This is a genomic window from Carnobacterium sp. FSL E2-0243 (assembly GCF_038003605.1).
GTDB lineage: Bacteria > Bacillota > Bacilli > Lactobacillales > Carnobacteriaceae > Carnobacterium > Carnobacterium maltaromaticum.
Genome location: NZ_JBBOPM010000001.1, coordinates 865,072 through 922,742, shown reverse-complemented (window position 1 = coordinate 922,742; position 57,671 = coordinate 865,072). Strand labels below are relative to the sequence as shown.

The window sequence follows — 57,671 nt, the reverse complement described above, 5'->3', positions numbered from 1 at the left end:
GTCTAGCATGATACACCCATTGATTGACGACCCGTAAATTCGCAACATCACCTAAATGAGAAATACTATCTTCTGTCAAAATATGAAATCCTTCTTGAGTAATAACATCTGCAACACCATGATTAATTTCAGGATCTATTTGATAGGGACGCCCTGCTAAAACAATCCCTTTTTCATTTTTTAGATTCAACATCAAAAGTGTTTCTTCGCCTTTATTACGGATATCTAATTTGAATTTTTCTAATTCTTGATAACCTAATTCAAGAGCTTCTGTCACTTCAGCTAGTGTTATGTCAGTTGATTCAAATGTTTTAAATAATACTTTTATCATTGATTCTTTATTAGCCAAGTTTAAATAAGGGTTATAATAATTTACTTTTCCTTCTCTAATTTCATCAACATTATTGCGGATTACATCTGGATAAGACTGTACAATGGGACAATTAAAATTATTTTCCGCTTGACTAAATTCCTTTTGTTCAAAAACAACTGCTGGATAAAAAATAGCTAATATATTTTTTTTAATTAAAGCCTCAATATGTCCGTGAGCCAATTTAGCTGGATAGCAAACGGTATCACTAGGAATAGTTTCCATTCCCTGCTCATACAATTTTTTATTTGAGCGTGGCGACAACTCCACACGAAAGCCTAGTTTAGTAAAAAAAGTATGCCATAAAGGATAGTTTTCATACATATTTAAAACACGAGGAATGCCTATCACACCACGCGTTGCTTCTTTTTTCCGCAATGATTTATAGCTAAATAAGCGTTTGTATTTATAATCAATTAAATTCACTTTCTTATCAGATTTATTCAGCTTAACTCTAGCCCCACGCTCACAGCGATTCCCTGTTGTAAATTGACGACCATCAGAAAAAAAAGTCACCGTCATCAAACAATTATTTTCGCATAATCCACAATGAGTAAATTCTTTTTTAGAATTAAATAGGTCTAATTCTTTCACGCCTAAAATTGTCGAGTTATTTCCTTCCTCATATGCTTCTAAGGCTAAAATAGCACAACCATAGGCTCCCATTAAACCAGCTATATTCGGACGAATAACTTCGCAACCACTGATAAGTTCAAACGAACGTAATACAGCTTCATTATAGAAAGTCCCACCTTGACAAACAATTCGTTTGCCTAAGTCTTCTGGACGCTTGATTTTAATTACTTTATATAAAGCATTTTTAATGACCGAATAGGATAATCCAGCTGAAATATCCCCCACAGTTGCCCCTTCTTTTTGAACTTGCTTAACTTTAGAATTCATAAAAACCGTACAGCGAGAACCTAAATCTACTGGTTGCTTAGCATGAACGGCTGCTTCAGCAAACTCAGCAACTGGAACATTTAATGATTTAGCAAAAGTCTCAATAAAAGAACCACATCCAGATGAACAAGCTTCATTTAGTTGAATTGAAGAAAGAACACCTTGCTTAATTGTCATAGCTTTCATATCTTGTCCACCAATATCTAAAATAAAGTCAACATCTGATTGAAAACGATTGGCAGCTTTGTAGTGAGCAACTGTCTCTACTTCACCAATATCTATTTTCAACGCATGTTTAATTAGATGCTCACCATATCCGGTAATTGCTGTTTTACCAATAAAAACATCATCCGGCATTTGTTTATAGAGTGTTTTTAATATCTCTATTGTTTTTTCTAAAGGCTGTCCTTCATTATTACCATAAAATTTAAATAAAAGGTCCCCAGCTAAATTTATTAAAGTAATTTTAGTTGTAGTGGAACCTGCATCAATACCTAAAAAAGCTACTCCCTTATGATCTGATAATTTTTTCTCATTAATATTAGCTTGTCTATGACGTGTTCTAAATTGCTCCAATTCAGCTTCATTTTTAAATAATGGAGGTAGGCTATCTGTTGGTTGTAAATTTTCAGGTTTAGCTGATTCAATTTTTTCAATTAGACAATTAAATGTAGTTAATTTCTTATCTTCCGAAAAATATGCAGCACCTCTGGCTACAAATAACTGTGGATCATCAGGAAAGATAACATCTTCTTCTTTTAACTTTAAAGTTTCTATAAATCGATTTCTTAATTCGCTCATAAAAAATAATGGACCACCTAAAAAAGCCACTTTTCCACGGATTTTACGTCCAGAAGCTAGCCCAGCAATCGTTTGATTGACAACTGCTTGAAAAATACTCGCTGAAATATCTTCTACTCTAGCTCCTTCATTAATTAACGGCTGAATATCTGTCTTAGCAAAAACACCACAGCGAGACGCAATTGGGTATATTGTTTGATAATTTTTAGCTAGTTCATTTACTCCTGCTGCATCAGTTTTTAGTAGGCTTGCCATTTGGTCAATAAAAGCACCTGTTCCACCAGCGCAACTTCCATTCATCCGTTGTTCCAAAGCACCATCAAAAAAAGTGATTTTTGCATCTTCTCCACCTAATTCAATGACGACATCTGTTTCTGGAATCAACTCTTCAACAGTTCTAGTGCAAGCAATTACTTCTTGAACAAATTCAATTTCAAGTAATTCGGCCAGTCCCATTCCACCTGAACCAGTAATCATTAGTCTTAATTGGCAATCCCCTAAGACTTGATAAGCATCTTTTAAAATACGGCAACTTGCTTCTTTAATCGCCGAGTAATGTCGCTCATATTTGGAAAATAAAACAGTATTTAGTTCATCGATAATTACCAATTTCACTGTAGTTGAACCAACATCAATTCCTCCACGAATTTCTTTTTTCATTATTTTCCCCTCCAAAATTTCTTAGTTATTCTCAATTGATTCTCAACGTTCATACTTTGTTCAAAAATTCACTATTATATTTTTACTAATCCATCAGATTGTTGAATAACCAACAACTTGTCTGATATCCTATATAATGTAGATAATATAAGTTTAATGGAAACAAGGTAATAAAATCAATCAGCAATTATAAACATTATGTGTGATAAACAACACAATCATTTATTTGTTGCTTATTTTCTAAAATTTTTAGAAAGAAGGAAAAAATATGCACTATTCAGCTAAAAAAACAGATTTACGCATCTTACGTAGCAAAAAAATGATTTTCGAGGCTTTTGTTAAATTGGTTAAATTAAAAGGTTATGAAGCCGTTACAATTCAAGACATTGCTACAGAAGCCATGATTAATCGAGCAACTTTTTATGCTCATTTTAAAGACAAAAATGATTTGTATGATGAAGTTTTTTCCTATGCTTTAGATACCTTTACTAAAATATTAGATTCTGAACTTTTAGAAAATGGCAACCAAATTCAAATAAATAAATTAGAACATATGATTACTGAAATTTTTTATGTAATTAGAGAAAATCGAACTTTTTATCTTATTTTAACTGAAGGTAATTCGGCTAACTCATTAAAAAAGAAAGTCCATACTCTGATAGAACAGCGTTATGCTGAAATTTTTAATCAATTAAAAATTACTGAAAATGATGTCGAAGTTCCAATTGATTTTATCATTGACTATATGAGTTCTATTTTTATTAGCATGGTTCACTGGTGGCTAACTAGCGAAAGTGATTTTCCACCAGAACAAATGGCACATCTCTTAATAAAATTAGTTGGGAATGGACATTTGACAGTTCTTGGGATTGAAGTTATAAAATGAATAAAAAAACTAGAAATAGAAACAACTTTTTGTTGCTCTATCTCTAGTCTTTTTTATTTACTTGTTATGTGCAAACAAATTCGTTTGCAGGCTATATTTTTTTCCTGTCGTAATATCATATTGAATCATGTAATAATCAGCTAAAAGGGCTTGCGTTTCTTGACTTAATTCATTAACTGATTTTTTCATTTTTTCAGCATTTTTTTCAAGATACATTTCTTTTTCAAATGCAGGCAAGTTGCTTTTAAGTTGATTTAATAAAGCATAAAATCCAGTTATATCTGCGTTTGCTACTTCTAATAACTCAGGCGCAAAATAAATAGGACTAATCATTCCTAGCTCTTTATCCTTTTTATTTACATTTGAATAAATGAGCAATGGTGTTTCATGCATTTTATCCAACGAATTTTGATTGAAGATTACATCACCATAAACACTTGGCAAATGATCTCCCCAAAAAACGACAATAGTCGGTTCAGCTAACTGATCAATTTGCTTAATAAAATTATCCAACGCTTGATCACTATAAGATAAATCTTTCAAATAATTACTTGTTATTTGATCATTTTCTGTTCCACTTACCTCATATTCGGAACTTACATATTTTGATCCATAAGGCATATGATTTTGCATGGTCACTAAGTGAATAAAATTAGAATCTTTACTGGCTTCCAATGTATCCAAAACCTCTTGATAAGCTGCTTTGTCACTAATATAAGGATTGCTTTCCATTTTCTCTGTATTCTTCATGGTATCTTCATTTATAAAATTTTGAAAACCTAAACTCTGATACACATTTTGACGTTTATACATACTCGTGTTATAAGGATGAATTGCCGTTGTTTGGTAATTTTGTTCATTTAAATAACTAACAATAGAAGGAAAATTTGGAACTTTAGCTAACAACTGAGTATAAGGAGTTGTTAATTGAGGATTCATCGGTTCCATGGAAAAACCTGTTAAAGCCTCAAATTCAATATTTGCAGTCCCACCTCCATAGCCTTGCGATAAAATACTACCACTACGATTATTCTCCATCAAATGGCGTGTTAACGGAATTGGATCTTTTGCTATTTCCATTCCATTAAGCGCTAAGGGATCAGAAAAACTTTCATTCATAATATAAATAATATTCGTGTTTTTTATTGGTCCACTACGATTTTGATTTATTTCTTCAGCAATTTCTTGATATTTCTGAGTTAATTCTGCAATTTTTTCTTTTGAATATCCTTTTGGTTCTGCCATTGCTTCCACTTTTAGGTTAAACAAAAAACCACCTATAAAGCCATTATTATAATAATTCATTTGTTGGCTATAAGGAATCCAATAAGCATTTGGGTCATATGCTTTTTTCAAAAGATTCCCTGGCTGATTAAAATTAGCAATATAAACAAGTAAAAAACTTGTAGTGATAAATAAAATAAATCGAATCAAATAGCTTTTGTGACGATTATATTTAATTATGAATCTAGTTTGTAGGCAAGTAAAAACGTAAGCCAAAGCCATGACAACTAAGACAATTAATTGGAAGCCTAGCACCACTTTGCTCTCAATCATACTCACCATAAAACTTAGTTCTTTAATCATACTCAATTCTGATGGGTACAAAGGTTCGCTTCGATTAATCATTTTTTGCCACGTGGCGACACCTAGTCCTAAACTAATTAAAAACGTTAACCCTACCGTTAAATAACGATTACCTAAAATAGCATATAACCATAAAGTGAAAATGAAAATAACACTACTTCCCAATAGAAATAAGATTGTGTGCCATTCGAAGATAAATTTATTAACTAAGTCCCAATCTAGGTTATTTTGAAAAAGCTGTAAAATAGCATTATTTATTAAAGCCGAACCGAGGAATAATAAAATCAGAATTGTCGCATCTACTTTGCTGGATAATAATTTCTTCTCTTTTTTTAATTCATGTACTTTAATTTTTTTAAAATAGATTTTTTTTGGTTTCATAAACACTCCTCTAACAATATCTAAGATAATTAAAAGAAAACACTAAAGTTTCTTATCTTATTCATTATACAGACTCGTATTTTGAATTGATAGATTTCTTTAGTGTTTTTAATTATTTTTTATCTTTTTCAGTTTCTTTGACAATGTAAATTGGTCTTTTTTTTGTTTCTAAATATGTTTTTCCTAAATATTTCCCTAAAATTCCTAAACAAAATAATTGCAATCCTCCAATGGCCAAAATAAAACAAACTAAAGAAGGCCAACCTGATGTGGGATCATTTAAAAGTAATGTTCGAATAACAATGACAACCATTGCAATCATCGCTGCCAGAAAAGAAAAGAAGCCAACAAATGAAGCGAAAGCAAGTGGTAATTCAGAAAAAGCCACGATGCCATCTAAAGAATATTTAAATAAACTCCAAAAAGACCATGAAGTTTCACCTGCAACTCGCTCTTGATTTTTATATTCTAAATACTTAGTATCAAATCCTACCCAACTAAATATCCCCTTAGAAAAACGATTATATTCTTCCATAGATAAAATAGCATTGACCATCTGTCTTGTCATTAAACGATAATCTCGCGCTCCATCGACAATTTCTGTTTCAGAAATATTGTTAATAATACGATAAAATTGACGTGCAAAGAAAGAACGAATTGGAGGCTCACCGTCACGACTAACTCTTCTCGTACCAACGCAATCGTATTCTTCTTCACGAATAATTTGTAGCATTTCCGGCAACATTTCTGGTGGATCTTGCAAATCAACATCCATTACTGCGACATAATCCCCAGTGGCTTGTTGTAAACCTGCATACAATCCGGCTTCTTTACCAAAGTTGCGTGAAAATGAGATGAATTTAACGCGCTCTCTATCCTCTTTGGCTAAACTTCTTAAGACATTTAACGTATTATCATTGGACCCATCATTTACAAATATATATTCAATATCTGCATTTACTAAAAATTCACGTTCTTTTTCTAATGCTGCATAAAACAACGGTATCGATTCTTCTTCATTGAAACAAGGAACAACAATCGAAATTAATTCAGTTTTCATAGTTTCTTAAAACCTTCTTTCATATAGAGAGCTTTTCATGCCTGTTTATCATTAAAAATTAACAACTTGCTAAATACATAATTTATAACCACGATAACTACTTGTGTGATTAATTTAGCTATTAGTGCATCTATTCCTAACCCTGAAACCATAACGATCATCATAATCATATCAATAACTAATGACAACAACCTATACCAAAAAAACAATCCCATTTCTTTAAAAAAAGCTTGTTTATTTTTACCACTTGAAGCAAAAACAAAATATTTATTCGTCAGAAAAGCGAATAAAACAGAAAGAAACCAAGCAATTACATTACTCGTTCGATAATCTATTGTTAAGGTATCTTTAAAGATATAAAACACAAAAATATTAATTATAGTTGTTAATACACCAAAAATTAAATACATTAATACTTCACGATATTTAGTCGCTAACTCAATTATTTTTTTCATAAAACTCCTTCACCTGAAAAATTTAACATTATTTCCAAAAATCATCAAAAATAGTAATTGGTAAATGACGTTTATGCTGCGTTTTTAGGTACCATCCTTCAATCTTATCAGCTACTTCTGTTGGTACATCTTTTCCTTCTAGATAGTCATCTAAATCATCATACGTTACGCCTAAGGCCACTTCATCTGCCAAACCAGGTTTATTATCTTCTAGATCTGCAGTTGGTGTTTTTTCATATAAATGTGTAGGAGCTTGTAGAGCTTTCAAGAGAGCTCTACCTTGACGTTTGTTTAATCTAAAGATAGGATTAATATCTGTTCCGCCATCTCCGTATTTTGTATAAAATCCAGTAACGGACTCTGCAGAATGATCCGTTCCTAGAACAGTTCCCTGATATGCTCCTGCAATAGCATATTGAGCAATCATTCTTTCACGAGCTTTAATATTGCCTTTATCAAAATCACTAATCGGTACACCAATTTCTTCCAACGTCTGGCTATTTGCATCTGTTGCAGGTTTAATATTTACTCTTAGGACCTTATCTGCACCTATAAAGTTTATAGCATCCATCGCATCTTCTTCGTCAGCCTGTTCGCCATAAGGTAAACGTACAGCAATAAATTGATAGTCTGAATTGCTAGTTTCATTTCTTAGTTCGGTGATCGCTAATTGGGCTAATTTACCAGTTAAAGTTGAATCTTGTCCTCCACTAACGCCTAATACAACAGACTTTAAGAACGGATGCTTCAACATATAATTTTTTATAAAATCGATACTTTTTCTAATTTCATTATCCACATCAATTTCAGGTTGTACGTGCATTTCTGAAATGATTTTTTTTTGTAAACTTGACATGGGCTTCGCTCCTTTTTTATCATTGTAGTCAATTATAACATAGAAATTTAATTGTGCTTACTCTTAAATAATTGAAAAGAGAAACAAATAAAATTTGCTTCCCCCCTCATCTTACTTATTAAAATATGCTTCTTGTTCTTTTACTTGTTTCCTAGCCAATTCAATATTGGCCATTTTATGATCGTAACAAATTTTGGATAAATCAACTGGGTAAGGTTCTGGATTTAAATTACGCTTATACTCATCCCAAAGAGACTCTAAATTAGTCGTCGCATATTTCTTTACCTCAGCTAAATTTGGTAAGGCATAAACTAATTTCCCATTAATAAAAATATCTTTTAATAAAGGACGAGCATTGAAGTTAGTAACAGTTTTATTAATATACGTATGGACAGGATGGAACATATAAAGTTCTTCAGCCTTATCTGGTTCTTCATCCCATAAGGTAATATAATCGCCTTCTGACTTCCCATCCTCATTTGCCGTAATACGCCAAACTTGTTTTTTACCTGGTGTTGAAACTTTTTCAGCATTACCAGATAATTTGATTGTATCAACCATTTTTCCATTCTCATCTTCAATTGAAACTAATTTATAAACGGCTCCCAATGCTGGTTGATCATAAGCAGTAATTAGTTTAGTTCCTACACCCCAAACATCAATTTTAGCACCTTGCATTTTTAAATTTAAAATTGTTTTTTCATCTAAATCATTTGATGCATATATTTTAACATCTTCATAACCCGCATCATCTAACTGCTGACGAACTCTTTTCGAAATATAAGCCATATCCCCACTATCTAAACGAACGCCTAAAAAATTAATTTTATTACTAAATTCTTTGGCAACTCGAATAGCATTTGGAACACCTGATTTTAATGTATCGTACGTATCCACTAAAAACACACAATCTTTATGGGTTGTTGCATAAGCTTTAAAAGCATCATAATCATTGCGATAAGTTTGAACTAAAGAATGTGCATGCGTTCCGCTTGCTGGAATACCAAAAATCTTCCCCGCTCGCACATTACTAGTTGCATCACATCCACCAATATAAGCTGCTCGTGTTCCCCATATCGCTGCATCCATTTCTTGAGCTCTTCTTGTGCCGAATTCCAACAATGGATCTGTTCCAACAACTGATTTAATTCGAGCAGCTTTCGTCGCTATTAAAGTTTGATAATTAACAATATTTAATAAAGCCGTTTCAATTAATTGACAGTCTGCTAAAGGTCCCTCAACTTGGACTAATGGTTCATTACTAAATACGAGTTCGCCTTCTTCAACTGAACGAATAGTTGCTTTAAATTTAAAATTTGCTAAATAAGTCAAAAATGCTTCTGGGTATTCTTCTGCTTCTCTTAAGTAATCAATGTCAGATTCACTAAAAGTTAAGCGTTCTAAGTAACCCACAATCCGTTCTAAACCAGCAAATATAGCATAGCCATTCTCAAATGGATTCACTCTAAAATAACATTCAAAAACTGCATGTTTATCAGCTTTTCCTAATTCCCAATAAGTTTTCATCATATTTATTTGATATAAGTCTGTGTGTAAAGACCAACTATCATCCGGATATATTTTGTTCATTCCCTTAGTTCTCCTAACTTGTAACTACATTTAATACTATCATACCTTAAAATCACTTTAAACACTAGAAAAAATAAAGTCTTAACTTTACTCCTTTATTATGTACTGCTTACTTATAAAAATAATTAACTTTTAAAAAAACAATCTGAGCAAATTATAATTTACTCAAATTGTTTTTTCCTAAGCTATTCTAATTAAACAAAATAGAACTTAATCTTAAAAATTAAACATCCCATTTCATGATCGTTTTTCCCCAACTCTTAGTCAATTCAGTTTCAAATGAAGAAACAATGTCCTCAATATTTTTCACTGAATGGATAGAACCAACTAATTTTTCAAAATAGCTTGTTAACTCCGGATTTTGTTGAATCATTTGAATAACTAATTCAAAATCAATTCTATCACTTCGACTTGAACCAAAAAAAGTTAGCCCTTTTTCTAAAATCATTCTAGTATTCATTTCAATAGGATATTCAGAAACTCCCATTAAAGCTACAGCACCTTCTGGATTTATATGCTCAATGATTTGGTCAATTGCATACTTACTCCCTTGACCACCAGTAACTTCAAAACAATGATCTAGTTTCAAACTTTCAGGAATCTCATCTATTAAAAAAGTTTCTTTTACAAAAGAAAAATAGTCAAGTTTTGGATTATGTTTCCCAAAAACATAAATCTCACTTTGAGGAAATTTATATTTAAGCAATAATGCTGTTATATAGCCTAAATTGCCATCGCCCCATACACCAAGTCTAGCTCTTATACTATGAGCTTTTTTATCAAAACGGCTAATAGTGTGCATTGCTACACTAATAAGTTCTATAAAAGAGGCCACTTCTAAGGAAAAACCTTTTGGTAATTTAATTAAACGATTTGGAATCATTGCCACATAATCTTGCATAAAACCATCATATCCGCTGGACATAAACCCACCTTGTGGGTCATAGTTTGGTGAAATTATTTCATTTTTAGTAGGTCCAAGCATATTAGGAATCATAGATACTAAATCTCCAGATTTAAATTGATTCGTTGCATCAAAAACGACTTCTCCAACAGCTTCATGAATTAAAGCCATTGGCAATTTTTTCTTTAATGCTTCCTTAGTCCTATTTCCAGTATAGTAGCGAATATCGGCATTACATAAAGAGAGGAATAAAGGGCGAACAATTACTTTTTCAGAAGTAATCCCAGTATCCAAATAAGTTATTTCAAATCTTCTTGGTTCAGTTAATCTGTATGCTTGATTGATCATATTTTTTCTTCTCCAAGCATATTTTCAGCCACTTTCAAATCATATTGAGTTGTAATTTTTGAATTAAAAACCTCACCATCAACCAATTTTACTTTGACACCTGCTAATACTAATATCTTACATGCATCTGATAAAATTATTCGCTCATCTTCTGATAATTTTTCATAACAATTAATCAAAGTTTTACAGTTAAAACTTTGAGGTGTTTGGCCTTGATACATAAAATCTCTAATTGGAATTTCTGAAATTGTTTCCCCATCTTCACTTTTTACGATAGTATCAAAAGCTGGAACAACAGTATCAACGCCTGAAAATTTCAAAACGGCATTAATATTATCTTCAATTATTCGATGCGAAATGAATGGGCGAACAGCATCATGAGTAATAATTACATCATCATCATTCAATCCGTAGTTTGCTTCTATAAATCTAGGACCAGCCAACAAAGTTTCATTTCTATCTTTTCCACCTTCTAGCACGATAACGCGTTTATTCTCACCTATATATTTTTTTATTATATCCGTTGTATAATTTATCCAATCATTTGGAACATTAACAAATATTTTTTCAAAACGACTATTCAAAATAAATTTTTCCAGAGTATGAATAATAATTGGACGACTACCTAGCATTAAAAATTGTTTTGGCATCGGGGTATTTCCCATTCTTCGTCCTACTCCACCAGCTAAAATCTCAGCATAGATCATTTTTTAATTCCTCTCCTTTATATTTATTTTAAAATTTCATCAATTAAATTCCAAATTCTTTGGCTACTTTGACCATCTAGGTACTCATAAAATAATTGTTGAGCTTCTTCACGTCTTGACTGATAATCGTCTTTTTCTTTTAATTCTTCTAAATACTTTTGAGTTTCTTCAAATGTTGAAACTTTGATTCCTGGAGTCTCAATATAATTTGCATAGTCAATTTCAAGACCACGATTTTCTGCATAGTAACTATAATCGAAACCAAGAAATATGATGGGTCGATTTAGAACTAAGAAGTCTAGATATATTGAACTATAATCTGTCATTAAGACATCTGAAGCCATTAAGAAAGGTTGAACATCTGGCTCCGTTTCGGAAGTAATGACTAAAATATTATCATACTCTTTTAGTTTTTGCTCTTCAAAGATACCCGATATATAGTGTGGTCGATAAATCATTATCCAATCAGTTTCTTTTAGGTACTCATTAAGAGCCCCCAATTCCTGATATAAATTAGATGTATACTCTTTTATATCATAATTTCTCCATGTTGGAGAATAAAGCAAAATCTTTTTTCCTTCAATTTTATATTTCGCTTTTATTTTTGTAGTTTGTTTTTCGACTTCTTTTGAGTCAAATAAACAATCTATTCTTGGTAATCCTAAAGGTACATACTCAGGGTATCGCTTGGTATAATTGCTATCATACTTAAGATAGTAATTTTCATCACGTTTACCCATTGTTACAATGTAATCTAAATTTTCTCTCATTGAATCATAAACACTCATCACTTTGGGATTATTGAATTCTTCTTTACCCGGTGTTGCCTTTGTTCCATAACCATGATTAACAAAAATCCCTTTTTTTGCTCTACTGTATAATTTTGTAGGGTAATCAGAAAGAACTAAATCATAACGCCCCGTGTAGTCTAGTAATCTATTGTAAATATGCTTAAAGCCATACTTTTTATACTTAGCATATTCTTTATAGATTACTTTGTATGAAGTATTTGGATTCTTTTTATAAAACTCCACTAAAGTAGTCATATTTCCTTTTCCAAGTGTATTTACTAAAATTTTTTTTTTATTTCTCATTTTTTAGTACCTCTTTATACAGTCGAATATATTCATTAAACGCTTTGTTCTTATCAAATTTTTGTGCTTGAATCACACAATTATTTGTCATTTCTGATTTATTAATCTGATACACAGCATTTAGAAGAGCATCTACACTTTTTTCCTTCACTATAATACCCGTCTCTTGCGTTAAAGATTCTGGACTCCCTCCAGTCTCAAATGTAATTACAGGAGTTCCGCATGCAAGTGCCTCAATATTTGTGGTCGGAAAATTATCTTCTAGTGTTGGATTAACAAATACTTCTGCTTTACGATACCATTCTGCCAATTCTTCGATATTGTTCGTTCTTTTTACATGCTTAATTTTTACATTTAATGGTTGGTTTCGTGTATCACCAATTAACACAATTTCATAATTTGTATCAAGATTATCTGCTAATTCATTAAAGAAATTCAATCCTTTTCTGTCTTCCCAAATGCTTGCTACACCTAAAATAATTTTTTTTCTATTTTCCATCTCATTATCACTATCTTTTTTTCCAGAGAATATGGTTAAATCAATTCCATTATGAATCACTTTAACGTCGTATTTTTTCAAAAAAGATTTCTCTACCATATTTGCTAACCAATGAGACGGAGTTACTATAGTCATGTTACTTACCGAAGTAAATAGGGCTTCTTTATGTTGATAGTTTTTTTTATATCTATCTACAAATAGCGTGGTTGGGTATTCTTTTTTTTCTTCATTAGAAGTCATTTTTAATGGAATGTCCCCATTTTTATCAACATTAATATAAGCGCTATGTCCTGAAAAAGGCCAACAGTCATGCAACGTCCAGACAATTGGAATATCCAATACCGCTAAAGCTTTAAACAGAATTGATATATTCAAATAGTACCCATGTATGTTGTGTAAATGAATAATATCAGGTGAATAGTCACGTATATAGCTCACAGCTTTTTTTGTAGCTCCGACAGACCCATAGCCATGTAAATCAAATAGACGTGTCAATCCAACATGAACATAGTTATCTAATGAGGAACCAATTTTAAAAGTAAGGTAATTTTTTGGAGCGTCTCCCCGACCATATAAAATACTATTTTCAATTCCCTCTTCTTTCATAATATCAGATAAGTCTGTCGCAATACGCCCAGTACTTCCAATTCCACAAACTGAATTAATTTGTAATACTTTCATTTATTTTCTCCAAGTAAATTGATTGATAATTTTAGTATAGCTTTGAATAATTTTAACGACTTTAACAGAAACATTAGTATCTTGATAATCAGGTGCTAGAATTACTTCTTCTTGATTTTTTGTCATATCAATGGCCACAGCAACAGCTTGTTCTACATCTGCTGCAGTAATTCCACCAACAACTACTGTACCTTTATCTAACACTTCAGGCCGTTCAGTAGAGGTTCTTAATAATACTCCAGTAAATCCAAGCATTGCACTTTCTTCTGATAATGTACCACTATCTGATAAAACACATAATGAATTTTTTTGAAGATGATTGTAATCCAAAAAGCCAAAGGGTTTTAAAATTTTAACTAAAGGATGGAATTTGAAATTCCGCTTTTCAATATACTTCATACTTCTAGGGTGTGTAGAATAAATAATTGGAAGTTGATACTCTTCAGCAATTCGGTTAATAGCTCCCATTAATTCTAAGAAATTTTCTTCATTGTCAATATTTTCTTCACGATGCGCTGAAACAATCATATACTTTTGTGGTTTAAGCTCTAGTTCATTTAAAATATCGCTTTGCTCTATACCAGCCATGTGGTCACGAAGAACTTCCTGAATTGGTGAACCCGTCACATAAATATGTTCTTTTTTAAAACCTTCAGAAAGTAAATACCTTCTAGAATGCTCTGTATATGGTAAATTGATGTCACTAATGTGATCAACGATTTTACGATTAATTTCTTCTGGAACATTTTGATCAAAACATCGATTCCCAGCTTCCATATGAAAAATTGGTATTTTTAATCTTTTAGCACTAATCGCAGACAATGCTGAATTCGTATCTCCTAATACTAACAAAGCATCTGGTTGCTCTTTAGCAAGAACCTCAAATGATTTAGCAATAATATTTCCCATTGTTTCTCCAAGATTGTCTCCAACACTTTCTAAAAAATAATCTGGTTGACGCAACCCTAAATCATCAAAAAACACTTGGTTCAATGTATAATCCCAATTTTGTCCCGTATGAACGAGCACATGATCAAAGTAATTATCACATTTCTTAATTGTTGCGGATAATCTAATAATTTCGGGACGTGTTCCCATAATAGTCATTAATTTAAGCTTTTTCATTCTTTACCTCCAAATAATATGTGTCTGGATGCTGTGGATCAAATATCTCACAAGCCCAAAATAAAGTCATCATCTCATTTTCTCCAGTATTTGTAATACTATGAGTATAGCCTACCGGAATATCTACAACTTCTAGTTTCTCACCTGATACAGGATATTCAATGATTTTATCTTCATTGATATTCCTGAACCTAATGACTCCAGTTCCTTTAATAACCAAAAATTTTTCTACTTTCGTATGATGCCAATGGTTTCCTCTAGTGATTCCTGGTTTAGTTGTAGATATGAAAATTTGACCATTATCTTCTGACTTGATAAACTCTGCTAACCAACCACGTTCATCTTCATTTTTTTTCAACATATACGAAAAATTATCTTCTTCTAGATAAGAAAGATAGGTTGCATAGAGATTACGATCAAATTGCTCTTTCAATGATGGCATAATTAAGTTAACTCTATTTTCACTGAATTTTTTAATTTTATTGGCTAAATCGCCTAATGTAATTGTATAAGATACTGGGACAACACAATAATCTCCATCAAATGTTGGCTGACTTTTAAGAGCTTTTACAAGTTCAAAAACCACGTCTTCAATATAACTCAATTCAACTTGAGCATCTCTATCTCTTATCTCAATAGGTAAATTACGTGCAATGTTATAACAAAAAGTTGCTACGACACTATTATAGTTAGGTCGACTCCATTTGCCATACAGATTCTTTAATCGATAAATCATGATTTTCGAATTTGTGTGATTTCCATAATTTAATAAAACTTCTTCTGCAGAGCGTTTGCTATTTCCATATGGATTATCCAACTCAGCTTGGACAGAAGAAGACAGTACAATGGGAACACTTTTATTTTGTATGTTCAAAAACTCAATTAGTTTTTCGATTAAGCCAACATTTCCTTCACGAAACTCATTAATTTCTTTGGGACGGTTTACACCAGCTAAATGATAAATAAAATCACACTCAGCAGTATATTCTTGCAAATCTTCTAATGAATTTTTTTTAGTATATAATAAAATATCCTCAAAACCTTCATTTTTTAATTGTGCTACTAAATTTTGACCTAGGAAACCATCTGAACCTGTTACCAATATTTTCATTTAGTAGCCTCCCATAAAGCTAATTCCTCTTGAATATAAGGCAATTTTAAAAGTAGAAGTTTTAATTCATCTTTAGTTAAGCGCTCAGTATTATCCGAGTTATATTCTCCTAATTTCCCTTCAATTGATTGTCCTTCTTCATAAAACTTATCATAATTTAAATCGCGCTTATCTGACGGTACACGGTAAAAGCCTACCATATCATCTGCTTGAGCAGCCTCTTCTGCAGTTAATAAAGTTTCATATAACTTTTCACCATGTCTAATTCCAATTGTTGTTACAGGAACATCTGTTTTAAATATATCTTGCAGTGCTTCCACTAATGTAGTTATTGTTGCTGCTGGAGCTTTTTGAACCATAATATCCCCTTGTTCAGCATTATTAAAAGCAAATAAAACTAAATCAACAGCTTCTTCTAGACTCATCATAAAACGGGTCATTTTTCCTTCAGTAACTGTTAACGGAAGCCCAGATTTCAACTGAGTTAAAAATAAAGGAATAACACTTCCTCTTGAAGCCATTACATTTCCATATCTTGTTCCACAAATCAAGGTTTGCGTTGGGTCAATGTTTCTTGATTTTGCAACAAAGACTTTTTCCATCATTGCTTTAGATGTTCCCATAGCATTAATTGGATAGGCTGCTTTATCTGTTGATAAACAGATAACTTTTTTCACATTTGCTTCAATAGCTGCAGTTAACACGTTATCGGTACCTAAAACATTTGTTTTAACAGCTTCCATTGGGAAAAATTCACAGGATGGTACTTGCTTCAATGCAGCAGCATGAAAGACAAAATCTACTCCGCGCATTGCAACACGAATACTATCTATGTCTCGTACATCACCAATAAAAAATTTTATTTTGCTATTTTTATATAACTTTCTCATGTCATCTTGTTTTTTTTCATCTCTTGAGAAAATTCGGATTTCTTTAATATCAGTAGCTAAAAAGCGATCTAGTACTGCGTTACCAAAAGAACCAGTTCCCCCTGTAATTAATAATGTTTTATTTTTAAAAATACTGTCATTCATGCAAAAAAAACTCCATTTCATTTATTATTTAGTCCGTTTTCTATTGAATGCTATATTCCTAAAATGCATTCTCGTAATTGTACAAGTAAAACTCATTATACAGTATAAAATTAGTTTATTAAACTTGATTTATAAAAAAAAACTCTTATCAAGTATAGCATAAAAACCTCTAAAAAACATGCGATAATTAACAAGTTTGTTTTTAGAGGTTCTGGTTATTATGATAATAAAATTACTTGATAGCTTAAAGCTGTTCCTTCAATTAGTCGATATTCTTTTTTCAACCATTCAGTACTTGTTAAGCCTGATTTTACTACAATATAGATCATTTGATCCTTTTCTAATTCAGAAACAGTTAGAGCTGTTACAAATTTTATTAAGTCACTCTTTAAATCTATCGGGAAATATTCTTCTTTTTCAGATAATACTAAAATTGAATTACACTGATTAGAGGCTGCATTAATAGCAAGATAATTATTTACCTCATCAATTGAAAAATTAGTTGCATCAATTATTTTTTCATCTTCTTTTACAATTGGGTTTAAATAGGCCATAGATTGAATTTTTTTGCTCTTCATATCCATAAATATACCTACAAATACGCCTAATACCAAGCCTAAGAAAAGCCCGATAACTGCATATTGGGGAACACTTACCTTAGTTACAGTAGCCTTATTTTCAGTTTCGCTATCTTCTGAATCTTTTGCAAGACCTTTTTCATCTTGATTAATATTGGTCAATCCAGCGTTTGTAGTACCACTAACAAGTCCATCTGGTTTCCAATTTTGAATACTATCACTTGGTTGACTCAATTGAAGGACCATTTTATTTTCTAAAAATAGATTATCCTTATTCTTCATAACTTCTACAAAATAGTTACTTAATTCCTTAACTAATTCTTTATCTTTTGAATGAACAAGGAAAAACAATTGATCTGCACTCTTATTCGTATTATAGATATCAATAGAATTTTTCAGATCTTCAGAACTAATATCCAAGCCAGCAGCTTTTATTTTAGCAAGTTGGTCATCTGACAATAAATTATTTTTGATTGTTCCAACATAACTTATCGGACGACCATCTTGTTTATTTTCAATATAAAACTTAAATTCTGAAAAATATTGATCTTTATACTTCCCTTTATTTAAGGCTACATTTGGATCAGTACTTACTTTTGTTTCTGGTTTCAACAATGCATTTGCCGAAAATGCTACTGCAAAAACAATCATACAAATTAAAACCACCCATTTTCTTCTATTAAAAAAACTCATTAATTTCTTTATCTCTAAACCGATAGACACTGTAACATCATCCTCTCATCTTGTTGTATATTCCAAATAAAATTGGATAAATCAATTGAAAACTTAAACCTGAAAAAGTTAACATATTATTAAAAAAGCTAAAAATGATTATTGTAAATAATATTGCAATCCCAACAACACTAACAGTATCCATCTTCTTCATTAGATAACTATAACCAAAAACAACAAGTGAATAATATAGCACTAATAGCGACATCCCTAATATTCCAAGCGTTTTAAAAGCTGTAGCAAATAGCGTTGATACATTAAATGTTGCCAAAACTAAATCATCATCAGGGATATAAATATTTTTTGATTCAATAATTCGCTTGCTAATAAAATCTGGTAAAATACTTGAAGCAACAAAAGCATTTAAATCATTGGTTGGTTCCATAACTTCCATCATATGATTTAGATTGCCCAGCGGGGTGCCTGCATAAAGATACGTCCAAAAAAATTCTTTAGGGATAATGGATTCTTTAAATTCTTCAGTTGCTCTACCAGAGTTTAAAATCAAAGAGCTTCTTGCTTCACCAGATTCTTTCACGCTCGTTGAATCTGGTGATCTGAAATTTCCTAGTAACCCAAATAAATACAAAATAACTAAGACAGAGCTCATTGCTACAATAATTTTTTTTACAGAAAACACGGTATGTCTTTTTCTGATTAGTGTTATAAATAATAGAGTACATAGATTCATGATAAATCCACCTCTATTAAAAAGAATTAAAGGGTAACTAACAAAAAACAATGAGCCCAACAAGTTTAAAAACTGATGGTCCATTAAGAAACGATCCCATAACCAAAGCCCTAAAAAAGAAGCATACGTGACTGCAAATACGTGAAAAGTTGGAATCCCCTCAAAATCTACATAATTGTAACCACTTCGAAATACAAGGACCTCTAAAATGGGAATAGCTTTCTCATATATTAGTTCCGCAGCAATTGATAAAAAACCAAGGACTACCCAGATACTCATATTAATTGAATGCTTTCTATTTTGGAAAACTCCTACTGGGAAAAAAATATTATATACCTTTGAAAAAAATAAAAGTACAATGATTGTAATTCCTAGAAAAAGAATCAAACTAGTAGATGTCAGTGCCGGATAAATTTCAGACCATGACAGACTATATATCGCCAAAGTTCCAATAATTGTCATTAAAAAGACTAAAAAAGGGTTAATAACTATTTTTCTCATACTTACCTCCTTCCTCCCATTTCAATAAGCCATAAGCCATAATCATCATTAGATAAATTGCAATTATATTTCCAAATGCTGGCTGTAATTGACCATTTATAAGAACGGATAAATATCCTGTTAAAACAAAGAAACAAAAATCTTTTTTATTCATCTTTTTAAAAGCAAATACAATTGGTGAAAAATAAATAAGAACTGTTAAAAAGAATCCAATTAACCCAAATGCTAATGTATATTGTAAAAAATAATTATGCGGTTTCTCTAATCTTCCACTATAGACTAACACTAAAGATTTACCTGATCCAAATAATAAATTTTGAGTAGAAGCTTGAATTTCTTCTTTAGCTCTATTATTAACATCTTCTCTTTGGAATTGACTTACTTGAGATTCTCTTTCCAATGAATTATTCACTAATTTTTCTTTTTCTTCAGTGCTTGAAACTACTTTCCCATTTTTCCAAACAACATCTTTTTTCTTCTCAAGTATTTCTACACTGGTAAATTCATCTATTTTTTTATCTATTGATTCTGGAGTTACTTTTTTTACAATACTAATTGGAATTGAAAAACTTCTAAAAGTGTAACTTTTATTTTGTGGGCTTGCAAATAAAATAAAACTTCCAGCAATAATAATCACTGGAGCAATTACCAAAATGAAATAATAAAACATTTTTTTTATTCCACTACTGTAAAGTAAAATTGTTAAAAACATAAAACCAATCGATAAAATCAGTACTGTTCTAGATCCTGTTAAAATACTAATTGGAATATTTAGTACATATAAAATTGCCATAGCAACTTTCATTTTTTTTGTGCCTTTAATATAAAAATACATCAATAAAGGTGCCACCATACTACAAAAAATTGCAAATACATAGCTGTTTCCAAAAACTGGCGAAGTTCCTCTAATTACCCCATTTCCAAAAAACAAAATACCATAATCCCAGAGGTTAAGAACTACAAATAAAGTTAAGATACTGGCGAAAACGGTCTCTGCTCTGACTTTGAAAAATGATAAACAAATATAAATCAGTCCAGCTTCCATAACTACACGTGGTAAATACATAGAATTAGCTAAAGATTGGTGCGTTAAAATTCTAAGACTAGTCATAGCAATAAAGAAAAAACCAAAAATTATTACCATTAACAACATGTACTTCACACTAGATGGCATTTCTTTTAGCTTCCGCTTAAAAAATAGTTGGTAAACAATGACATATACTGAAAAGAAAATTACAACTAATTCAATAATATAAACATTAGCACCGCCAGTCATTGATTGCTTTGTTGGAAATAAATTTACAGTTTGACTAGATAAAACACCTAAAATAGTGAATATGATAATTTGAGCATATTCACTTATTGTAAACCGATTAAACATTCTATACACACTCCATTTTCTATAGCTAAAAAGTTTTAGTTAATTTTTTGCAATTTTTTCACGTATCCCAATTATTTGCTCTTTATAAGCAATCCAACAAATAATCGAAACAATAGTCAAATAAATAAAAAACTGTACAAGACTTGCAAGTTGAAGGTATTGTAATCCAAAAAGAGTTACTAATGATAAACCATAAACAAACATATCTTTATATGAAAATAAACCAAAGTCTTTATCTAGTGAACAAACCATATACCAACAAAAATAGGTTATTAATGTTCCAAATGCAACATAATCAAAACGATTAAATATTCTAATTAACATTAAATCAGAAACAAATGATATAGCAAGCATTGCAATTGAAATAATTGTGAATTTTTTAGTTTTTCTAAAAACTTTAAATAAGTTTGCATAAAGTACATTTATCGTACTAATAAATGGAAATGCTAGTATTAGAATTTTTAAAACTCCCATAGATTGCGCATAATCTGGCAGAAAATTTTGGACAATAAAATCGATTGCAAAACTTGAACCTAGACTTAGAAAAGCTATAATTAAAACAATATTTTTTACAATCAAAGTATTCTTTTTGTTGTTGTAATTTGATAGAAATGGATATAAGACCGTTCCTACAGACGCAATTAACGTTAAAAACAGAGCCAATAATGTTGTTCCAAATGTATAATAAGCAAACTCATTTGTACTAAAATTAATTTTAACGAACCATCTATCAAAACTGATAATCAAATTAGTTACTACATTCGCAAGTAATACGGAAAAGCCAATTGTAATAATGTATTTAATTTCTGAAAAATTAATCGCTTCACTTTTACCTAGATTCCCTTTAAACAGATAGAATGATACAAATACTAATAGGAATTGGATAATAATTTGTCCCCATATATAAAAATAGGGATCTTTAAATAGTAAAATAACCGTCATAACTGAAACCAATGTAAAAATATTTGTAGCTGTTTTTAATAATGAATACCCATTATAATTCCCAGTTGCTCTCAAAATCAAACTGAAAAACAAGCTAATTTGAAAAGGCACTGCGTATAAAAGAAACAAATAAACAATTGGATCCTTAATGATGAAAAGATTTGCTACTAGTATAATCAATTCTATAATAAATACTAGTTTCAACATCACTTTAAAATAACCCATAACCTTTTTAAAATCAAGCTTTTCATAATTTTTTCCACCGAGTAAAATATACATACCGTCTGAAAATCCCAAATGCAGCATTCCAGCATATCCAATATATAGACCAAATGTTTTGATTATTGCATATCCTTCTACATCTAAAACTTTAGGTAATAGGAAGCCGTTTAATACGCCAATTAATACACCGATTATATCAATGATAATGACTCGTATTCCACCTTTTACATTATTCACATAATCACCCTTAAACTTAATTTGTTCATACTTAACCAATTACAATCCATTTGATTATACCACAATGAGTTATAAATAAATCTTCTTTAAAAAAACCTTAACAATTTCACTTTACTAGTTCGGTTACCATACGATTAAAACTCTTAGCTGAGTTTTTAAAGGTCCATTGTTGAATGATTTCATAGGAGCTTTCGCCCATAGATAAAATGTCTTTATTACTTAAAATAATTCCGATTTTTTTAGCTAGTTCTTCGCTATCTCCTCCTTTATAAACATAGCCATTTTCGCCTTCTTTTACTAAGTCTAAGGAACAACCACATCCATCCGAAACAATAATTGGCAATTTGGCTGCCATCGCTTCATTTACGACTAACCCCCATGCATCATTTATAGATGGTAAAATAAATAGATCACTCATATAATAGTGCTTATACAATAGTGACTGTTCCTCAATAAAACCAGTTATTGACATAGAAATATTATTAGAAATTCCGTATTCTACTAAATCTTTTTCTTGCTCGGCAGTACCTCCTCCAAAAATAATAAAATGGATATCTTCTCGATCCAACTTGACTAGAGCATCGATTATATCTTTTACATTTTTTTGAGCCAATAATCTACCGCTATATGAAATAATTATTTTATTTGGATCGATAGCGTACTTAGCACAAAGCTGCTTCCGTAATTGTTCTTTTTCATCTTCATAAGACATTATAACTTCTATATTAGATGTTAGTATTTGTGGATAAACTTTTTTTTGATAGTTTAACACTTCTGAAAAATATCTTTTAGCTACTGTTCCATTTCCAAATACTGCAGCAGAATTATGAAGTACAAATTTCTTTATCAAATTTTTCAAACCTGTACCGCCTTCTTTTAGTTTTCCTGGGGAAATACCATCTAAAAGAATTACAGAGGGCTTCTTATACCATTTACATAATATAGATAACAGTATATAAGTTGCGCTACTATATCCTCCAATAATAATCAAATCATTTGCTTTAACAATTTTTTTCAAATTTGTATGAATTGCCCCCATACCTTTTATCTTAAAAGCAATTGGCAATTTTTCTTCTGAAAAATTACGCTCACCAGATAAATCCCATGAACGATCCACCATTTTTTCACTAATATAGTAGGCTTGAATTTCAGCATATTTTGAATATTCTTCAAATTGTTTCATCCTATATGGAGCAGCTGCATAGGTAACAAAGGCTACTTTTTTCATTTTAATTCCTCAATTTCTTTTTATTTTTATTTTTGCATCTTTAACATTATAGCATAATTTATTATATGCATTCGTTTGAAAATTACTTTTTTTCATAATTTCACATTATTCTTCTATAAACTGTTCTTACGTAGTTCAGATTTACAATACTACATTTTTTTGTAAACAACTATGCTATACTTGTATTTATAATTAAGAAAAGGAGATTTTTATGAAGAAAAAAATTATTTACTTAGAAGTTTTAAGAATTTTAGCTGCATTTTTTGTAATTATTAATCATACAAATGCAGGCGTTTTTCAAAATGTTTCGTTTTCTGCAACTTGGAGTTTTTCCATTATTTATTTTATTCTTTGTAGATCAGCTGTTCCTATATTTTTCATGGTTTCTGGTGCCTTATTAATAAAAAAATTGGATACTTACCACTCGCTAGGAAAACGAATTTTCCAAGCTTTTTATCCGCTTCTAATAGCTTCAATTTTCTACTATTTAACGGGTCCTCAGTATCAAAATAAAAGTATTGTTGATTTTTTAGTTAGATTTTATAGTAGTAAAATGACGAATTCTCTTTGGTATATGTATGCATATATTGCTTTGCTTTTAATGTTACCTTTTATTCGCTCTATGATTCAACACTTTAATAAAAAGGAATTTTATTATTATTTTTCTTTAACTTTTATTTTCTCAGCACTTATTCCTCCATTTTTAGTTCAATTTGATTTACCTAGTATTTTCGATAAGTTTCAGTTACCTATGCTTAACATGTATCTTGCCTATTTTATTGCTGGACATTTTTTTGTACACGTATTCAAACCTCATACAAAAAATTATATTTATTGTATAGTTGTGCTTCATTTATCAAGTATTTTAGGTACTTTTTTTGCAATTTATCATGATTATCAAAAAAATCCAACTGGCTTTTTCCTATTTTGGAATGAAATTGAACATTTTAATATTGCAATTATGAGTATCACTTTTTTTCTAATTATCAAATACATTTTTTCAACGATTAAATTACCGCCTATCTTTGAACAAATTATTTTAACTGTCAGTAAGGCAACTTTTGGTATTTATTTAATTTCAGATTACATTATTAGAAAATTTTATTTCCTTTATACAATATTAGGTGAACACATTAACAAATTTATTGCAATGCTTTTAGTTGAGCTACTTATTTTCATCATTTGTTTTACTGTTGTTTTCATTTATACACACTCAAAAAAACAGATACAGTCTTTAATCAAATTTACTATATAAAAAATAAGTTAAAAATACTAACTAAGTTAGCAAAAAAAGAAGATAATCAGTCTAAGGATGCCTTAGATTGATTATCTTCTTAAATTTTATTGAAATTTCAACGCGTCTTTCGTTATCCAACCAATACCACCACCATTTTGAGTAATCAAATAAAACTCGGTTCCATCAGTTGCTTTTGCCATAGATTTAACCTCTACTGTTTGATTTAAGATATTGCTAGTATAGGCATTATTTGGAATCATCTCATTAGTTGCAGTATTAAATGTAAATTTCTGTGCACTTTTAATTACAGTAGCTTTCTTATTGTAATCACTTGAACTATTAATTGTTGAGCTTAACTGCAATGTACTGGCATCTACCCAACAAATTGTACGCCCATCAATATTAACAAGATAAAATTTCTTTCCTGAAATTGTAGTAACTTCTTGAATTAAATTAACTCTTTGCCCAACTAATTCAGCAAGCGAGTAGGTTAAGGGTTGTAAATAATTACTATTATCAGCAATTGTATATCTTTTACCTTCTGATTTTATTAAAGCACCTTTTGTAGAAACTTTTTTATTTGTAAATTCTTCACCAATTAGAATATCAGATTCTTTCACCCAACAAATTGGTGTAGTCCCATTGTTAACTAAATAATATTTATTGCCATCATTAGAAGTGACTTCTTGAGTAACTGATAAACGTAGCCCAGTTAATTCACTTGTCATATATGGCGTAGGTAATAAATACCCTTGCGCATTCATTGAATACTTTTTAACTGGAATCTCAAGCATACCACCAGCATTTATTTTTTTTATAGGTCCATTAGCTTTACTACCTAATTCAACACTGTTCGAATCAACCCAGCCAATACCTGTCCCATTTGAATTTAAAATCAAGTAATGTGTTGTACCAGACATAGTTTTAGCAGAATCAGCAACAATAACTTGCTGACCCACGATAGTATCTGTAAAACCATTCGTTGCATTTAACAATTGTCGATCTTCTTGCAATGAATATTTTCTAGCTGCTGAAACAACTAATCCACCATTATTATATCCTTGGGTACTACTCACTACTTCTGATAAAATTAAGTCTGATTCTAAGATCCAACAAATTGGTTGTCCATTACTATTCGTAATCAAATAATAGGTTGCACTAGAGTTTGATTGAACTTCTTTAATAATTTTAACTGATTTATTCACCATATCATCTGTCGTTAAATCTAATGGTTCTATATGTCCTAATTCAGCAATTCTATATTTTCTGGCTCCATTTTTTAATAAACCAGCTAATGAAACATTTTTTTGATTCCCTGCTGGTTCACTTAATTGTAATTTATCCGCCGGTATCCAGCAAATTCCTTGACCATTTTGTCGAATAGCATAATAGGTTACTCCAGAACTTGTCACTAATTTATGTGAAATTTGCACAACTTTGGATGAAAGTGAAGCTGTAGTCATAGTCAGTTTTTCAATCCTTTTTAAACCATCAGGAACTCTATAACGAGGTGAATCAGAAGTAATCATTCCTGTCATATTTATACTTTCAACACTAGTTACATCTTCGTAAAAAGTTAAATTTTCTTCCGCAATCCAACAAAAACCTCCACCATTTATTGTAGCAAGATAAAATGTTTTCCCATTATTTGTGACTGCTTTTTTAGCAATATCAGTTAGATAGCCTCTAGGTTCTAAAACGCTATTCACTGTACCAGGTACTTTTTCAATAAAATGATTACCAACCGGAACATTATATTTTTCAGAATTCACAGCCACTTTAGCTTTTAAATTTACATCAGTAATTTCTTTTATGCTAACCCCATTTGCATTATCATATTGATCTAAACTATACATAGCAATAATACTATTTAAAGTTCGTGCATAATTAGGATCTGTTGCATATCTTCCTTGCAACCATTGAGTGGCATCTTGATAGCTATTTGTATTTTCAAGCCATGTCCCATTATAAAAACTAGAATTACTTGTTAATCCGTAGCGCAATAATTTTGCGTTATCTTCTAATGACTCTTTATAAGAGGGATACTTTCTAAAGGCTGCATAAACTTGAATGTATTCACCATTTACATATTCTGTTGTCCAAAAATAAACAGACTGCCCATTATAAGCACCCTTAATCCCAAACAAATTATTATTTGGTTCTATAGATAATCCACTTCCACCCCAAGCACTTTCAACAATAGCTTGAGCAATCATTACAGAAGCATATAACCCATAACTTTTTGCATGCCCAACTGCGTAGTCAGCAATTTTATTAATAAATTCTTGTTGATTGTTAACTCTCAACGATCTTTTAAATCTAGTGGGTTGTTCTTGATTCATTAAATCAATTGCTTGTTGACGTATTAAAGCTGGATCATAGGTATTTTCTTCAGTCTGTGGAACTTCATTTTTTTTCTCTTCTTTTTCTTCTTTTTCGAGAACTACTGAACTATCTGCATTACTTTGAGTTTCTGTCTTCTCTTCTTTTTTGTTTGATTCATCACTAGATGTACTCTCCATATTGCTAGAATCGATTGATGAAGAGTCAATAATTGAACTCTCGCTATCATCTTCAACTGCTTTCCCTTTATTTTCTTCATCACTGGCATAGACTTTCGCTTCTAAAATCAAGTTTGAAATCGGTGTAAATAACGTGGCACTTGCTACAGTTGTAATAATAACTTTTTTCCATTGATTATTTCTTTGTTTCTTCATTTATTTGCTTTTCGCCTCTTTTCTTTTTTATACAGTCGAATTTACTACTAATTTTTGACTTTTATCGTCTACTAAAACTATAATCTGTTTGAATACTTATTTTTCCCTGTAAATCCGTCTAAAAAGTAGCCTAAAAATCTCCAACCCCTTTTTTTAGTTAAGCCACTTTTTAATGTAAATAATAGAATATATGGATAAAACCTCAACTTATTCCTAAAATCACTATTTCTTTTCATAAACACAATTAAATTTCGATACATGAAATATTCTGAAAGCCCAGAAACTTTATTAATTGAAGCTGAACCTTTATGAACAACTTTGGCATCTGCAATACATGCAATAGCAAAACCAGCTTTTCCTATCTTTAAACACCATTCATTTTCTTCATAAAATAAAAAATAAATTTCAGGTATGACTCCAACACTTTGAATAACCGAAGTACTAACAAGCATACATGCTCCGCCAATATAATCACAAAAAATCTCTTTTCCATACACTTCAGTTTCATTTTTACCGCTATATAATCTAGTTACTTTCCCATGATTTAAATCAACAACTGAACCTGCTGACTCTAGAATGGTCTCATCTTCGTATGTGCACACACGAGGGCCCACTACTCCAACCTCTGGATTTTTTTCACTATAATCAACTAAAATTGATAAAAAATCAGGTTCTACCAATACGTCATTATTCAAAATACAGACGTAACTTGCCCCATTTTGAATAGCATAATCAATGCCAATGTTATTTCCATTGGCATATCCCAAATTTTTATTTGTTTGGATAAAATGATGCTCTGGTAAATTTTTTTTTAAAATTGTTTCAGAATCATCTGTGGATAAGTTATCGACTAATACAATCTGAAAATTCGAATAATTAATCTGTTCAACCGCATGGACACATTCAATCGTATCTGAGGCATTATTATAGTTTAAAACTATAAAATAAACAAGTGGAAATTTTTCTTTAACGTTCATGATTTTCTCCTTTATTATAAATATCCTTTTGGATAATATCATCTACTTTACTACGTAAATAGTTTTTAGCAATTGGTACTTTACACAAAGTAGATACTAGTTTGTACAATATATTCGAATTATTTTTAATAGCATTAATTGTTATTTGTTCTTTTTCTAAATTAAAATAGTGAATAATCAGTAAACTTATTTCATTTTTTAATAAAGAAAAATTTGTTACAGATATTCTACTTTTTAAAATTTGTTGAACATATAACTCGTATTCACTCATTAAAGCTGTTTCTGACATTGTGTTTTCTTCATGAACATATACAATACCTCCAATAGTCGTTACATTAAAATAAATCATTTCTTTATCTAATGTATTTACCCAAAATAACCAATCTTCACAATAATCCATGTCTTCAGGAAATTTCTTGGCAATAGTTGACCTAAATGTTAGAGCATGTATTGGAAAAATGTTATGAGCAAATAACTCATTTGAAAAGTTATATTTAGGAAAGATAACTTTTAATACTGTATTTGATTCCGATCTATACTCTATTCCATGGCAATAAGCCGAAAAGTTCCGATTTTCTTCTAAAAATAGAATACTTTCTTCAAGTTTATTTCCCAGAAGCACATCATCTGCATCTAAAAACTGAATATAATCACCACTAGCTTTTTTTAACCCTTCATTTCTGGCTAAAGCTCGACCTTTTTTTGGCAATTGATAGTAATAAATTCTGTCATCATTAACGGAAGTAACAATTTTATTCGTTTTATCCGTTGATTGATTATCCATTATAAGAACTTCAAAATCCAAATAAGTTTGGTTTAGACAAGAATCAATTGCTCTTTTAATCGTTCTTTCACCATTATACACAGGAATAATAATAGAAACTTTCAAATTAAATTCAACACCTTTAAACTAGTTTATTATAATGAACTGTATTTACTTTTCAATTGATTGGAGGAATGCAGCTAAGGCTTCTTCCCATGTTGGAATAGCATAGCCTAGTTTCTTAGTTTTACTTAAATCCATAATTGAATGCTTGGGTCTGATAGCTTTTTGGGGAAATGCTGAAGAATCAACTGGTTCAATTTGAACATTTGATTCTTTTAGAATTTCTTTAGCAAATTCATACCATGAACAGCTATTATCGTTTGAAAATTGGTAAGTGCCGTATTCAGCTTTTTGAGCAACTATATAAATCATAAACTCTGCTAAATTTCTAGTCCATGTTGGTCTTCCAAATTGATCATTCACTACAGTCAATTTAGAATGTGTTTCAGCTAGTTTTTGCATGGTAAACACAAAGTTCCCACCAAATTCACCATATACCCATGAAGTCCGAATGATATAATGCTTCGAAGCATACTTTTTTACTACTAATTCTCCCTCATATTTTGCACGACCATACTCATTTTTAGGATTCGGAGTATCTTCCACTTGATATTCATTTAAATTAGTCCCATCAAATACATAATCCGTACTAATATAAACTAACGTTGCTCCAACTACTTCCGCTGCTTTAGCAACATTACGGCTTCCATCAACATTAATCAATTGATTAATAGTTTTTCCTTCATCCTCTGCTTTATCAACTGCAGTATAGGCTGCACAATGGTAAATGACTGTAGGATTTATCTCAGTAATAATTTTTTTCACTATTTCTTCTTTGGTTATATCCATCACCTTTGAATCAGTAGAAATATAAGAAATATTTTGCTCATCCAATATTTTTTTTAACTCCGTACCTAATTGTCCATTTCCACCTGTAATTAAAACTGTCATAATATCTTCACTTCTTCCTTATTTTCTATGGTACCTTTAATAATATTAATTCCTTTTCTTCTTAGAACAACATACATAGCAATTGTCACAATGCTTTCTATTAAAGTAACATTAATGGCCGTTCCAACTTCTTTAAATAAGGGAACTAATATCAAGGTTGTTAAGATACTAAATATACTTGAATAAATATAAATTCTTGATAGTTGCTTTTGGTAACCAAAATTAATCAAAGTTAATACTCCTAAAACATTTGCCCAACCAATAATTAATGGTAAAAATGACATAATTTGAATTAAAACAATTGAGTTATCATAACTTGATCCAGCAAATAAAGGTAAAATAATACTTGAACCAAATAACAAAACAAAGCAACCCGCCCCTATTACAACAGTAATAATAAGACCTATTTTACGAATCAATAATAAAGCTTCTTCTTTAGATTTTTCTAAAACAATACTGATATGTGGGTATACAGCTTGGATAATTGGCGAAATTACACTTGAGCAAGCTTTGATAATTTTATCTGCTGCTGAAAAATAACCCACAATTGTATTACTCGCTATAAATCCTAGAATAACAGTATTACTCGTTGTATATAAGCTAGAAAACATATTAGATATAAAAATATCCCACCCCTCTCTCATTTGACTACTAATATCGTGCCAACTAGGGATAATAATTTTTATTTTGTATTTAAAAAATACAATAAACAATGAGATAACTCCGATTAAAATAAAACCTAATGAATTCAAAATGGCTGCATTTAAATAATCTTCTGGTTGTTTTACAACAAAAAAAATACCAATTGTGAAAATTAATTTTGAAAAAACATTTAATAAAGAAATTACTTTCATTTCTTCAATTCCTTGAAAAAACCAGGTGGGAAATAATACGTTCCCAACAACCATTCCAAATGTAAAAACATAAATAAGCGCGTCATTCCTAAATTTCGGAACAAAAAAAACAAGTAGCGCTAAAAATACAAATGAAAACAGTAGTAAAATTAATTTGGCTGCCATTACTGAGCTAAACATTTTAGAGACTTTCTCTTTATCGTCTCTTACCTTAGAAATATCACGTGTTGCAATTAGATTAAAACCGTAATCTGTAAATAAAATAAAATACTGCATAATCGCCTGTGCAAAGCTTATTAATCCAAAATGGCTAACCCCAACTACCCTCATTAAATAAGGTAATGTAATGATTGGCAATACATAATTCAGCACTTGCACACTGGCTAGAGACAAAAAATTATGTACAATCTTATTATTTTTAATTTTTTCCATAAATTTAATCCCTCAGCTTCTTTTTAGTATATCGATACGGCCCCATTCTTTTTAAACATGCATCTTTAGTACCTCGAATGATATTAAACATCTTGAAATTTTTTTGATCCTCTATTAAAATTATTTTAATAATTTCCATTATTGAGTTAACAAAATCAATTTTAATCCATTTTTTTTGAGTTCCAAAATACTCTTTATATACAATCAACCGGTTTCTTGTAATATAGTATCGTCTAATCGGATTATGATTCGTTGATGATAATTTTTTTCCAAAAATAACACGCTCGGTAACTTCCCCCAAGCTATGAACCAAGGTTGCTTTAAAAGATTGTATTATAGGATAACCTAATTTTCTCAGATGAAAACAAAATTCATGATCTACAAAATCAATAAAAAAATCACCTCTGAAATGAACATTCGCTTTTACAAGTTGATTTACATGTAATAAATTCCCGGATGTCATAGCTGTTTCAATCATAGAATAAGAGTGATTACTCACTTTAGCCATATCGTATTCTATACCATTAGTAGGATGTTTATATGTTGGGCTAATTAAAATCGGAAATCGGCCTTCTTTATCTTGAAATTCTTTAGCTGTTTCTAGCATGTTATTGACAAAATTTTCAGTTACTACACTATCTTGATCAAAGGTAAATAACCAATCAAATCCTTCATCGCTGGCTTCTTGAATACCCATATTTAAAGGTTTTGCGATACCCTCATTTTGATTATTATAAATAACCTTAATCCCATTTTCTCTTAATTTAAATCGATTCGAGATAGAAGAGTTGTCAACTACTAAGATATATTCAATTTGTTTTTTTAATTTAATTATATTTTTGTAAACTTCTTCGTCAGGATTATAGGTAACTACAACTGCCATTTTTTTCATAAAATACTCCTAACTTTTTACTCATTTTTTCTAATTGAATAGAGGAAAAGAGAGAAAACTAATGTCATCTCTCTTCCATCTATTAGTTTAATTCAGCCCGTTCTTTTAATGGACGCCACCATGCTTCATTTGCCTGGTACCATTCAATGGTTTCAACTATTCCCGTATCAAATGTATACTTTGGTTTCCAGCCCAGTTCAGTTTCTAACTTAGTTGGATCAATTGCATAACGTTTGTCATGACCTAAACGGTCTTCCACATACTTAATTAAATCACGTGATAGTCCTAATTTTTCAATAACAATTTCAACAATTTCGTTATTGGTACGTTCATTGTGACCACCAACATTATAAACTTCACCTTTACGACCTTTGTGTAAAACTAAATCAATTGCTTGGCAATGATCTTGTACATGTAGCCAATCACGAATATTTAGACCATCACCATAAATTGGCAACTCTTTATTATCCATTCCATTACTAATCATCAACGGAATTAATTTCTCTGGAAAATGGTATGGTCCATAATTATTCGAGCAACGTGTAATATTGACATTCATACCATAGGTTTCATAATAAGCACGGACTAACAAATCGGCTCCTGTTTTACTTGCTGAGTAAGGACTATTCGGTGCCAAAGGTGTTTCTTCAGTAAAATATCCTTCTGCTCCTAATGATCCATATACTTCATCTGTTGAAACTTGTAAATATTTTTCAATAGAAAGCTCTTTAGCAACATCCAATAAAGCTAATGTTCCTTGGATATTTGTTTCAACAAATATTTCAGGATTTAAAATACTGCGATCCACATGTGATTCTGCTGCAAAATTAACAAAGTGAGTAATATTATAGGTTTTAACAAGATTGCGAACTAATTCTCTATTACAAATATTACCTTCTACAAAAATATGGTTTGGATTATCCATTACATCATCTAAATTATGGATATTACCTGCATACGTCAATAAATCTAGGTTAATTATTTTATATTCAGGGTGATTTTCCAACATGTAGTGTACATAATTACTACCAATAAATCCTGCCCCACCAGTTACTAATACATTCATTTTATTTTACCTCCCAAATAAAATTATTTTCTGCATCTTTTAATTGTGGATGCTTAGTATCTTTTTCAGATAAAATAGCATCGTTCATTGGCCAGATAATTCCAATATCTGGATCATCATAAGCAATTCCGCGATCATTTTCGGGAGAATAAAGCTCATCAACTTTATATTGCACATTTACATTGCCTGTAATAGTACAAAAACCATGCGCAAATCCTTGTGGAACTAATAGTTGGCGATGATTATACTCACTTAAAATATAGCCTTCCCATTGTCCATATGTTGGAGAGCCTTTACGCATATCTACAAGTACATCGTATATAGCGCCTGTTGTCACACGAACTAATTTAGTTTGTGCTTTTGGGTTAGTTTGATAATGCATTCCACGAATAACACCTGGTTCAACTGACAATGAATGATTATCTTGGATAAATTTATTTGGAATTCCTGCTTCACTAAATTTATTTTCGGTATAACTTTCTGTAAAAAAACCTCGATGATCCCCATATACCGGTGTTTCTATAATTTTAACATCTTGTAATTTTGTTTCAATAATTTTCATCCAAATTGCCTGCTTTCTAGATTATAGTTTCTGCTAAGCGTAATAGATACTGTCCATAACCATTTTTCTTTAAAGGTTGTGCTAGCTCTAATAATTGTTCTCGGGTAATATACCCCATTCGATAAGCGATTTCTTCTAAACAAGCTACTTTAAGATTTTGACGTTTTTCAATAGTTTCAATGAAAGTTGACGCTTCTAATAAAGATTCATGAGTCCCTGTATCCAACCAGGCAAAACCACGTCCCATTAATTCTACATCTAACTTACCTGCTTCTAAATAGACCTTATTAACATCCGTAATTTCTAATTCGCCACGCTCAGACGGCTGAATATTTTTAGCAATCTCCACAACTTGATTATCATAAAAATATAAGCCCGTCACTGCATAATTACTTTTCGGTACTTCTGGCTTCTCCTCAATTGAAATAGCACGCATCTCTCCATCAAATTCTACTACCCCAAAACGCTCTGGATCATTTACATGATAACCAAAAACAGTCGCTCCTGAGGTTTTAGTAGCAGCCCGTTGTAGCATTTTAGACATTCCACCACCATAATAGATATTATCACCTAAAATTAAACATACAGAGTCCTCACCGATAAACTCTTCTCCTAGAATAAAAGCTTGCGCTAATCCATCCGGACTCGCTTGGATCTTATACTCAATATTTAACCCTAATTCATTACCGTTACCAAATAATTGCTCGAAGCGAGGAGTATCAGTTGGTGTTGAAATAATTAGAATATCTTTAATCCCCGCTAACATAAGTGTTGACATTGGATAATAAATCATTGGTTTGTCATAGATGGGCATCAATTGTTTTGAGACTGCTTTAGTTAACGGGTACAAACGAGTTCCACTTCCACCTGCTAAAATAATTCCTTTCATTTTGGCACATCCTCTTATTTTAAATTTTCAACTTTATTGTTACGATTTCTACGATAATTAAGAATCTCTCTCAACATATTAAAACGACCTTTTAGTTGTTTTTTTAAAGTTCTTTTATTAATAGCCGTTACATTACCACCATGTCGCACATACTTCATTAAGGGCTCTTCAATAATAATAATTTTTTTATGCTCCATTATAGCAACTAAGGCAATCCATTGATCATGCATCTCAACTTTTTCGGGAATTGGAAGAATCAAATTCACCATCTCTTTTTTTAAAGCCATCATACAACCTGTATAAGCATTTTTTTTAAGATTACCAATAAGACCCTGTTGTAAATTATTTTTATTCAAATTATTCCAAGAATTAGAAAGTCTATTTAAATCACCATCAACAACTACAGAATCATGAACAATAATATCAGCATTTTCATTTTGAAAACTGTTCATTACCATTTCAACCTTATTATCTAACCACAAATCATCTTGGTCAGACAAAAAAATGTAGTTTCCTTTAGCCATTTGAACGGCCTTCTCAAAACTTTTTATCGGACCTGAATTCACTTGATTCTTAACTATTTGAATACGACTCCCATACTTTTCTTTTATTAAATCAATTGTTCCATCGGTTGAACAATCATCAATAATAATAATTTCATCCTCATCAACTAATTGTTTTACAATTGTTTCTAACTGGCGTATAACAAATTCTTCTCCATTATAGGTAGCCATGCAGACTGATATCATATTTTCACACTACTTCCACATTATTAAAAAAAGCGCCAACCCCATTTATTAAAAAACTTTCTCATTGATTGCATAAAAATTTTGAATAGTTTAAAGTTTTTATGTGCACCTTTTTCATAAAAATGAGTAATTTCAACAAATGGAGTATACAAAACTTCATAATTTCGTTTTTCTAGTTCTAAACACAAATCATAATCTTCAAAATACATAAAATATTGATTATCAAATCCATGAATTTCTTTAAAAGCATTACCTCTTAATAACATACAACAGCCTGAACCAATTCTAACTTTTGAAATAGTATCATCCGGTAGTTGCCTACATTCATATATTGCTAGTCGGTTATCAAAAAATTGTTTTATTAATTTTATTGGAATAAAACGTAATGCATAATCAAAAACAGAAACTTTATTCCTTATTAGATATTGTGTTGTTCCATCGGAATTTAAAACTTTCGGCACCACCAAACCAGCTTGTGGATTATCTTGAATAAGCATCAACATATTTTCTAAAGATATTCGATTCATGATTACATCTGGATTGAAAATCAAAAAAAATGGCTCCTCAGCATTGAGCAAATTATAGTTATGCCCAAAACCAAACCCTTCATTTTTATCATGAAAATGTAATTCTACAAAATCAGCATATTTACTTAATTTTTCTTGATAGGCTTTATCAGAGCAATTATCAAAAATCATTATTCTTAAAAAAGACGAATTCAAAAATTCTTTTTTCAAGTTATCTAATATTGTAAATATATGTTTACTATTGTAAGTCACTATACTTAGCACTACTATTTTTTTTTTCAAGGTGGCCACTTTCCTTTAAATTTATATGATTAATTAACTATTGTATTTAAGTATACCACGGAAGGGCTCTTAAATTTTTTTAAGAATTCATGAATTTTTCTCTCTAACTTTAACTTTCAAATTTAATTATTATCATTTATCCATAAAGTTAAAACTAAAAACAATCAATTCAATTCCTTTATAGATTATATAATGTTTTTTTTCAGTAAAATAAATGCCTTTTTACTTAATTATCATTCATCCAAATCAAACCGATTTAAACAACATTTTTATAATTAATGGAACTTTACTCGGACTAATCATTATACATTTTAACATCCTTACTACTGAATGACCATAATAACCAATCATTTTTTGAGGTTGATATTTTTTTATAAATTTCTTCTCATAAAATAAAATATTGTAATATCGATTATTCCCAACTGATTTTAAATGCTTCACAGATAAATCATGTTCTAAGACACAATTTATTACTAGTATTGTTTTTTTCAGCTTGTTTAGCATAAAAAATAACCAATGATCTAAGTAATCTAAAGGAAATTCTAAATTAAATCCACCAATTTCTTCTAAAAATTTTATCTTCAAGATAGCTCCTGAGTTAATACCCATAATATTAGCAGCACTATACTTTCCCGAAAGAGGAACAATACCTTTTTTATCTGTAAATATTGGTGAAATTATGCTTTCTTCATCTTTAATTTGCGGAATAATTGCATCACATACACAATCATTTTTTTCTATAATTGGAAATACTTCTTCAAGGTACTTCTCAGTTATTACGGTATCTTGATCTAGCAAACAAAGCCATGTATCTTGATTTTTTTGTGCATATTCAAAACCATAGTTATAAGCGGTGGCTATCCCTTTATTGCTTGGGTCATGTTGATATAGAACCTTTATATTTTTAGGGAAATTCAAGTATTGAATCTCTGTCTCGCTAGATATAGGACTATTATCATAAATAATTATGCTAATCATAGTTTGTAGATTTATTTTTTTTAATGAGTCCTCTAAAGATCTAATTGTTATTGAATTTTTTGGAGTCTCTTTATACAAAACAACAATAAAAGTAAACATTACTTCCCCCTTCCACCACACAGTTGTATTTTATTTACTCTCTAATAAAACGGATAGAGTCGCACTAATAAATTTTTCTTCTGTAAAATTTTGTTCGAAATACTTCCTACCATTCATTCCTAACTGTTTTGTTTCTTCTTTATTTGACATCATGTACTCCATAATGTCGGCAAACTCTTTTACATTCCCCGCCGAAACACATTTCCCACAATTAGATTCTTCAATAATTTGCTTAGCATCGCCATCAATAGCTGCAACAACTGCTTTTCCTGCAGACATATAACCTTGCAATTTCGCTGGAATTGTTAAGCCAATTTTATTTTCATTTTTTAAAGTTAATAAACATGCATCTGCCATTTCATAAAAACTTGGCATTTCCGAAGATGGATGGCGTCCATGAAATATAATCTTTCCCTCTAACTGATTTTCTTTTACAAGCTGAATACAATTATCAAGATTCGAACCATCACCAACAATATGAACTTTGAAATTTAGATTTGTTTTCATCTCCGCCACAGCTTTAATGATAACTTCAACATCTTGTACTAATCCAATATTTCCTGTAAATAAAAAATTAAAATCTTCAGTTTTTTTTGTAGCAACTGGAACAATAATATCTTCTGAATACTGAGGAAGATATATGGTTTTTTCAAAAGAAATTTGATTTTCTTCTTTTAAATAATCGGCAAATGAAGGCGAACTGATTGGGATAACATCTGCTTTCGAATAAACGTACTTACTAATTTTATGAATTAAATTAAATGCTTTAGTTTCCTCTTTGATATTCATAGCCTTAACACATTCAGGCCATATATCCATACAATATATAATTAATTTTGCATTATTACGCTTTGCAGCCTTGATTGCCGGGATCCCCATTGTTATAGGTGATACTTGATACACATAGACAACATCATAATTGTTTTTATTGAATAATGCCCAAAACCAACCACTTATAGCAAATGAAAGATAATTAAGAGATCTAAAAATTGGTCCAGTACGCCTAGCAACTGTAGGTACTCTATAAACATTTGTTCCATTATAAGATTGCTTTCTATTTTTAAAAAAACGATACTCTTTGGCTATATTACCAGTTTCATAATCAGGTAACCCAGTAAGGACATCAACCTGATGTCCTTTAGCTACAAAGTCTTGAACTACTTTATTGATTTTAAAATTATCTGGATAGAAACTTTGACTTACAACTAAAATTTTCATACCATCAACCTTACTTTATATTTTTATGACTACAAGGATTTTATTATTTTTAAACATAATCAGTTTTTCAAATAAAAACAAACTTCATACCATTATACCATAAATAGTAAATAATTAACTCTTTTTGTGATTTTTTTACGCATTAAAATTTTCCAACTAAATCTAAAAAAAATAAGACAATATGCTAACATTTGTCTTATTTTTTAAGATTTTTTTCAATCAAAAGAGTCCCACTGATAACATGTGATACTCCCTCTATAATTTCTTTAAAATTTCATTGATTCTCCACCGTAACCTTCTGGATGCTTCCCATGCCAATTCCAAGCAGATTCAATAATTTTATTGACGTCTGTATATTGAGGTTTCCATCCTAATACTTCACGAGCTTTATCACTAGCAGCAATTAATGTACTAGGATCTCCTGCACGACGTGAAACAACTGTAGCTGGAATTTCTTTCCCAGTCACTTCTCTAGCAGCTTCTAACATCTGCTTAACAGAAAAGCCCGTTGAGCTGCCTAAATTGAAGGTATTACTTGAATTTCCAGCCTGTAAGTATTCCAAGGCTAAAATATGTGCATCAATTAAATCCACCACATGAACGTAATCACGAATACAAGTACCGTCTGGTGTCTCATAATCTTCACCATAAATCGTAAATTTCTCTCTTTGACCAAGGGCAGTTTGCAAGATAATTGGCAATAAATGTGACTCTGGATTATGATCCTCTCCAATTGTTCCATCTAATTTTGCTCCGGCAACATTAAAATATCGTAACGCAACAAAGCGCATACCATAGGCTTTATCACACCATTTCAACATTTTTTCCATCATTAACTTTGTTTCACCATACGTACTTTCTGGATTTGTTGCTGCTGTCTCCTCAATTGGAATGACTTTTGGTTCTCCATAAGTTGCTGCCGATGAAGAAAATATAATGGATTTAACATTATATTTTTCCATCACTTCTAACACTACTTGTGTGCCATAAACGTTATTGTTAAAATAGTCTAAGGGTATCTCCATTGATTCCCCTACTAAAGAACTTGCGGCAAAATGGATGACGCCTTCAATATTTTCTTTAGTGAAAACATCTTCCATAAAAGCTTTGTCACGAATATCTCCTTGATAAAAACGGGCTTTATCTGGCAATGATTCTTTATGTCCTGTCTTCAAATTATCAACGACAGCTACATCATAGCCTTTCGTAATCAATTGGTCTACTGCATGTGAGCCTATATAACCCGCTCCACCTAATACTAATACTGTCATTTTTATTTCCTCCTCAAGCTATTAATCATTTTAGTGTTACTTACTCATCAAATTTAAGTATTTATTCTTTTAAGTCAAAATTAATTATACCTTACTATCAGATTCTTCTCACCTATTCATTCTAAATTTAACTTAATCTTAGTTTACTTTATCTAACTAAAAAGAATAGTCTTTTGACTATTCTCAAAAAACTTAATTTTTTATTTCCTTCATCTCCAAAATCTGAGGTATTTTTTCTAGTTCAAAACGGGTAATCGATTTTGATTGTTGCGCTTCTTCTTTAAATTTAAGTGTTTGAATTTGTCTATTTTCATAATTATGAAAGTAGATAATTTTTTCGGCTAGATCATATACGACTGTATAATGGGTTGTTTGAGAAGTCGCATTTCCTTTAGATTGAACAACACCTTTAGGGATATCAAAGCTATTAAATAAATGGAAAAGATGTCCTACAGCCTCTTCTTTCGTGACCTTTGCTGATAAAAATTTTAAAGCTGTTGCTCGAACAAATCTTGATTGCGGTGTATAATCTCCTGGAATTCCTAATAAACCAGAACCTTTTCCAGGAGAAAATACTGACTCGTTACCAAGTTGGATTCCTTCTACTGTCTGACTTGAAAGTTGAACATAATTTTGTAAATTAATTAAATGCCAATCAAAAGGAGGATTGTTAGTAAAAATACCGATTGGATTGTCAAAAATTTTAAAACCATTTTCAATAGAAGGCTCTACTACGATTGAATTCCCTTTGGTATCTTGAAAAACATAATGCTGTGGTAAGGATAACTCTCCTTCCGCCACTCCAATTTCACTATTAATTCTTGTTCTAATTTCTTCTAAAGTAGCACAATTTGATAGTGCCCATAGGACAACTTCTTGGCCACGCAATGCTTTTTTTCCTTGATCTTTGATACTTTTTTCACTTGAATAGTTATTGTAATGTGCAAAATAAAAACTTCCTCCAGCAATACCAGCTTGATTGACTCCATCAATCATAGTCGACATACCTTTCACACTAATTCCCATAACTGCATACTTTGTCTCAAACGCTGTTAATGTATCCTCTATTAAATAGTCTTTAGGGATAATTTCTCCTTGATACGGTAAATCTAAATCAAATTCTTGTGTTCTTCCCCAAAAAATAGTCTGTTCAACTGTTTTTAATGAAATACCTGTACACATCAAAATTCCTCCGTCTCAATTTAGCTTTCTTTTATTTTATCAAGTTGCTTCCATCTTTTTTAGCTATTATCTTATACTACTATAATAACCAATCAGTAGGTTATTATCAATCCTTCGTATATTTAGCTAGTAATAAACCTACATCCGAATTGTCTCTGAAGCTAGAAGCGAAATCTTGTTTAAAGTCATTTAACTCTATCGTTTCATAGCCATCAAGTGAGACTGTTACCGTTCCTTATTCAAAGACTTGTGGTTTCATATCTGCATTAGGAAGAGATTTTCAAGATAGCAAACAGAACACCGGCTAAATCAATAGGATCAACAATAAAAAGGAGGCTTTCTCATGATGAGAAAGCCTCCTTTTTTGTATTTAACTTACATCATGCCGCCCATCATTGATGGGTCCATTCCAGCGCCGCCACCCATTGGTGCTTCTGGAGCTGGTTTGTCAGCAACAACTGCTTCTGTTGTTAATAATAGAGCTGCAACACTAGCTGCATTTTGCAATGCGCTGCGTGTTACTTTAGTTGGATCAACAATCCCAGCTTCGATCATATTTACCCATTCACCGTTAGCTGCATTGAAACCAATTCCCGCTTCAACATGTTTTAATTTATCAACAATGACTGAACCTTCAAGTCCAGCATTTTCAGCGATTTGGCGTAATGGTTCTTCTAGTGAACGTAATACAATTCTAATTCCTGTTGCGATGTCGCCTTCTGCTTCTAATTCAGAAACTTTCTTTTGAACGTTAATTAAGGCTGTTCCACCACCGGCAACGATTCCTTCTTCAACTGCTGCACGAGTGGCATTTAACGCATCTTCAATACGTAATTTGCGTTCTCTTAATTCTGTTTCGGTAGCTGCTCCAACTTTAACTACTGCTACTCCGCCAGAAAGTTTTGCTAAACGTTCTTGTAATTTTTCTTTATCAAAATCAGATGTAGTATCTGCTGCTTGAGCTTTGATTAAGGCAACACGGTGTTCAATGTTTTCTTTGGCTCCTGCACCTTCAACAATCGTTGTTGCATCTTTTGTCACTACGGCTTTACCAGCGTGACCTAATTGTTCGATTGTTGTATCTTTTAATTCTAGACCTAAATCATCTGTAATAACTGTTCCACCTGTTAAAATCGCAATGTCTTCTAGCATAGCTTTACGACGATCGCCAAATCCTGGTGCTTTAACAGCTACAACATTGAATGTTCCACGAATTTTATTTAGTACTAATGTAGGCAATGCTTCTCCGTCAACATCATCAGCAATAATTAATAATGGACGACCTTGTTGGATAATTTGTTCAAGCATTGGTAAAACATCTTGGATATTTGAAATTTTCTTGTCTGTAATCAAGATATACGGGTTTTCTAGAACTGCTTCCATTTTATCGTTGTCTGTTACCATATATTGAGATAGGTAACCACGGTCAAATTGCATACCTTCAACAACGTCTAATTCAGTTTCAATTCCTTTTGATTCTTCAATCGTAATCACACCATCATTGCCAACTTTTTCCATTGCGTCAGCAATCAATTGACCAATGCGCTCGTCATCAGATGAAATTGCTGCTACTTGTGCAATCGCTTCTTTTGAATTAACGACTTTTGAAATAGCGTGTAATTCTTCAACCGCTGTTTTAGTTGCTAATTCAATCCCACGACGAATTCCAACTGGGTTTGCTCCTGCTGTTACGTTTTTTAAGCCTTCACGTACAATTGCTTGTGTTAAAACAGTTGCAGTTGTCGTTCCGTCTCCTGCGATATCATTCGTTTTAGAAGCAACTTCTGAAACTAATTTTGCGCCCATATTTTCAAAGTGATCTTCTAGTTCAATCTCTTTTGCAATTGTTACACCATCATTTGTGATAAGTGGTGAACCAAATGATTTTTCTAGGACAACGTTACGTCCTTTAGGTCCTAAAGTTACTTTGACTGTATTCGCTAAAATATCTACTCCGCGTAACATTGCGCTACGTGCATCTTCTGCAAATTTAATGTCTTTTGCCATTTTTCCTTCACCTCATAATTTTTTTAGTTTTTTTATTGGAGTTTAGTCAACGATTGCGACTAAATCATGTTCTTTTACGACTAAATATTCTTTGCCATCATACTTAACTTCAGCACCAGCATATTTTTCAAATAAAACGGTATCGCCTACTTTAACAGCGATATCAACTTTCGTACCATTTTCTAGCACACGGCCTTCGCCAATAGCGATGACTGTTCCAGTTTGAGGTTTTTCCTGTGCTGAACTCGTTAGCACAATGCCACCGATAGTTTTCTCTTGTTCTTTAGCAACTTCAATTATAACGCGATCTCCTAATGGTTTTAACACGTAAAATCCCTCCAGTTTTTCTTTTTATAATTTTTCTTTTTTAGCACTCTTTATATGCGAGTGCTAAACTACTCTTTTACTATAATCAAGTTCAGCAAAAAATGCAAGTCATTTACTCGATTTTTTTTTAAATAAATAGATAAAATTTTAAACTTTTTGCTAAAAATCATTAGAGAGTAAACTTGACTTACTTTCATTAAAAAAAACAAATTTTAAAACACGTGATTTCATAATATGCTATACTAATAAAATTGATTGCTATAAAGGAAGAAACAAAATTCACTAAGCAGTTAAAATTTTGACTAAAGAGGATTATACTATTGAAATTAACCATTAAACATACATCCATTGCGATACTATTCACGTATCTTCTCGCTCAACTTCTACCGGTTTTATTGGCACAAATTGCGCCTAAACAGCTGAAAATTGAATTCGTAGTCTATGGAACGTTATTATTTTTTGCTTTAGGTACTCTTATAATGATACAATTGAATCGAAAATCAACTATTCGGAACAGCATTACTTTGCAAAAATCACTTTCGCTTAAACAGGTTATTACTTGGGGAATTATCGGTGTTTTTGCCGCAATAATTATGCAAAAATTAGCACAATTTATTGAAGTTCATTTATTTCAGCAAACTATTGCTTCACAAAATTCAGCTGAAATTTTTGCGATTATCAACAAGTATCCTTTATTTTTATTGACGACTGTTTTATTTGGTCCTATTATGGAAGAGTTTGTTTTTCGTAAAGTTATTTTTGGTTTTTTCTTTGATTTAACTGGAGCTGTTGGCGCTGCTGTAATTAGCTCCCTATTATTCGCTTTTGTGCATATGGATGGTCATTTTTTAGTTTATTCAACAATGGGCTTGGTCTTTTGCTTTTTATATACGAAAACCAAAAATATCGCCACACCTATTATTGCCCATGTATTAATGAATACAATTGCAGTGATTTTAAGTCTAATTTAATTCTATTTAGAAGTTTCTCTTAACTTTGGGTTTTAACAGAAAGGAATTTTTAGTTCAATGAGTAAAAACGGGTTTTTCATTCAAATTATCTTCAATTATATTTTAGCCGCTGTATTCATTTGGTTTGCTGTTGATTTTGTCTCAACTTCTGGCTGGGGATTTTTTACAATTCTTTGTGTTTTAATTGCCACTAATGATTTTGTTCGTGCGACAAAAATGCTCCAAATTTATCTACAAATTAGTAAAAGCAACAAACCTAAATAGGTTTGCTGCTTTTTTTATTTATTATTCTTCTTCTGTCATATCATCAGCTGTATAATGATCTAAGAAATAAATTAAAGTTTGTAGTTCATTCGTCAAATCAACATTTTGTACGCGAATATCATCTGGTACAGAAATTCTTAATGGTGTAAAGTTCATAATTCCCTTAACATTTGCATCCACTAATTGGTTGACTGTTTCTTGAGCCACAGGAGCTGGGACAGTTAAAATCACGACTTCAATTTGTTGTAATTTTAATTGTTCCACCATTTCACTCATAGGATAAACAGGAACGCCACTAGCAATTGTTCCAACTAATTTTTCATCGATATCAAAGGCTGCACTAATTCTAGTGTTATTACTTTGGTGGAAATTATAGTTTAATAACGCATGGCCTAAGTTTCCCACTCCAATTAAAGCAACATTTGTTAAACGATCTTGGTTCAAGGTTTTACTAAAAAAGTTCAATAGATCTTCAACATCATAACCATAACCTCTTTTTCCAAGAGCACCGAAATAGGAGAAATCACGACGAATTGTTGCGCTATCAACTTTAACAGCATCGCTTAACTCTGTTGAAGAGACACGATCTTTCCCTGCATCATTCAAGAAACGTAAGTAACGGTAATAAATAGGCAAACGTTTTGCTGTTGCCTTAGGTATTTTTTGAGTAGACATTTTTTTTCCTCCATTAATCATTTGTATTTATTTGCTGAAACTAGTTTGTGTTTAGTTCACAATATCCACTACAAATTACGAAGCTTCACAATCGCATAATAAGTAATGAACAAATTTATTATAGCATGCTTTCATTATATTACCAGTTATCTGCTTGGGAATAACTGAATTCACATGTCACAATCTATTCATTAAATTCACAAGGCTTTGCTTGTGAATCACTTTTTGTAGCAAACTTCTCTTTAAAATCTCTGGATTTCAATTTTATCCGTCTGCAATCTATGCTACACTAGGGATGAAGCTGTTATAAGAAAGGATACTACTATGATTTTATTACAAACTCAACAAGTAGCTCGTCATTTTGGTGCTGACGTGCTCTTTGAAAATATTCAATTAGAAATTCAAGATACTTCGCGAATTGCTTTAGTTGGTCGAAACGGTGCGGGGAAAACAACTTTATTAAAAATGATTGTCGGACTTGAAGATCCAGATGCTGGTAAGATTGCTAAAGGCAAAGCTGTGACTGTTGGTTATTTAGCGCAACATACTGGTTTAGATTCTGATAAAACTATTTGGGACGAAATGCTGACTGTTTTTGAACCTGTGCTCCAAATGGAAAAACGCATGCATCTATTAGAAGAAAAATTAGGTGAACCTGAGTTACTAGCGAATTCTGAAGCCTACCAAAAAGTCTTAGATGATTATGATCAATTGCAACATGATTTTAGTTCAGCCAATGGATTTGGTTTTGAAGCTGAAATTCGCTCTGTTTTACATGGTTTTCGTTTTTTTGAACAGGATTACACAAAAAGTATTACACAACTTTCTGGTGGTCAAAAAACGCGTCTGGCATTAGCTCGATTGTTATTGGAAAAAAGAGATTTACTAGTCTTGGATGAACCGACGAACCATTTAGATATTGCCACTTTAAATTGGCTAGAAGATTATTTGCAAACTTATAAAGGTGCACTATTGATTGTGTCTCATGATCGCTATTTTTTAGACAAAGTTGTGAATGAAGTCTATGAACTTAGTCGACAAAAAATGACTCACTATAAAGGCAATTATACAAAATATTTAGATCTAAAAGCTGCAAATTTAGAACGAGAATGGAAAGAGTTTGAAAAACAACAAACTGAAATTGCGAAATTAGAAGATTTTGTCGCCCGAAATTTAGTCCGAGCAACGACAACAAAACGGGCTCAAAGTCGGCGTAAGCAATTAGAAAAGATGGACCGTTTAGATAAGCCTAAAGGGGATGAAAAGTCAGCTCGCTTCAAATTTCAACCAGCTAAGGAAAGCGGAAATGTTGTTTTAACGGTTAATGATGCAGCTGTTGGATATGACAATAAAATTATTTCAGCACCGATTCAATTAGATATTCGTAAACTAGACGCAGTCGCTTTAGTGGGTCCCAATGGGATTGGGAAATCAACTTTACTTAAATCTTTAGTAGATGATATTCCGTTAATTCAAGGCGAAAAACGCTTTGGGGCCAATGTTGAAGTGGGCTATTATGACCAAGAACAAGCAAATTTAAACTCGACTAAAACTGTTTTAGCTGAACTATGGGATGCTCATCCCTTAACTCCAGAAAAAGATATTCGCAGCATTTTAGGTAGCTTCTTATTTTCTGGTGAAGATGTTGAAAAATCAGTAACTAGTTTAAGTGGTGGTGAAAAAGCTCGTCTAGCATTGGCTAAGCTTTCAATGGAGAAAGATAATTTTCTGATTTTAGATGAGCCTACAAACCATTTAGACATTGATAGTAAAGAAGTTTTAGAGGATGCTTTAATTGAGTTTCCTGGGACGCTACTATTTGTTTCCCATGATCGCTATTTTATCAACCGAATTGCGACGACTGTTGTAGAGTTATCGGAAACTGGAAGTAAACTTTATTTAGGTGATTATGATTATTATTTAGAGAAGAAGGCTGAGGAAGAAGAATTACGTCTTTTGGCAGAAGAGGAACAATTGAAAAACATCTCTCAAGCAGCGCCTACTGAACTAAATGCTGGAACAAAAAAACATTATCAAATTGGCAAAGAAGAACAAAAGTTGATTCGTCAATTAACGAGACGAATTGAAGCCTTAGAAACTGAAATGGCTGAGTTAGAATCGACTATTCAAGACTTAGAGAATCAATTAACCTTACCTGAAGTATTTGGAAATCATGTTAAAGTTCAAGAAATTAATCAGATTTTACAAGAATTGAAAGTAAAAAATGAAACATCTATGAATGAGTGGGAAGAACAGAGTTTAGCTTTAGAAGAACTTGGCGATGTTTAACAGAAAAAAGGACTGAGAATCAATTATTCTCAGTCCTTTTTCATTTAATTAGAGTTAAATATCCAGTTCATTTTTAAGAATTGTCGATACACGTTCAATTTCATCTTGGGGAATCATTTCGTATGAAACCTCATTTAACATCTCACCTTCACCCACCAATTGGACTTGCTCAATTGAATCAGCTGCGGAACGATAGTTTTTTTGAATCTCAAACATCTCATCAATGGATAGATTCGTTTTCATGTTGTCTTCAATAACCGTTAATACATCTTTATATTTCATTAAACTTGAAAGGGTCGCACCCTCTTTAATGATATTTTCTAATACTTCTCTTTGACGTGCTTGTCGGCCATAATCCCCCTTAGGATCATCATAGCGCATTCTTGTATAGGCTAGAGCTTCTTCTCCATTTAAATGTGCTGGGCCTTTTTTAAAGGCGATGCCGTCTAATTCAAAGGCTAACGGCGAGTTCACATCAACACCTCCAATTGCATCAATAATTTTTTCAGCAGCTCCCATATCAATACTAATATAGTAATCAATCGGAATGTCTAATAAATTTTGCAGCGTATTTAAGGCTGTTTCAATTCCTCCAAAAGCATAAGCATGGGCAATTTTGTCTTTTTTATTAAAGCCACTGATTTCCGTATACGTATCACGAGGGACACTTAAAATTTTGGTTTGTTTTGTTTTAGGATTTACAGTTAAAACAGTCACAGAATCCGAACGACCTTGATCGACTCGTCCAAAATCGCCTGTATCAATCCCTAATAGGGCAATCGAAAAGGGATCTTCTCGGCTAACTTTAACTTTTTCTTCGCGTTTTTTTTCTGTTGAGACCTCATTATGAATTTTATCCGTTACATTTGTCACATCACTATACATTTTATAAGCAAATGCGCCCATCCCACCAAGTACTCCCACGATTAAAACTCCGATAATCACAATAATTTTATTTGTCTTCTTCATTTTTTTACCTCCGCTTTTTTGTCTCCTATTGAGGATATAAAGAAAATACTAAATTAGAGTGGCTATTGTCATTTTTTACCGTTTAAATGTTATTTTTAATAAAAATACAGAAAAAAAGACAGAGCTAGTTTTAGCTCCATCTTTTTCGATTAAACCATTTCAAATGATAATCCTGGTTGGGCATTTAATTGATAATCAGCAAACTCACCTTTTTGATAAGAAACATAAGCTGCTGCTCCAATCATTCCGGCATTATCGCCACATAATGAGAGTGGTGGGATAATAAGTTCCACATCTGGTAACTCCTTGGCCATCATGTCAACAAGCCCTTCTCGTAAGCCTCTGTTGGCAGCTACTCCACCAGCTAAAACCAATTGCTTAATGTCTAACTCTTTCGCTGCTCGTAAGGTTTTAGTGAGTAAGACATCGACAACACTAGCTTGAAAACTTGCCGCTAAATCATTTTTATTTAGTAGCTCAGCTTTTTGCTCAGCATTGTGAACCGTGTTGATAAAAGCACTTTTTAGTCCGCTAAAACTAAAATCATAATTATCTTCACGAATCATGCCGCGCGGAAAATGAAAGGTATCTTCACCTAAGTGCGCCATTTCATCAATTCTTTTTCCACCTGGATAGGTCAGTCCTAAAACACGACCCACTTTATCGTAGGCTTCACCTGCCGCATCGTCACGAGTTTCACCAATAATTTGATACTCACCGTCAGCAGACATATAAACTAATTCAGTATGCCCACCACTAACTACTAAGGCTAATAGCGGAAAGACTAGTGGCTGAATTAAACGATTAGCATAAATATGTCCAGCCATATGGTTGACTGGAATCAGTGGTAGATTGTGGGCGTAGGCAATTGCTTTAGCCGCATTCACCCCAATTAATAGTGCACCGACTAAACCAGGACCTTCAGTGACGGCAATTGCTGTCAAATCTGAGTAATCAACATCAGCTTCGACCATTGCCTCTTCAATACATTGGGTAATCTGCTCAACATGATGACGGCTAGCAATTTCAGGTACAACTCCACCAAATCGCATGTGGCTCTTAATTTGGGAAGCAATAATATTTGATAATAAAATGTGACCATCTTCAACGACAGCCGCACTTGTCTCATCACAGCTCGTTTCTATGGCTAAGATTAAATTTCTTTTTATTGGCATTTGCCTCACTCTTCCTTAATTTCTAAATTCATAATAACTGCATCTTCAACAGGGTAATCGTAATAGTCTTGTCGAATATTAATCAGTTTAAAACCCACTTTTTTATAGACATGAATGGCTACTTGATTGCTTTTCCTCACTTCTAAATGAATGACTCTAGCTTGGTGCAATTTTTTTATCCATTGGACTAAAAATACTTGGCTTAAGCCTTGCCCTTGAACTTTTGGATGCACAGCGATATTGGTTAATTCGACCTCATCAAATAATTGACGATAACCAATAAAACCAAGCAATTCAGTGCCTAAGCAAATGATTTCGTACTGCACATAAGGTTGTTTTAAATCTTTTTTAAATGTCTCAGTGCTCCAAGGAGAACCATGGGGATAGCTTACTTCTGCTAAATTAAATAAATCTTTAGCAGTGTAGCTCGTTTCTTCAATGGATGAAAAACGATAGTCAATCTCTATTTGTTTTTTTTTGTATTTTTCATTCTCCACTTTTTTTATGTCCTTTTAAAACCAAACTCATTTCAAGAGCATCTTCATGATCCTCTGAATAGTAGGCTTTTTTTATTTTGCCATCTTTAAATCCTAATTTGCGATACAATTCTTGTGCCCCTGTATTTGACATACGTACTTCAAGGCTAAATAATTGATTATGATCTGCTTCCGCTAAATGACGCATCTGTTCCATTAAAAAACTAGCTAATCCATAGCGACGGTAATTAGGGATTATCGCAATATTCGTCACATGAGCTTCACCTTCGACAAACCACGAACCAATAAACCCGATTGCAACATCATAAACGCGCAAAACTAAGTAAAGAGCATTTCGATTATTTTTCATTTCATGCTCAAACGCTTTTTGATTCCAAGGTGTTTCACCATGATAGCTTAAGCGCTCAATTTCTAATAAATCAGGAATATCTTCAGCTGTTCCAATAGATAAAACAGCCACCTCTTCTTCATTTAAAGGAAAATCAGTTTGTTGTAATTCAACACGCTCCGTTAGTCGAGTCCAACGTTTGCGTTGATTTTCAGCCTCTTCTTCGTCTGCACTGGCTGTTAACCAATTTCTAAATTTTTTCAACATAGCTTTCCTCCAACTGATTAGGATGGGCAGCACGCCAATTTTCTTCTGCTTCTGCTAATTTTAAATAGTCAGGCACAAAGGTATGACTATCAACAGGTTCTGCCTTCTCAGCTAGTAAACCTAAAACACCTGCTCGTGGCAATTGATTTTGCGTAGCTACTTCACTAGCACGATCACCTAATGCTTCTTTGATGGTTTTTTCATGAATCGCCCAATCCGTTCCGACAAATTCAAAAGTCCCCTCTTTAGTTTTTAAAAACTTGACCCAGTCAGCAAGAGCTATATGAGTATCAGGTTCAACTTGTTGCAATTGTTCTGACTCTTGGTCCCAACGATATAAACCCGTATAGACATTCCCACGTCTAGCGTCCATCATCGGTACGATATAGTGATTAGCCCCTTGGCAATTGCCAGCTAAAACTTCTAAACTAGAGATTCCTACAAGTTCTTTTTTTAATGTCCAGGCTAAGGTCTTCGCAATCGTCACCCCAATACGTAAACCCGTGTATGAACCAGGACCTTTCGCTACAGCAATGCGATGTAGTTCAGCTGGTGTCCATTCGACAGCTTCCATTAAATCTGTAATAGCCGGCATTAACCGTTGGCTATGATTCCCTTTTATATTTGTTGTGAATTCTCCAACAATTCGTTGATTTTCGATCGCGGCAACACTCATGACTTGATTGGACGTATCGATTGCTAAAATTTTCATAATTTAGCTCCTTTAATTCATTCTGTCTTTTTCTATTCTAGCATAAATCGTTTTAAAGATTAAGCGCATGGATTAAAATCCTTACTTTAATTCATTTTTCCAGCATTTTTTACTTAATTAAATAACAAAAAGGGCTATTGGTTGATTTTATTTACGAAATCATTTATTCTTTAATTAGCACTAGTAGTTCATATTTTTGATATACTTTCTCGCATCTTTGGAACAATTTTTCTCGTCCCAGATTAGTCCACCCGTAAGTAACCTATTTTCAAATTAACTAAAAAATTTAGGAGGAATACACTATGACTGATTTTAAAGATAAAGCAAAAGGATTGAAAGATGAAGTAGCCGGCGAAGCGAAAGAATTATTTGGTAAAGTAACAAATAATCTTGAAAAAGAAGCTGAAGGCAAAGCGCAAAAATTAAAAGGTAAAGTTGAGAAAAAAGTTGGAGACGTAAAGAAATAGTCCCAAACTATTAATGACATTATTTAAGAAGCTAGGTAAGCGGAATTATCTCCACATACCTAGCTCTTTTTTTCTATAATAATTTATTTAGTTAAATTAAAAGACCAAGAAATCCCAAATTTATCGGTTAGTTGTCCAAAACTATCTGACCAAAATGTTTTTTGTAAAGGCATTACTTTTGTTGCCCCTTCTAATAAACCATTAAAGTAGGCTGTTAATTTTTCTGAGTCTTTTGTTTCTAAAACTAATGTCACATTGTTTCCTGGAATGAAATCCATTCCCATGAAATCAGGTACATCAGAAAACATAACTGTATCACCCTCAATTTCTAAACTAGCATTCATGACTAAACCTTTTGTTTTTTCATCTAGTTCATGAGTGGACTCATCTGGTTGTTGCCCATATGTCATTAAATCTGTACATTTTGAACCAAACACCTTTTCATAAAAATGAATAACTTCCTTTGTGTTGTCCTTAAAGTTCAAATAAATCCCAATTGTCATGAGGCTCCCTCTTTCTTCTTACGTTTTATTTTACTAGTTAGTTACCTAGTAATTTTTTCTTTTGTGAATCAAATTCTTTTTTTGTGAGAATCCCTCGCCTATCAATTCATTTCTTTAGTTCGCTCTTAATTGATTGACTAAATTCCCATCAATAAGACTATTTTTTATAGCTTTATTTTACCTTATTTTGATTAAATCCCCAAAGAATATCCCTTACTTTACAGTTATCGTTATGATTATTATTTTCCTATGTAACAAAACAGAGTAAAAATAAGTCTAGATACACTTATTTTTACTCTAACTTGCGTACTCAATTTTTTAAATACAGGGCCTCTGAAAAATATTCAAGTTGTCGAATTTCTTTAATTTCTGAAAAAGTCGCGTGAATTTTTTCTCGAATTAATTTATCTTCCGATTCTGGTGGGACTATAATCATCGTGCTTTGGACTTCACTTTCATCTAGATGGCTTGTATAAACAACAACATATAAATCAACATCATCCCAATGCTGTTCGATTTTCATACTCTATCACCAACTAACGCTATTTTTGAGCCTAACTTGGTACATTCTTCCAGCTTATTTATTTTTACAACTTCCTTGACTTGATTAAACTTTTTATAAATTAGTTGCTCAACATCTTCGTGGTTGTAATCAACTGGACAAACAATATTTTTTTCAATCTGTCTAATAAATTCTGATTCTACTATAAAGCGAATATTATAGATGATATATTTTTCTAATTCAACTACTGGTTTCTTCATCCATCCATTCTCCTTTACTTTTTCAATTCGTAACAAGAGGAATTCTCAGTTCCTTATCTTGCTCAATTTCGGCTATTCTTCTAGCTAAAGCTTCCCACTCTTTTTCTGTTGGCTGCAAATTCCAATAAAATACTAAATCATTTTCGGTATTATTTACCATACAATCACTGACAATAATATCCAAATCTTTGGCATTAGAATCTTTAATGGCAATATTATTTGCTAAAGACTGAACTTTTTTAGTTAACAGTAATTCTTCTATAGCACCACCACTAGATAAAATTTTTATATTTATTTGTGGTCGGTAGCTACTTTCTTCAATTAAGGTGCTAAATAAAAATAAAACTCTTTGGTAGAGGTATCTATTTTCGCTATATTTCTTCCCATAATTCTTCATTACTTCCGGATAAAATAAGGCAAACTCTTTTTCGTATTGTTTTATGATGCCTGATTCAAATAGATTCCTTGACTCGTACTCTCTCAAACTGCCCTGATAGATACTCTCACAAACAAATAATTTATAGATTGAAAAATAAACGTCTACGTAATTTGTATGAGTATTCAAACTAAATTTTTGACTAAATTTAGTAGTTAATTCTCTTACCATTTTATGAATTTGAAAATTTTTGTTATCTTTTTCTAAATCAGCTAATAATTGCTGCTTATAAAAGGTTGATTCTGTTGTTAAAGTATATGCGAAATAGAGATACACAGCTTCCGAATGAAGAGTCGTTTTTTCAATTACTCCGATTGTTTTAGCCACTATTTGTTGAAATTCTTGCATATCTTTAAACATCACTTGATTCAATTTCACTCGATTTTCTATTAATAATTGATCATTGCTAGCACGGATTTTAATAATAGCTACCCAATACAAAAATTGTTCTTTTTCAATTTCTGTCATGCTCTTAAATAGAAAAGTATCTAGTTGTTCAATCTCTCTAATGAGCTCTTGACGATCAATAGTATCAAATGGCCACTCTACACCTCGATAATTCTCCCAGAAAAATTGAAAATATAAAAATCGTATATTGATTTCATTGCCTTCAATTGACAATGTACTTAAATCTAACTCTAAACCGTAATTCATTAAATACGTTTTAAAGATACGCTTATTTTTATATAAATGACTGGCGCTATAGAAATAATCGATTTCTTTTTTTTCTTTAATAGTTTTTCTAAAGACAGCTTTCCTCATTAGATAGAAATAAATAGACTCTCTTTTAAAATCTAAGTAAATCAAATCCATATTGACCGAGCTTTTTTTTATGAATCGATATAAGTTTCCTACTTTTTCAAGCTTAACTGCATAACTAGAATTTTTTAAATCTTCTATTAACGACTCCAATTCTTTCTGAACAGTTTTTAAACTTAAATCAAGAAAATTGGCTAGATCAACTGTTTTAAGATAATCATTTGAAGCATCTAATACTTTCAATAGTTGGATTTTACGATAAATGATTTTATCTGTTTCTGCTAGCATTTTCTCACCTGACTTATTTCATTTTTATCGTTGCTTAACTCCAAAGAAAACGACTCCTGAAAATTCTGAGAACACTTCCTCAATGTAGGCCATTTCCGTTGTTTTTTTCCCTTTACCATTTGGAAAAGGTTCAGATGGTAAGGGCATATTTTCATCAATGTAAACTTGATTTAGATGGACATTTTTTTTCTTTTTATTTTTGTGTAAATCATCTAAATCGGTTATTTTTATAGCTTTTGATCCATCAGGAATTCCTTCTAAATCACTTTCTGGATGAATTAATTCAATTTCGCTAGGTTCGCTCCTCTTTTCTTCTACTGCTTTTTTTTGACGATCCACGGAATCAATTGGTTCCACTGATTCTTCAGGATTTAAGGGATTTAAAGGCCCCACTGCGCCACTAATAGTCGGGTGTTTTTCCTGCTCAGATTGACTCTCAATAAGTTGACTGCTTTCATTAACAGGATCCGCAAAAGCCGGGGGAGATAGTTCTGTTGAATATAAAATAGTCATAGAAAAAATCCCACTATATAAAATACAATTTTTCAAAAAACGAAATTTACTTTGTCTCCATTTCACTTTATCACCTTCTCCGCTTTTTCATTTTTGATTCGAACTAAAAATTCTCCAACATTTGCCCAATCTTTAGCTGTTGGTGGCATATTCCAAACTAAACTTGGCAACTTAATATTTTTATAAATATAATCTGAAATGAATAAGTCTGTCTTTTCATGAACATAAGATGTCACTTCTATATTAAAAAAATTAAAGCTTTTTAAATTTGTTTCAATAATATTTGTGTAGTAGTTCCCTAATGAGAAATCTAAGCAAACATAAATAGTTTCCATAAAAAATTTTGAAGGAAAAATTTGGACAATTAAAAATAAGTATTGGTGGAAAACAAAATTTTCATTAGAGGTTAATAATTTATACTCTTTCTTATCAGGTAACCTCCCGATAAACTCTACACAAAATTTAAATGCATCTGCATAGGTTTCTTCAAGGAACTCCATATTTAATAAATCTCCAAAAACTGGTTGAACTTTTTTAAAGTAATAAAGTTTAAAATGCAATACACTCAATTCCTGAATCAAAAGATCATGCTGCGCTTTCTCAACTTTATTCTTAAACTGATCTTCAAACTCATGAACAAATAAGGGCGTTAGATTATCTTGAACTTCCACAATATCTTCTAATGGGCTATACTCTGTCCTTCTAACACCTGATTCACCCACTAGAAAAGCCACAATTGATTCTGATTCACTGATTAAGGCCTCTCTTTTTAAAAGACGATATTCCTTTTCTAGGAACTCGTAAACCATTTGAAATAAAGGATGTTCATGATTAAATGTATATCTGGTACGCTCAATTCTAGCATTGGATGTTAAATAATTTTTCATATTGATTCTTTTTAAACTGACACTTAAAAAGAAGTTTATTTTTGTTTTAAGTGTCTCTTGAATCGAATGATCAAGATGATTTTCAAGCAAACGAATAAATTGTTGCGCTAATTTTTCATACTTTGCCTCAAAAGGGAAATTTAATTGATTAAATCTAGGGTAATAGAGATGATAAAAAAACATCCTAATTTTTATTTCGTCTCCAACTAGCTCATACTTAGAAGATAAACGTACTTGATAGTTAGCTAGCTCTTTTTTGACTTCTTGAATTTTTTTATGCACAGCTGAATAACTCACAAAATTAAATTCACCAAAATCGGTCATGCTAACAAATTTACCATTTAAAATATCCACTAAAATGTTATAGCTTAGCGAATTTTTTATATAAATGATATACAACATACTGATTGATGCATCTGAATCTTTTTTTAATGTAATCGTTTTGTGTGTTCGAGAAATAGTAAGACTAAAATGTGGTGTTAAATCATTTAACTCAATATCTTTACTCAGATTTTCCGCCGTTCTCAACAAAACAAATTCTGAAATTTCCAGTTCGTGCATAATTGCTGAAAATGAAGCTGTTTGTTGTGTACATTCTTCAATAAATCTGAATAAGGAAACTTTTTTCCCATCTTCTCTATTTAATAAATTTCTCAAAATGCCCACCCCTAAAATTTTAATGTTCTAATTGTCTATAGTGTTTTCTTATAAAAAATAGTAAACAACCTAAAAACAAAAGAATCAGTATCCCTATTAAAATAACAGAAATACTTCTTTTTTCATGCTTTTGTGTTAAGCTTACCACTTCTTGATACTCTTGAACATTTTTAGACATTATTTCTGTATTATTTTTGGGTTCATGGGTATTCACATTTTTTTGATTCAAATTATTTTTTTCAACTAATGTAGCAACTACTACAAAACGTTGATTTGTCGCCGATGACACATCGCATGTAATTAATGTCAATCGATTATCTCCAACATCTGCTAAAACACTCATATCAGTTTCAGAAACGATTTTAGTCGTTTGAACTTGATATGTATACAATATTTCTTGGTCGTTTAATTGAATAATCGCTCCTTCTTTGATTTTTAGCAAAGGTCCAAATAACAAACTCTTATCTTGCATATGGTGTCCAATCAAGGTATAATTTCCCATTCCCATGACTTGATTTTCTTGCATAGTTCCTGCCCCAATTAACAAATTATCATTTGTTGTGCCTTTTAAGATAGGCAGGTTCATGGACAAGCTTTTAATTGTCAATTGCCCAATGACTTGGTCTGAATAATCTGTATTCATAG

54 protein-coding genes (2 of these 54 only partly in view) are annotated in these 57,671 nt (G+C 31.6%); 6 read left to right on the top strand and 48 right to left on the bottom strand.

Annotated features, from left to right (window positions below; genetic code table 11):
• A protein-coding gene (locus MHI00_RS04185; RefSeq protein WP_341111391.1) for an acyl-CoA dehydratase activase-related protein crosses the window boundary here: on the bottom strand, positions 1–2,734 show its 5' portion. The gene continues 1,544 nt to the left of window position 1, outside the view; the window shows 2,734 of its 4,278 coding nt (coding positions 1–2,734); its start codon is at positions 2,732–2,734; its stop codon lies off the left edge, out of view.
• 268 nt (positions 2,735–3,002) lie between these two features.
• Here MHI00_RS04185 and MHI00_RS04180 point away from each other — a divergent pair, with 268 nt between their 5' ends.
• Complete coding sequence (locus MHI00_RS04180) at positions 3,003–3,620, top strand: TetR/AcrR family transcriptional regulator (RefSeq protein WP_035065550.1); 618 nt, start codon at positions 3,003–3,005, stop codon at positions 3,618–3,620.
• 57 nt (positions 3,621–3,677) lie between these two features.
• Here the strand turns inward: MHI00_RS04180 and MHI00_RS04175 are convergent, their stop codons facing one another.
• The 17 genes from MHI00_RS04175 to MHI00_RS04095 all read right to left on the bottom strand — a co-directional run bounded on the left by MHI00_RS04175 (position 3,678) and on the right by MHI00_RS04095 (position 23,564).
• Positions 3,678–5,588, bottom strand: a complete 1,911-nt coding sequence (locus tag MHI00_RS04175) for an LTA synthase family protein (RefSeq protein ID WP_341111389.1) — start codon at positions 5,586–5,588, stop codon at positions 3,678–3,680.
• Between the two features lie 112 nt (positions 5,589–5,700).
• Positions 5,701–6,648 (bottom strand): glycosyltransferase family 2 protein, encoded by a 948-nt coding sequence (locus MHI00_RS04170; protein ID WP_056999310.1) that lies wholly within the window; start codon positions 6,646–6,648, stop codon positions 5,701–5,703.
• Positions 6,649–6,683: 35 nt separating this feature from the next.
• Positions 6,684–7,103, bottom strand: a complete 420-nt coding sequence (locus MHI00_RS04165; protein ID WP_010051534.1) for a GtrA family protein — start codon at positions 7,101–7,103, stop codon at positions 6,684–6,686.
• A 28-nt stretch (positions 7,104–7,131) separates the two neighbouring features.
• Positions 7,132–7,959, bottom strand: a complete 828-nt coding sequence (gene nadE / locus MHI00_RS04160) for an ammonia-dependent NAD(+) synthetase (protein WP_341111379.1) — start codon at positions 7,957–7,959, stop codon at positions 7,132–7,134.
• A 111-nt stretch (positions 7,960–8,070) separates the two neighbouring features.
• The gene (locus MHI00_RS04155) at positions 8,071–9,549 is read right to left on the bottom strand and encodes a nicotinate phosphoribosyltransferase (RefSeq protein WP_157455795.1); all 1,479 of its coding nucleotides are present in this window, start codon (positions 9,547–9,549) and stop codon (positions 8,071–8,073) included.
• A gap of 223 nt (positions 9,550–9,772) precedes the next feature.
• A complete protein-coding gene (locus MHI00_RS04150; protein ID WP_341111373.1) occupies positions 9,773–10,801 on the bottom strand; it encodes an alcohol dehydrogenase catalytic domain-containing protein in 1,029 nt (342 codons plus the stop codon).
• Complete coding sequence (locus tag MHI00_RS04145) at positions 10,798–11,508, bottom strand: IspD/TarI family cytidylyltransferase (RefSeq protein WP_157455797.1); 711 nt, start codon at positions 11,506–11,508, stop codon at positions 10,798–10,800. Before MHI00_RS04145 ends, MHI00_RS04150 begins: the two co-directional genes overlap by 4 nt.
• A gap of 23 nt (positions 11,509–11,531) precedes the next feature.
• Complete coding sequence (locus tag MHI00_RS04140) at positions 11,532–12,602, bottom strand: CDP-glycerol glycerophosphotransferase family protein (RefSeq protein WP_341111361.1); 1,071 nt, start codon at positions 12,600–12,602, stop codon at positions 11,532–11,534.
• Positions 12,592–13,782 (bottom strand): glycosyltransferase, encoded by a 1,191-nt coding sequence (locus MHI00_RS04135; RefSeq protein ID WP_341111356.1) that lies wholly within the window; start codon positions 13,780–13,782, stop codon positions 12,592–12,594. Before MHI00_RS04135 ends, MHI00_RS04140 begins: the two co-directional genes overlap by 11 nt.
• Positions 13,783–14,907: a non-hydrolyzing UDP-N-acetylglucosamine 2-epimerase gene (gene wecB, locus MHI00_RS04130; protein ID WP_157455800.1), complete on the bottom strand. Its 1,125-nt coding sequence runs from the start codon at positions 14,905–14,907 to the stop codon at positions 13,783–13,785.
• Positions 14,894–16,018 (bottom strand): polysaccharide biosynthesis C-terminal domain-containing protein, encoded by a 1,125-nt coding sequence (locus MHI00_RS04125; RefSeq protein WP_341111353.1) that lies wholly within the window; start codon positions 16,016–16,018, stop codon positions 14,894–14,896. The genes wecB and MHI00_RS04125 overlap by 14 nt, the downstream gene beginning before the upstream one ends.
• A complete protein-coding gene (locus MHI00_RS04120; protein WP_157456598.1) occupies positions 16,015–17,040 on the bottom strand; it encodes a polysaccharide biosynthesis protein in 1,026 nt (341 codons plus the stop codon). Before MHI00_RS04120 ends, MHI00_RS04125 begins: the two co-directional genes overlap by 4 nt.
• A 230-nt stretch (positions 17,041–17,270) precedes the next feature.
• Complete coding sequence (locus MHI00_RS04115; RefSeq protein WP_341111350.1) at positions 17,271–18,353, bottom strand: hypothetical protein; 1,083 nt, start codon at positions 18,351–18,353, stop codon at positions 17,271–17,273.
• A gap of 7 nt (positions 18,354–18,360) precedes the next feature.
• On the bottom strand, positions 18,361–19,554 hold the full coding sequence (locus tag MHI00_RS04110; protein WP_341111348.1) for an O-antigen polymerase: 1,194 nt from the start codon (positions 19,552–19,554) through the stop codon (positions 18,361–18,363).
• Positions 19,535–20,935, bottom strand: coding sequence for an O-antigen polymerase (locus MHI00_RS04105; RefSeq protein ID WP_341111343.1), 1,401 nt, complete (start codon positions 20,933–20,935; stop codon positions 19,535–19,537). Before MHI00_RS04105 ends, MHI00_RS04110 begins: the two co-directional genes overlap by 20 nt.
• A gap of 39 nt (positions 20,936–20,974) precedes the next feature.
• On the bottom strand, positions 20,975–22,336 hold the full coding sequence (locus MHI00_RS04100) for a hypothetical protein (protein WP_341111340.1): 1,362 nt from the start codon (positions 22,334–22,336) through the stop codon (positions 20,975–20,977).
• A gap of 106 nt (positions 22,337–22,442) precedes the next feature.
• Positions 22,443–23,564 (bottom strand): glycosyltransferase family 4 protein, encoded by a 1,122-nt coding sequence (locus tag MHI00_RS04095; RefSeq protein ID WP_341111337.1) that lies wholly within the window; start codon positions 23,562–23,564, stop codon positions 22,443–22,445.
• A gap of 211 nt (positions 23,565–23,775) precedes the next feature.
• Between MHI00_RS04095 and MHI00_RS04090 the strand changes: the two genes are divergently transcribed.
• A complete protein-coding gene (locus MHI00_RS04090) occupies positions 23,776–24,819 on the top strand; it encodes an acyltransferase (protein WP_341111334.1) in 1,044 nt (347 codons plus the stop codon).
• Between the two features lie 86 nt (positions 24,820–24,905).
• Here the strand turns inward: MHI00_RS04090 and MHI00_RS04085 are convergent, their stop codons facing one another.
• The 17 genes from MHI00_RS04085 to groES all read right to left on the bottom strand — a co-directional run bounded on the left by MHI00_RS04085 (position 24,906) and on the right by groES (position 43,607).
• Positions 24,906–27,518: a glycoside hydrolase family 73 protein gene (locus tag MHI00_RS04085; protein ID WP_341111331.1), complete on the bottom strand. Its 2,613-nt coding sequence runs from the start codon at positions 27,516–27,518 to the stop codon at positions 24,906–24,908.
• A gap of 77 nt (positions 27,519–27,595) precedes the next feature.
• Positions 27,596–28,495, bottom strand: a complete 900-nt coding sequence (locus MHI00_RS04080; protein ID WP_341111328.1) for a glycosyltransferase family 2 protein — start codon at positions 28,493–28,495, stop codon at positions 27,596–27,598.
• Positions 28,485–29,384 (bottom strand): glycosyltransferase family 2 protein, encoded by a 900-nt coding sequence (locus MHI00_RS04075; RefSeq protein WP_341111326.1) that lies wholly within the window; start codon positions 29,382–29,384, stop codon positions 28,485–28,487. Before MHI00_RS04075 ends, MHI00_RS04080 begins: the two co-directional genes overlap by 11 nt.
• Before the next feature lie 45 nt (positions 29,385–29,429).
• On the bottom strand, positions 29,430–30,272 hold the full coding sequence (rfbD, locus tag MHI00_RS04070) for a dTDP-4-dehydrorhamnose reductase (protein WP_341111320.1): 843 nt from the start codon (positions 30,270–30,272) through the stop codon (positions 29,430–29,432).
• Positions 30,269–31,558: a flippase gene (locus tag MHI00_RS04065; protein WP_197092965.1), complete on the bottom strand. Its 1,290-nt coding sequence runs from the start codon at positions 31,556–31,558 to the stop codon at positions 30,269–30,271. The genes rfbD and MHI00_RS04065 overlap by 4 nt, the downstream gene beginning before the upstream one ends.
• A 4-nt stretch (positions 31,559–31,562) precedes the next feature.
• Positions 31,563–32,450, bottom strand: a complete 888-nt coding sequence (locus tag MHI00_RS04060) for a glycosyltransferase family 2 protein (RefSeq protein ID WP_341111310.1) — start codon at positions 32,448–32,450, stop codon at positions 31,563–31,565.
• 82 nt (positions 32,451–32,532) lie between these two features.
• Positions 32,533–33,516, bottom strand: a complete 984-nt coding sequence (gene rfbB / locus MHI00_RS04055) for a dTDP-glucose 4,6-dehydratase (protein WP_341111307.1) — start codon at positions 33,514–33,516, stop codon at positions 32,533–32,535.
• A 1-nt stretch (position 33,517) separates the two neighbouring features.
• Positions 33,518–34,078 (bottom strand): dTDP-4-dehydrorhamnose 3,5-epimerase, encoded by a 561-nt coding sequence (gene rfbC, locus MHI00_RS04050; protein WP_157455814.1) that lies wholly within the window; start codon positions 34,076–34,078, stop codon positions 33,518–33,520.
• A 16-nt stretch (positions 34,079–34,094) separates the two neighbouring features.
• Entirely contained in the window at positions 34,095–34,967 is an 873-nt protein-coding gene (gene rfbA / locus MHI00_RS04045; RefSeq protein ID WP_341111304.1) for a glucose-1-phosphate thymidylyltransferase RfbA, read from the bottom strand.
• A 14-nt stretch (positions 34,968–34,981) separates the two neighbouring features.
• Positions 34,982–35,716, bottom strand: a complete 735-nt coding sequence (locus MHI00_RS04040; protein WP_341111298.1) for a glycosyltransferase — start codon at positions 35,714–35,716, stop codon at positions 34,982–34,984.
• 23 nt (positions 35,717–35,739) lie between these two features.
• Positions 35,740–36,525 (bottom strand): glycosyltransferase, encoded by a 786-nt coding sequence (locus MHI00_RS04035; protein ID WP_341111295.1) that lies wholly within the window; start codon positions 36,523–36,525, stop codon positions 35,740–35,742.
• 246 nt (positions 36,526–36,771) lie between these two features.
• A complete protein-coding gene (locus MHI00_RS04030; RefSeq protein ID WP_341111294.1) occupies positions 36,772–37,602 on the bottom strand; it encodes a glycosyltransferase in 831 nt (276 codons plus the stop codon).
• A 30-nt stretch (positions 37,603–37,632) separates the two neighbouring features.
• Positions 37,633–38,820, bottom strand: coding sequence for a glycosyltransferase family 4 protein (locus MHI00_RS04025; protein WP_157455819.1), 1,188 nt, complete (start codon positions 38,818–38,820; stop codon positions 37,633–37,635).
• Between the two features lie 266 nt (positions 38,821–39,086).
• On the bottom strand, positions 39,087–40,091 hold the full coding sequence (galE, locus tag MHI00_RS04020; RefSeq protein WP_341111289.1) for a UDP-glucose 4-epimerase GalE: 1,005 nt from the start codon (positions 40,089–40,091) through the stop codon (positions 39,087–39,089).
• 192 nt (positions 40,092–40,283) lie between these two features.
• Positions 40,284–41,273 (bottom strand): choloylglycine hydrolase family protein, encoded by a 990-nt coding sequence (locus MHI00_RS04015; protein WP_341111288.1) that lies wholly within the window; start codon positions 41,271–41,273, stop codon positions 40,284–40,286.
• Between the two features lie 375 nt (positions 41,274–41,648).
• Positions 41,649–43,280 (bottom strand): chaperonin GroEL, encoded by a 1,632-nt coding sequence (groL, locus tag MHI00_RS04010; RefSeq protein WP_010051496.1) that lies wholly within the window; start codon positions 43,278–43,280, stop codon positions 41,649–41,651.
• A 42-nt stretch (positions 43,281–43,322) separates the two neighbouring features.
• The gene (gene groES / locus MHI00_RS04005; protein WP_010051495.1) at positions 43,323–43,607 is read right to left on the bottom strand and encodes a co-chaperone GroES; all 285 of its coding nucleotides are present in this window, start codon (positions 43,605–43,607) and stop codon (positions 43,323–43,325) included.
• A 320-nt stretch (positions 43,608–43,927) separates the two neighbouring features.
• Here groES and MHI00_RS04000 point away from each other — a divergent pair, with 320 nt between their 5' ends.
• Together MHI00_RS04000 and MHI00_RS03995 are read left to right on the top strand one after the other, a co-directional pair.
• Positions 43,928–44,578: a CPBP family intramembrane glutamic endopeptidase gene (locus MHI00_RS04000; protein ID WP_010051494.1), complete on the top strand. Its 651-nt coding sequence runs from the start codon at positions 43,928–43,930 to the stop codon at positions 44,576–44,578.
• Between the two features lie 57 nt (positions 44,579–44,635).
• The gene (locus tag MHI00_RS03995; RefSeq protein ID WP_015077243.1) at positions 44,636–44,842 is read left to right on the top strand and encodes a YdiK family protein; all 207 of its coding nucleotides are present in this window, start codon (positions 44,636–44,638) and stop codon (positions 44,840–44,842) included.
• A 21-nt stretch (positions 44,843–44,863) separates the two neighbouring features.
• Here the strand turns inward: MHI00_RS03995 and MHI00_RS03990 are convergent, their stop codons facing one another.
• A complete protein-coding gene (locus MHI00_RS03990) occupies positions 44,864–45,517 on the bottom strand; it encodes a redox-sensing transcriptional repressor Rex (RefSeq protein WP_010051491.1) in 654 nt (217 codons plus the stop codon).
• 324 nt (positions 45,518–45,841) lie between these two features.
• On the opposite strand from MHI00_RS03990, the gene MHI00_RS03985 reads away from it, so the two are divergent.
• Entirely contained in the window at positions 45,842–47,806 is a 1,965-nt protein-coding gene (locus MHI00_RS03985) for an ABC-F family ATP-binding cassette domain-containing protein (protein WP_341111280.1), read from the top strand.
• A gap of 54 nt (positions 47,807–47,860) precedes the next feature.
• On the opposite strand, the gene MHI00_RS03980 is transcribed toward MHI00_RS03985, so the two are convergent.
• From MHI00_RS03980 to tsaB, 5 genes are all read right to left on the bottom strand, one after another.
• A complete protein-coding gene (locus MHI00_RS03980; protein ID WP_287429863.1) occupies positions 47,861–48,775 on the bottom strand; it encodes an LCP family glycopolymer transferase in 915 nt (304 codons plus the stop codon).
• Between the two features lie 149 nt (positions 48,776–48,924).
• Complete coding sequence (gene tsaD / locus MHI00_RS03975) at positions 48,925–49,944, bottom strand: tRNA (adenosine(37)-N6)-threonylcarbamoyltransferase complex transferase subunit TsaD (RefSeq protein WP_201734775.1); 1,020 nt, start codon at positions 49,942–49,944, stop codon at positions 48,925–48,927.
• An 11-nt stretch (positions 49,945–49,955) separates the two neighbouring features.
• A complete protein-coding gene (gene rimI, locus MHI00_RS03970; protein WP_341111276.1) occupies positions 49,956–50,447 on the bottom strand; it encodes a ribosomal protein S18-alanine N-acetyltransferase in 492 nt (163 codons plus the stop codon).
• Positions 50,437–51,042: a ribosomal protein S18-alanine N-acetyltransferase gene (gene rimI / locus MHI00_RS03965; protein ID WP_010051482.1), complete on the bottom strand. Its 606-nt coding sequence runs from the start codon at positions 51,040–51,042 to the stop codon at positions 50,437–50,439. Before rimI (MHI00_RS03965) ends, rimI (MHI00_RS03970) begins: the two co-directional genes overlap by 11 nt.
• The gene (gene tsaB, locus MHI00_RS03960; protein WP_341111273.1) at positions 51,026–51,754 is read right to left on the bottom strand and encodes a tRNA (adenosine(37)-N6)-threonylcarbamoyltransferase complex dimerization subunit type 1 TsaB; all 729 of its coding nucleotides are present in this window, start codon (positions 51,752–51,754) and stop codon (positions 51,026–51,028) included. Before tsaB ends, rimI (MHI00_RS03965) begins: the two co-directional genes overlap by 17 nt.
• 302 nt (positions 51,755–52,056) lie before the next feature.
• Here tsaB and MHI00_RS03955 point away from each other — a divergent pair, with 302 nt between their 5' ends.
• A complete protein-coding gene (locus MHI00_RS03955) occupies positions 52,057–52,221 on the top strand; it encodes a CsbD family protein (protein WP_010051480.1) in 165 nt (54 codons plus the stop codon).
• An 83-nt stretch (positions 52,222–52,304) separates the two neighbouring features.
• Here the strand turns inward: MHI00_RS03955 and MHI00_RS03950 are convergent, their stop codons facing one another.
• The 7 genes from MHI00_RS03950 to MHI00_RS03920 all read right to left on the bottom strand — a co-directional run.
• The gene (locus MHI00_RS03950; RefSeq protein ID WP_010051479.1) at positions 52,305–52,724 is read right to left on the bottom strand and encodes a VOC family protein; all 420 of its coding nucleotides are present in this window, start codon (positions 52,722–52,724) and stop codon (positions 52,305–52,307) included.
• 310 nt (positions 52,725–53,034) lie between these two features.
• The gene (locus MHI00_RS03945; RefSeq protein ID WP_015077249.1) at positions 53,035–53,247 is read right to left on the bottom strand and encodes a hypothetical protein; all 213 of its coding nucleotides are present in this window, start codon (positions 53,245–53,247) and stop codon (positions 53,035–53,037) included.
• Positions 53,244–53,486: a hypothetical protein gene (locus MHI00_RS03940; protein ID WP_035065472.1), complete on the bottom strand. Its 243-nt coding sequence runs from the start codon at positions 53,484–53,486 to the stop codon at positions 53,244–53,246. Before MHI00_RS03940 ends, MHI00_RS03945 begins: the two co-directional genes overlap by 4 nt.
• A 22-nt stretch (positions 53,487–53,508) precedes the next feature.
• Positions 53,509–54,969, bottom strand: coding sequence for a helix-turn-helix domain-containing protein (locus MHI00_RS03935; RefSeq protein ID WP_010051470.1), 1,461 nt, complete (start codon positions 54,967–54,969; stop codon positions 53,509–53,511).
• Between the two features lie 24 nt (positions 54,970–54,993).
• Positions 54,994–55,482: a hypothetical protein gene (locus MHI00_RS03930; protein WP_229252250.1), complete on the bottom strand. Its 489-nt coding sequence runs from the start codon at positions 55,480–55,482 to the stop codon at positions 54,994–54,996.
• Between the two features lie 62 nt (positions 55,483–55,544).
• On the bottom strand, positions 55,545–57,035 hold the full coding sequence (locus tag MHI00_RS03925) for a helix-turn-helix domain-containing protein (protein ID WP_341111254.1): 1,491 nt from the start codon (positions 57,033–57,035) through the stop codon (positions 55,545–55,547).
• A 10-nt stretch (positions 57,036–57,045) separates the two neighbouring features.
• Positions 57,046–57,671 carry the 3' portion of a class A sortase gene (locus MHI00_RS03920; RefSeq protein ID WP_015077255.1) on the bottom strand. Its footprint extends 241 nt past the window's final position, so the window shows 626 of its 867 coding nt (coding positions 242–867); its start codon lies off the right edge, out of view; its stop codon occupies positions 57,046–57,048.

Coding starts and splice junctions, on each gene's coding strand:
- MHI00_RS04180 (WP_035065550.1), top strand. CDS start 3,003: ATGCACTATTCAGCTAAAAAAACAGATTTACGCATCTTACGTAGCAAA.
- MHI00_RS04175 (WP_341111389.1), bottom strand. CDS start 5,588: ATGAAACCAAAAAAAATCTATTTTAAAAAAATTAAAGTACATGAATTA.
- MHI00_RS04170 (WP_056999310.1), bottom strand. CDS start 6,648: ATGAAAACTGAATTAATTTCGATTGTTGTTCCTTGTTTCAATGAAGAA.
- MHI00_RS04165 (WP_010051534.1), bottom strand. CDS start 7,103: ATGAAAAAAATAATTGAGTTAGCGACTAAATATCGTGAAGTATTAATG.
- nadE (WP_341111379.1), bottom strand. CDS start 7,959: ATGTCAAGTTTACAAAAAAAAATCATTTCAGAAATGCACGTACAACCT.
- MHI00_RS04155 (WP_157455795.1), bottom strand. CDS start 9,549: ATGAACAAAATATATCCGGATGATAGTTGGTCTTTACACACAGACTTA.
- MHI00_RS04150 (WP_341111373.1), bottom strand. CDS start 10,801: ATGATCAATCAAGCATACAGATTAACTGAACCAAGAAGATTTGAAATA.
- MHI00_RS04145 (WP_157455797.1), bottom strand. CDS start 11,508: ATGATCTATGCTGAGATTTTAGCTGGTGGAGTAGGACGAAGAATGGGA.
- MHI00_RS04140 (WP_341111361.1), bottom strand. CDS start 12,602: ATGAGAAATAAAAAAAAAATTTTAGTAAATACACTTGGAAAAGGAAAT.
- MHI00_RS04135 (WP_341111356.1), bottom strand. CDS start 13,782: ATGAAAGTATTACAAATTAATTCAGTTTGTGGAATTGGAAGTACTGGG.
- wecB (WP_157455800.1), bottom strand. CDS start 14,907: ATGAAAAAGCTTAAATTAATGACTATTATGGGAACACGTCCCGAAATT.
- MHI00_RS04125 (WP_341111353.1), bottom strand. CDS start 16,018: ATGAAAATATTGGTAACAGGTTCAGATGGTTTCCTAGGTCAAAATTTA.
- MHI00_RS04110 (WP_341111348.1), bottom strand. CDS start 19,554: ATGAGAAAAATAGTTATTAACCCTTTTTTAGTCTTTTTAATGACAATT.
- MHI00_RS04105 (WP_341111343.1), bottom strand. CDS start 20,935: ATGTTTAATCGGTTTACAATAAGTGAATATGCTCAAATTATCATATTC.
- MHI00_RS04095 (WP_341111337.1), bottom strand. CDS start 23,564: ATGAAAAAAGTAGCCTTTGTTACCTATGCAGCTGCTCCATATAGGATG.
- MHI00_RS04090 (WP_341111334.1), top strand. CDS start 23,776: ATGAAGAAAAAAATTATTTACTTAGAAGTTTTAAGAATTTTAGCTGCA.
- MHI00_RS04085 (WP_341111331.1), bottom strand. CDS start 27,518: ATGAAGAAACAAAGAAATAATCAATGGAAAAAAGTTATTATTACAACT.
- MHI00_RS04080 (WP_341111328.1), bottom strand. CDS start 28,495: ATGAACGTTAAAGAAAAATTTCCACTTGTTTATTTTATAGTTTTAAAC.
- rfbD (WP_341111320.1), bottom strand. CDS start 30,272: ATGACAGTTTTAATTACAGGTGGAAATGGACAATTAGGTACGGAGTTA.
- MHI00_RS04065 (WP_197092965.1), bottom strand. CDS start 31,558: ATGGAAAAAATTAAAAATAATAAGATTGTACATAATTTTTTGTCTCTA.
- MHI00_RS04060 (WP_341111310.1), bottom strand. CDS start 32,450: ATGAAAAAAATGGCAGTTGTAGTTACCTATAATCCTGACGAAGAAGTT.
- rfbB (WP_341111307.1), bottom strand. CDS start 33,516: ATGAATGTATTAGTAACTGGTGGGGCAGGATTTATTGGTAGTAATTAT.
- rfbC (WP_157455814.1), bottom strand. CDS start 34,078: ATGAAAATTATTGAAACAAAATTACAAGATGTTAAAATTATAGAAACA.
- rfbA (WP_341111304.1), bottom strand. CDS start 34,967: ATGAAAGGAATTATTTTAGCAGGTGGAAGTGGAACTCGTTTGTACCCG.
- MHI00_RS04040 (WP_341111298.1), bottom strand. CDS start 35,716: ATGATATCAGTCTGCATGGCTACCTATAATGGAGAAGAATTTGTTATA.
- MHI00_RS04030 (WP_341111294.1), bottom strand. CDS start 37,602: ATGTTTACTTTTATTGTTGTTTTGTATAAAGAGACTCCAAAAAATTCA.
- MHI00_RS04025 (WP_157455819.1), bottom strand. CDS start 38,820: ATGAAAATTTTAGTTGTAAGTCAAAGTTTCTATCCAGATAATTTTAAA.
- galE (WP_341111289.1), bottom strand. CDS start 40,091: ATGACAGTATTAGTATTAGGTGGAGCGGGTTATATAGGCTCACATGCA.
- MHI00_RS04015 (WP_341111288.1), bottom strand. CDS start 41,273: ATGTGTACAGGTATTTCATTAAAAACAGTTGAACAGACTATTTTTTGG.
- groL (WP_010051496.1), bottom strand. CDS start 43,280: ATGGCAAAAGACATTAAATTTGCAGAAGATGCACGTAGCGCAATGTTA.
- MHI00_RS03995 (WP_015077243.1), top strand. CDS start 44,636: ATGAGTAAAAACGGGTTTTTCATTCAAATTATCTTCAATTATATTTTA.
- MHI00_RS03990 (WP_010051491.1), bottom strand. CDS start 45,517: ATGTCTACTCAAAAAATACCTAAGGCAACAGCAAAACGTTTGCCTATT.
- MHI00_RS03985 (WP_341111280.1), top strand. CDS start 45,842: ATGATTTTATTACAAACTCAACAAGTAGCTCGTCATTTTGGTGCTGAC.
- MHI00_RS03980 (WP_287429863.1), bottom strand. CDS start 48,775: ATGAAGAAGACAAATAAAATTATTGTGATTATCGGAGTTTTAATCGTG.
- rimI (WP_010051482.1), bottom strand. CDS start 51,042: ATGTTGAAAAAATTTAGAAATTGGTTAACAGCCAGTGCAGACGAAGAA.
- tsaB (WP_341111273.1), bottom strand. CDS start 51,754: ATGAAAATTTTAGCAATCGATACGTCCAATCAAGTCATGAGTGTTGCC.
- MHI00_RS03955 (WP_010051480.1), top strand. CDS start 52,057: ATGACTGATTTTAAAGATAAAGCAAAAGGATTGAAAGATGAAGTAGCC.
- MHI00_RS03950 (WP_010051479.1), bottom strand. CDS start 52,724: ATGACAATTGGGATTTATTTGAACTTTAAGGACAACACAAAGGAAGTT.
- MHI00_RS03945 (WP_015077249.1), bottom strand. CDS start 53,247: ATGAAAATCGAACAGCATTGGGATGATGTTGATTTATATGTTGTTGTT.
- MHI00_RS03940 (WP_035065472.1), bottom strand. CDS start 53,486: ATGAAGAAACCAGTAGTTGAATTAGAAAAATATATCATCTATAATATT.
- MHI00_RS03935 (WP_010051470.1), bottom strand. CDS start 54,969: ATGCTAGCAGAAACAGATAAAATCATTTATCGTAAAATCCAACTATTG.
- MHI00_RS03930 (WP_229252250.1), bottom strand. CDS start 55,482: ATGACTATTTTATATTCAACAGAACTATCTCCCCCGGCTTTTGCGGAT.